The following is a 56,290-nucleotide window of genomic DNA, read 5'->3' on the forward strand; positions in this document are numbered from 1 at the left end:
TGTGGGCGGCCGGGCAGACTTCTTCGGGCGGAAGGACTTCGAGGTTGGTCACCCTCAAACTCTAGGGCCCGGACGGGAGATCCGGCAGGGCCGGCGCTGCGCCGTTACGCTGGTTCAATGACCCTCCCATTCGACACCCGCCCGGCCGCCTACGCAGTCATTGTCCGCGACGACAGCCTCCTGCTGGCGTACTGGAAGCAGAGCGGCCGCGAAGGCTGGACCCTGCCCGGCGGCGGCCTGGACCTCGCCGAGCATCCGGTGGACGGGTGCCGCCGGGAGATCCAGGAGGAGACCGGCTACGACGCGCGGATCGGCGCCCTGCTCGGGATCGACGTCGGACACTGGCCGGCAGAGACCCGGCTCGACGGCGGCCAGCGCGACTTCCAGTCGCTGCGGCTGGTCTACGAGGCGAGCGTCAGCGGCGGCGAACTCCGGCACGAGGTGGGCGGCAGCACCACCCACGCGGCCTGGATCCCGCTGGCCGAGGTGGCCGCCCTGAACAGGGTCTCGCTGGTGGATGCCGGGCTCCGCCTCTACCGCGAGCGGCCCCTGGACGGCAAACTGGCGTGACAAAACGCTAGCCACCCGCGGTGCGGGCGGCTAGCCTGGAGACACCGCGGCCGGGACGGCCGCCAGACGGCCGGGGAGGTGGAAGTGATGACTGCAACGGATCTGCGCGCACCGCGCACAACCTCAAACCACTTCATTGTTCCTGCCCCGCACGTCCGCACTTCCTAGCCCACCACAGCTGACCGGTCCCTCTGACCGCAGCGGGCAGCGCACTTTCCGGGGCCCAGCAAAGGGTTTCCATTGAATCTTCAACGCAGTCAACAAACGGCTCTCCAAGGGCCGGTCCGTTTCGGTTTCACCGACGCCGTCACGGAGCTTTTCTCCTCCCATCCCGTCCCGGGCGGCACTAGCGCCGGACGGGTGGTGCGGGTGGACCGCAACCTCGTCCTGGTGGCGGACCACAACGGCCAGTCGCACCTGCCCTACCCGCGGGCCGGGACAGTCCCGGCCACCGGCGACTGGGTCTGGCTCGGCAGCAACCAGGCCGGGGAGCCCGCCATCCTGGGCGTGCTGCCGCGCCGGTCGGAGCTGAGCCGCAAGCGCGCCTTCGAGGCCTCCTCCGAGGCGCAGGTGCTCGGCGCCAACATGGACCTCGTCGGTGTGGTGGTCCCTGTGGACCGCCCGCTGACCCACAACAGGCTCGAGCGCACACTCGTCGCGGCCTGGGATTCCGGCGCCACCCCGCTGGTGGTGATCACCAAAGCGGACCTCAAGCAGGTGGCGGACGACGTCGTCGGGCAGGTTATGCTGCAGGCCGCCGGCGTTGCGGTGGTCGCCACCAGCGCCGAGCACGGCGACGGCCTCGATGAGCTGCTGGGGCATCTCCCGCCCGGCGGCACCATCGTGTTGCTGGGCCCGTCCGGCGCCGGTAAGTCCACCCTGATCAACGCGCTAGTGGGCTTCGAGGCCCAGGAAACGGGCGCGGTGAGGGCAGGCGACGGCAAGGGCAGGCACACCACAACCTCCCGGGAACTGGTGCCGCTGCCCGGCGGGGCGGTGCTGATGGACACGCCCGGGGTGCGCGGCTTCGGGTTGTTTGATGCCGAGGATGGCCTGGACGAGGTTTTCGGCGACCTTGAGGACCTATTCGCCCGGTGCCGGTTCGCTGACTGCGCGCACGGCCGCGAACCCGGCTGCGCTGTGCAAGCCGCCCTCGCGGCTGGCGAGCTGGAGGGCCGCCGCTGGGAGAGCTATCTCAAGATGCGACGCGAAGTGGCGGCATTGGAACGGCGCCATGATGCGGCGGCCCGGCGGGCCTATCAGCGGGAGTGGCACCAGAAAGTAGTGGTTGCCAGCCGGAGCCAGCGCGCCGCCGAACGGCTCAGCCACGACCAGCCCCGCAGGGCCAGGGAAGGGGGCAAAGGAAAGGGGAAGGGCCGCGCCAAATAGCGGCCGGAAATAACAGGCCCATCCGGAACCCTAATGGTGCCGAATGCCACAGGTAGCCCTGGCTCCGCTGGCCGTATCGGACCCGATTCTTCGAATCGTTCCCCCGAGTCGGTCAGCGGCGCCAGCTACGCTGGGTCATACCCGCTTTACAGCTAAAAATCAGCATGCATATGATCAGTTGGCTGGACCGTCCCATGTTGCCGCCAACAGTTAGGTAAGCCCGGAATGGCAGAGGCCATGATCGAGTTCCAGAGCGTCACCAAGCAGTACCCGGGCGGCCAGGCCGCCGTCGACGATCTGAGCATGTCTATCGACAAGGGCGCCATCACGGTCTTCGTCGGGCCGTCCGGCTGCGGCAAGACCACCTCCCTGCGGATGATCAACCGCATGGTCGAGCCGTCGTCGGGCACCATCACCGTGGACGGACGGGACGTCACCACCGTGCCGGCCGCGCAGCTGCGCCGCTCGATGGGCTACGTCATGCAGTCCTCCGGGCTGATGCCCCACCGCTCTGTCCTGGACAACATCGCCACCGTCCCGCGGCTCAACGGCGTGTCCAAGGCGGCGTCCCGCAAGCGCGCGCAGGAGCTGCTCGACGTCGTCGGCCTCGCCGCCGGGCTCGGCCGGCGCTACCCCTCCCAGCTGTCCGGCGGCCAGCAGCAGCGCGTCGGGGTGGCGCGCGCGCTCGCCGCCGACCCTCCCGTGCTGCTGATGGACGAACCGTTCAGCGCCGTTGACCCCGTGGTGCGCGACGAACTGCAGAAGGAACTGCTCCGGCTGCAGCGCGACCTGGCCAAGACCATTGTGTTCGTCACCCACGACATCGACGAGGCGACCGTGCTGGGGGACAAGGTGGCCGTCTTCGCGTCCGGCGGAAAGCTGGCACAGTACGCCACCCCGGAAGAGATCCTGCGCGCCCCGGCCAACGACTTTGTTGCGTCCTTTGTGGGCCGCGACCGGGGCTTCCGGCACCTCGCGTTCAGCCCGTCCGACGGCGTCGCGGTCCACCCGGTCCACACCGTCCGCGCGGGCGACCTCGCCCGCGGCGGCGGCCCGGACGCGGACGAATGGCAGCTTGTGGTCGACGACGAGCGCCGGCCGCTCGGCTGGAGCGCTCCGGGCGCCGGCCCGGCCACCGTCCCGGGCGGATCGCTCTTCCACAAGGGCGAGACCCTCCGCCGGGCACTGGACGCCGCCCTGTCCTCGCCGTCCGGACTCGGCGTCGCCGTGGACGCGGACGGCAGGGTGGCCGGTGTGATCACGGCGGCGGAAGTGCTCGCCCTGATCGAAGCGGACCGCCGGGTCCGGCAGGGCGCGCGCTGATGGAATGGTTCCTGGCCAACAGCGGGCAGGTCTTCAGCCTCGCCGGCCAGCACCTCGTCCTGGCCGTCCTGCCGATGATCTTCGGCCTGCTGATTTCCATCCCGCTGGCCCAGCTGGCCCGGCGGAACCGGACCCTGCGCACCGTGGTCCTCACCGCCTCCTCGCTGCTCTACACCATCCCCTCACTGGCGCTCTTCATCATCCTGCCGACCGTGCTGGGTACCAGGATCCTGGACCCGGTCAACGTGGTTGTGGCCCTGACCATCTATGCCGTCGCGCTCCTGGTCCGGGCCGCCCTGGATGCCTTCGACTCGGTGGACGAGGACCTGCAGCAGGCCGCCGTCGCGATGGGATTCAAACCCTTGGCCCGGTTCCTGCAGATCGACCTGCCGCTGTCGCTGCCCGTGCTCTTCGCCGGCCTCCGGGTGGTCTCGGTGAGCAACATCTCCCTGGTCAGTGTCGCCGCCCTGCTCGGCATCGGGAATCTTGGCATGCTTTTCACTTCCGGGCTGCAGCGCGACTTCGTCACCGAGGTGCTGGTGGGGATTGTCGCCATCCTGGTGCTGGCGCTGCTGATGGACGCCGTGCTGGTGCTGCTGGAACGGATCCTGACGCCCTGGACCCGGGCCGGCGCCGGCAAGCCGGGCCAGCCCGGCGAGCCGGCCGCGGCCCGGCGTCTTTCCGAATCTGCCGCGGGGGCGTCAGCATGAGCGACGTCTTCACCGACACCTTTGCCTGGCTGGCCGACCCGGAAAACTGGGCGGGCAGCGCCGGTATCCCCGTGCGGCTGGCCGAGCACCTGCAGTACACCGGGCTCGTGATGCTGATCGCGGCCGCCATCGCGGTGCCGATCGGCCTCTATGTCGGCCACACCGGCCGGGGCCGGGTGGCCGTGGTGGCCCTTGCCGGTGCCCTCCGCGCGCTGCCGACCCTCGGGCTGCTGACGCTCTTTGTCCTGCTGGCCGGCATCGGGCTGATGCCCCCGGTCTGGGCGCTCGTGATCCTGACCGTTCCGCCGCTGCTGGCCGGGACGTACGCGGGAATCTCCAGCGTGGACCGGAACGTGGTGGACGCCGCCCGGGCCATGGGGATGACCGAGCTGCAGGTGCTGTTCCGCGCCGAGTTCCCCAACGCGCTGCCGGTCATGTTCGGCGGGTTCCGCACCGGCGTCCTGCAGGTTATCGCCACGGTGTCCGTCGTCGCCTACATCAACCTGGGCGGCCTCGGCCGGTACCTTTTTGACGGCCTCGTACTCTCCGACTTCCCGCAGATGCTCGGCGGCTCGCTGCTCATCGCAGGGCTCGCGATCGCCGTCGACCTGGTGCTTGTCCTGTTCCAGCGGCTCTTCCTCACCCGCGGGGCCGCCCGCAAACCGAACCGCAGCCAGCAGGCCGCGGTACATCTCACAGACCCCGCGACCGCGGAGGCTGTTGTTCAAGGAGGTACGTCATGAAGGAAAACCGCCAACCTGCATTCGCCAGGCGCGCATTCGGCGGCTTGGCCGCCGGCGTCGGCCTGGCCCTGGCCCTGTCCGCGTGCGGGGGCTCGTCCAACCCACTGTCGTCGGCACCTGCCAGCGGCGGTTCTTCCGGCGGCGCCGGCGGCGCCCTCGTGATCGGTTCGGCCGACTTCACCGAGAGCCAGATCATCGCCGAGCTCTACGCCGGGGCGCTCAACGCCGCCGGCGTCACCGCCAGCACTAAGCCGAACATCGGTTCGCGTGAGGTCTACTTCAAGGCCGTGCAGGACGGCTCCGTCGACGTGATCCCCGACTACAGCGGCAACCTGCTGCTGCACGTCAACAAGGCCGCCACCGAGATCTCCGCCGCCGACATCGCCAAGGCGCTGCCGGGCAAGCTCCCCGACGGACTCGCCGTGCTGGATGCGGCCAAGGCCGAAGACAAGGACGCCATGGTGGTCACCAAGGCCACCGCGGAGAAGTACAAGCTGAAGTCCATCGAGGACCTGGCCAAGGTCTGCAGCGAGATCGTGGTCGGCGCCCCGGCCACCTTCGCCGAACGCGCCTACGGGCTGCCGGGCCTGAAGAAGAACTACAACTGCGAGCCCAAGAAGCTCGAACCCTTCAGCGACGGCGGCGGCCCGGTCACCGTCAAGGCCCTGCTCTCGGACCAGGTCCAGGTGGCCGACATCTACACCACCACCCCGGCCATCGCGGACAACGACCTGGTGGTGCTGGAGGACCCGAAGAACAACTTCATCGCCCAGCAGGTCCTGCCGCTGTACAACAAGGCCAAAATGACGGACAAGGCCAAGGAGGCCCTGAACGCCGTCTCCAAGCTGCTCACTACCGAGGACCTGATCAACCTCAACCGCGCGGTGGGCGGCAGCCAGAAGCAGAACCCGAAGGACGCCGCGGCAGCGTGGCTCAAGGACAAGGGCCTGGTCAAGTAGACCGGAGTTTCTGACCATCCGACGGCGGCCGCCGGACCCGGATCGCCCGGTCCGGCAGCCGCCGTCGTGGTGTCCCCATCCCGCCGGAGGGACGGCCGTATGACGCGGGCTTCCGCTGTGAGACAAGTCTCAACGGAAGTACATCCGCCATATGGCATATTTGATGAATGGCAGAATTCAAGCAGTCCACCAAGCTTCATAATGTCCTCTACGACATCCGTGGACCGATTCTTCAGGCCGCCCAGCAGATGGAGGCAGAGGGCCACCGCATCCTCAAACTGAACATCGGAAACCCGGCCCCGTTCGGGTTCGAAGCGCCGGACGCGATCCTGGTGGACATGATCCGCCACCTGCCGCACGCCCAGGGCTACAGCGACTCCCGCGGCATCTTCTCCGCCCGCACCGCCGTCTCGCAGTACTACCAGACCCGCGGGATCCAGAACATCCACGTCGACGACATCTACCTCGGCAACGGCGTCAGCGAGCTCATCACCATGTCGCTGATGGCCCTGCTGGACGACGGCGACGAGGTCCTCATCCCCACCCCGGACTACCCGCTCTGGACGGCCTCGGTGGCCCTGGCCGGCGGGAAGCCCGTGCACTACCTCTGCGACGAGGAATCCGGCTGGCAGCCCGACCTCGAGGATCTCGAAGCGAAGATCACGCCGCGCACCAAGGGCATCGTGGTGATCAACCCCAACAATCCCACCGGTGCCGTCTACCCCGAGGAAACGCTCAAGAAGATCGTGGCGCTGGCCGAAAAGCACGGCCTGGTCCTGTTCGCCGACGAGATCTACGAGAAGATCCTCTACGAGGACGCCGTGCACGTGAACATGGCCAGCCTCACCGGCGACGACGTGCTCTGCCTGACCTTCAGCGGGCTGTCCAAGGCCTACCGGGTCTGCGGCTACCGGGCCGGCTGGATGGCCATCTCCGGTCCCAAGAAGGAAGCCGCCGACTACCTCGAGGGCATCAACCTGCTGGCCAATATGCGGCTGTGCGCCAACGTGCCGGCGCAGCACGCCATCCAGACGGCCCTGGGCGGCTACCAGAGCATCAACGACCTGATCCTGCCGGGCGGCCGGCTGCTGGAGCAGCGGAACAAGGCCTACGACATGCTGAACGCGATCCCGGGCGTCAGCACCCAGCAGGCCCGGGGCGCGATGTATCTGTTCCCGAAGCTGGACCCCGAGGTCTACCACATCCGCGATGACGAGAAGTTCGTCCTGGACCTGCTCCGCCAGCAGAAGATCCTGGTCTCCCACGGCCGCGCCTTCAACTGGGTCCGGCCGGACCACTTCCGGATGGTGACCCTGCCGAACGTCAAGGACCTGGAAGAAGCGATCAACCGCATGGCGGACTTCCTGAGCCGGTACCAGGGCAACTAGGATTCGGGACAGCAGCGCTGCGGGACGGACGTCCGGCGGGCGGGCTGCCCGAACCGGAAAGAGGCTTTGATGGCAGATGTCGTGAACTTCGACGAACACCCGGCTGACACCCTGAAAGCAGGGAAGAAGTTCAAGCTCGGCGACGTCGATCCCGGCTCCACGCCGGGCTACGCCGGCGACAAGGCCGAAGGTGAGAAGCTGCTCAGCGAACTCGACGGCAAGCTCACCAACCTCCAGGAGCAGCTCTTCGCGGAGTCCCGGATCGGCGGGAAAAAGCGCGTGCTGCTGGTCCTGCAGGCGATGGACACCGCCGGCAAGGGCGGGATCGTCAACCACGTCATGGGCCAGATGAACCCGCAGGGCGTGCAGTTGAAGTCATTCAAGGCGCCCACCCCCGAGGAGCAGTCCTACGACTTCCTCTGGCGGATCGAAAAGGAAGTTCCCGCGGCCGGCATGGTGGGGGTCTTCGACCGCTCGCACTACGAGGACGTCCTGATCCACCGGGTGCACCGTTGGGCCGACGCCGAGGAACTCGAGCGCCGCTACCGGGCCATCAACGAGTTCGAAGCCCGGCAAACCGCCGCCGGAACGAAAATCGTCAAGGTCATGCTGCACATCAGCCGCGACGAACAGCAGGAACGCCTGCTGGCCCGGCTCGAGGATCCCGCGAAACGGTGGAAATACAGCGGGAACGACCTCAAGGAAAGGGCCTTCTGGGAGGACTACATGGACGCCTACCAGGCCGCGTTTGAGCAGACCAGCTCGGAGCTGGCGCCCTGGCACGTGGTTCCGGCGAACAAGAAGTGGTTCGCCCGGATTGCCGTCCAGCAGCTGCTCCTGGACGCACTCGAAGGGATGGCGCTTGAGTGGCCCGTCCCGGAACTCGACGTCGAGATGGAGCAGGAGCTGGTGCGGCGCTCCTAACCGGCGCTCCGCTCAGTTTTCCTGGGCGGCCTGGTCCCGGGCTGCGGCGAGCCGCTTGCGGGCACCCTCGAGCCACTGCTCGCAGCGCTTCGCGAGGGCTTCCCCGCGTTCCCAGAGGGCAAGGGATTCCTCGAGGCTGGCGCCGCCGGCCTCCAGCTTGCCGACCACACCCACAAGCTGTTCGCGCGCTTCTTCGTAGCTCAGGGCGTCAAGGTCGGTGTCCGGGGTTGCTGCGTTCTCTGTTGCCATGTGGTGCTCCTTTTCTGGTTCACGCGTGGGCCTGTGCGGGCCAGGACGCGGGACGTCGGGTTTGTCTGGATTGCCGGGGCCGGTCAGCCGTCGGCGGGCTGCTGGCCGCCGGTGGACTGGGCCGTGAACCTGCCGCCGGCCACCCGCACGGCCAACGCCGTGCCCGCCGGTGCCTGGTCGGGGTGCCGTACCACCTCGTGCCGGGTTCCCGGGGTGGTGGTGCCGTCGTCGAGCTGGACGACGGCATAGCCCCGGTCGAGCGTCTTTTGCGGCGAGAGGGCGCGGATCTGCGCCTTGAGGTGGACCAGCTGGTCGGCCGCCCGCACGACGGCGGTGTTGATCGCCGCGTGCGCCCGGCCCTTGAGCCGTTCGACGTCGTCGTGCCGGGCGGTGACCATGCCCTCCGGGGCCGCCAGCACCGGGCGGGAGCGAAGCGACGCGAGCCGGTCCGTTTCCCGCTCCACCAGGCGGGTGACGCCGCGGCGCAGCTGGTCGCGGGCCTGCCGGACCCGGGCCAGCTCCTCCGTCACGTCGGGCACGATCCGCTTCGCGGCGTCGGTGGGCGTCGAGGCGCGCAGGTCCGCGACGTCGTCGAGGATGGGCCGGTCCGCTTCGTGGCCGATCGCGCTGACCACCGGCGTGGCCGCATCCGCGACGGCCCGGATGAGTTCCTCGCTGCTGAAGGGGAGCAGGTCCTCCAGGGCGCCGCCGCCGCGGGCGATGACAATGACGTCGACTTCGGGAAGGGCATCCAGTTCCCGCAGGGCGCCGATGACCTGGGCCACGGCGGTATTGCCCTGCACGGCCACCTCGCGGATTTCGAATTCGACGGCGGGCCAGCGGAGCGCCGCGTTGCGGAGGACGTCCTTCTTCGCATCGGAGTCGCGCCCGGTAATCAGGCCGATCCGGTGGGGGAGCAGGGGCAGGCGCTTCTTGCGGGAGTCGGCGAAGAGCCCCTCCGCCGCGAGGGCCTGGCGCAGCCGTTCAATCCGGGCCAGCAGATCGCCGAGCCCCACCGGCCGGATGTCCTTGACAGACATGTTCAGCCGGCCCGTCTTCAGCCAGAACTCGGCCTTGATCAGGGCCACCACGCGGGAGCCGCGCTCCAAGGGCGTGGCCTGGCGGTCCAGGACATTGGTCCAGACCGACGCGGGGAGGGAAATCTCCGCATCAATGTCGCGCAGCGTGAGGTAGGCGTTGGTGCCGCGCCGGTTGAGCTCGATGACCTGGCCTTCCACCCAGGCCGAGGGCGCCCGGTCGATGTACCCCTTGAGCTTCTGCGAGAGCAACTGCAGGGGCCACGGATTGTCCGGGCTGGTACCTGCCGCGGTGGCCGGCAGGGTGGTCGCCGCGGCGGTCTCCTCAGACATGCCGGTGACCGCCGGCGGCGTGTGCCTGGTGCAGTTGCTGGTCCGGGTGCTCGTGCATGTGGTGCGGGGTCCTTTGATGGAGGCGGGATCTGCGTCAACTCTATCCATAGCTGTACCAGCAGGGCCGGACGTTTTAGCCACCGCTTTCCGGTTCGCCGAAACGCCCCCGTAGGATGGCACTACTCCCAACCCCTCCAGGAGATTTTCGTGCGCACTTTTGTCTCGGCCATCGCCGTGCTGATCGGCCTTGCCATGGCCGCCGCCGCCGTCCCGGCCATGTGGGTGGACCGCAACCTCGTCCAGGAGGACGGGTTCGTGGCGCTCACCGCACCGCTCGGCAAGGACCCGGCCTTCCAGAAGCGGCTGGCCACCGCCGCCGTGAGCGGCATCGGCTTCGGGGACCAGTTTCCGGACGCCCTCGCCAATGTGGTGAAGCCGATTCTGGAGGACGCCGCGCAGTCGATGACGTCCATGCCCGGATACTCCGACGCCTGGGCCGAGACGCTGCGCCGGAGCCACCGGCTTAGCTTCGCCGATCCGCGCACCCTACCGCCGAACGTCGACGGCGCCACCTCCCTGACCCTGGACGTCGCCCCGCTGGTGGGGCTGGTGGTCAAGCGGGTTTCGGAGTCCTCGCCCGTACCGTTGAAAGCGCCGGAGACGGTGCGGATCGGCATCGGCCAGTCGAACCAGCGCCAGCTGATCGAACGGGTTTCCGCCTACGCGCCGATGGGCTCGGCCGTGGCCGTGGGCTCGGCCATCGCGTTCATTCTGGCGTTCGTCGCCGCGCGGCGGAAGTGGACGGTCCTGGCCGGAACCGGCCTGGGCGCCCTCGTCCTGGCCGCGGTGTGGAAGGTCGGCGCGGACGCTGCAGGCCAGGCGGTTCTGGGGACCCGCAGCGGCAACGATGTGGCCGAGACTTTCAAAAGCGAGTTCGTGGCCGCCTCCCTGGCAGGCTTCGGACAATGGATTGTGGTGGCACTCGTGGCGGGGGCGTTTCTGCTGGTCGCCGGGATCGTGCTCCGGGTAGCCGGGCACCGCCGGGCCCCAAACACCGGGCAATAACGAACACCGGTAGCATTGTGGCATGACCTCCACCGCTGTATCCATCCCGATGCCCTCCGTTCCGCGCCGTCGGCGATCCCCGGAGGAAGTGCTGGCGGCAGCCCCCGTGACCGGGGCGAAGAAGGTGCTCCTGGCGGCGCCGCGCGGCTACTGTGCCGGCGTCGACCGTGCCGTGATTGCCGTGGAAAAGGCGCTGGAGCACTACGGCCCGCCCGTCTACGTCCGCAAGCAGATCGTCCACAACGTCCACGTGGTGAGCTCCCTCGAGGAAAAGGGCGCGATCTTCGTCGACGAGACCGATGAGGTTCCCGAAGGGGCCCTGGTGATCTTCTCGGCCCACGGCGTCTCGCCAGCGGTTGTGCAGTCCGCCGAGGACCGCGGCCTGCGGACCATCGACGCCACCTGCCCGCTGGTGACCAAGGTGCACAAAGAAGCTGTCCGCTTTGCCAAGGACGACTTCGACATCCTGCTGATCGGCCACGACGGCCACGAGGAAGTCGAAGGGACCGCCGGCGAGGCACCCGAGCACATCCAGATCATCAACGGCCCGCACGAGGTGGACAAGGTGACGGTCCGCGACCCGGAAAAGGTCATTTGGCTCTCGCAGACCACCCTCAGCGTGGACGAAACCATGGAAACCGTGCGCCTGCTCAAGGAGCGGTTCCCCACCCTGCAGGACCCGCCCAGCGACGACATCTGCTACGCGACCACGAACCGCCAGGTGGCCATCAAGAAAATCTCGCCGCAGGCAGACCTCGTGATTGTGGTTGGTTCGGCCAACTCCTCGAACTCCGTGCGCCTCGTGGAAGTTGCCCTGGAGTACGGGGCCAAGGCCTCCTACCGGGTGGATTTCGCCAACGAGGTGGACGAATCCTGGTTCGAGGGCGTCGCCACCGTCGGCGTGACTTCGGGCGCCTCCGTGCCCGAGGTGCTGGTGAAGGACGTGCTCCGGCTCCTGGCCGACTACGGCTACGGCACCGTCGAGGAAGTCGTCACGGCCGAGGAAGACCTGCTGTTCTCGCTGCCGAAGGAACTCCGCGCCACCCTGAAGCAGGCCGGGGATGTCTCCCGCGCCCTGGGCGGCCGCGGAGCACGCCCCGCCGAACGGCCCTAGGCGGCCGACTCTTCCGACTCCCCGTCACCTTCATCGCCGGCAAGTTCGACGCCGGGACGTTCGACGCCGGCGTTCCCGGCGGTGATGCCCTGCTGCAATTCGGGCGCGGCCACTGAGCGCGGCGTGGCCTCGACCGTGACCGGCGTCGCGAGGCTGGCCACGTCCAGGGCGTTGAGCTTGCGCGCGGTGGGGAGCACCCGGGCCTCCAACGTGCCAACCAGGGAGTTGTAGCGGTCCACCGAGGTCTTCAGCGATGAGCCCAGCTTGGAGACGTTGTCGCCCAGGGTTCCCATCCGCTCGTAGAGCTGCTGAGCCAGTTCGAAGAGCTCCCGGGCGCTGTCCGTCAGCACGTCCTGCCGCCAGGTGAACGCCACCGACTTGAGGACCGCCAGCAGCGTCCCGGGCGAGGCAAGCACGACGTTCCTGGACAGGGCGTAGTCCAGCAGGGCCGGATCCGCTGTCAGTGCGGCCGCGAGGATCGACTCGGCGGGCAGGAAGCAGACCACCAGTTCCGGGGCGTTGCCGGGAATGTCCCAGTACTTCTTGTTGCTCAGCGCATCAACGTGGGCTTTCAGCGCCTTCGCGTGGGTGGCCAGCAGCGCCTGCTGGCCGTTCAGCGAAACCGACCCGGGGGCGCGGCCGCCGGCGGGGGAGCCCAGCTCCTGTGCCTCGAGGTACGCCGTCAGCGGCACTTTGGCATCCACCACGAGCTGCTTGTCGCCGGGGAGCTGCACCACGAGGTCGGGCCGGACGGTGGTGTCGGAGCCGGAACTGTGCAGCTGCTCGTGGAAGTCGACGTGCCGCAGCATGCCTGCGGCCTCCACCACACGGCGCAGCTGGACTTCGCCCCACTGGCCTCGCGCGCTGTTGGACCGCAGCGCCGATTCGAGCGCGTGCGTTGACCGCAGCAGCTGCTCGTCCGAGAGCCTGGCTTCCTGCAGCTGCTGGGCCAGCTGGCCGTACTGTTCCAGCCGGTCCCGCTCCAGCAGCGAGACCTGTTGCTGGACCGCGGTGAGTTTTTCGGCCACGGGGGCCAGCGCGCGCAGCACGCTGCCATCCTGGGTCCGGGCGTCGCCCAGCTCCCGGTTCTGTGCCGCGAGCAGGCGGCGTTCGGCGTCGGCGGCGGCGAACTGGGCACTGACCTCGGCCAGGCGCGCGGAAACGCCGTCGAAGTCCTCTTCGAGGGCCGAACTCCGGCGGCGTGAGACCACAAAGGTGAAGGCGGCACCGGCCACGGCGCCGATCAGCAGCATCAGCAGGGCAAGAATAAGTGCGAAAGCGTCCATGTCTTCACTCTGGCACGCGGCTCTGACAGTTTTGCCGGTGGCGCACCGGACGGGCGCCTCGGAGCGCCGACGGCGGACCGGGCCCGCCGCCGCAGGGGCCAGGGCCGTTTACCGGTAGAATCAATACTCGTGGCTCTTACTATTGGCATCGTCGGACTGCCCAACGTCGGCAAATCAACTCTTTTCAACGCACTGACCCGCAACCAGGTGCTCGCGGCGAACTACCCGTTCGCCACGATCGAGCCGAACGTCGGCGTCGTGAACCTGCCCGATCCGCGGCTCGCCAAGTTGGCCGAGATCTTCGGCTCGCAGCGGCTGCTGCCCGCTCCGGTGTCCTTCGTGGACATCGCCGGGATTGTCAAGGGTGCTTCGGAGGGCGAGGGCCTGGGCAACAAGTTCCTCGCCAACATCCGTGAGGCCCAGGCCATCGCGCAGGTCATCCGCGTGTTCGACGACCCCGACGTCATCCACGTCGACGGCAAGGTGGATCCCCGTTCGGATATGGAGATCATCAACACCGAGCTGATCCTGGCCGACCTGCAGACCATCGAGAACGCCATTCCCCGGATCGAAAAAGAAGTCAAGATCAAGAAGCGGGAAGCGGCGGAGCTGGCTGCCATCAAGGCCGCGCAGGTTGTGCTGGAGCGCGGCGACACCATCTTCTCCTCGGCCAAGAGCGACAAGCTGGAAATGGAGCACCTCAAGGAGCTCGGCCTCCTGACCGCCAAACCCGTGATCTACGTCTTCAATGCGGACGAGGGAATCCTGGGCAGCCCGGAGAAGCAGGAGGAACTGCGTGCCATGGTGGCCCCGGCGGACGCGATTTTCCTTGACGCCAAGCTCGAGTCGGACCTTGTTGATCTGGACGAGGACGAGGCGCGCGAAATGCTGGAGATGAACGGCCAGGACGAGTCCGGCCTCGACCAGCTGGCCCGGGTCGGGTTCCACACGTTGGGGCTGCAGACCTACCTGACCGCCGGTCCCAAGGAAACCCGCGCCTGGACCATCCACCAGGGCGACACGGCTCCCCAGGCCGCCGGGGTCATCCACTCCGACTTCCAGCGCGGCTTCATCAAGGCCGAGGTGGTCTCCTTCGACGACCTGATCGAGGCCGGCTCCATGGCCGAGGCAAAGGCCCGCGGCAAGGTCCGGATCGAAGGCAAGGAATACGTTATGGCCGACGGCGACGTGGTTGAGTTCCGCTTCAACGTGTAGGTCCTGACCTCCCTGAAACCTTTTGCGATGGCCGCTGAGAACACGTGTTCTCAGCGGCCATTCGCTTTTTGCGGAGGGTTGCCTGGTCGCAAGGACGCTGCCAGAATCTTGCAGTCCAAGGAATGACTGGCAGTGTTCGAGGCCAGAACCGTGCGACGCATCGTTTGTCCATGCCGGAGAACCTCATCTACAGCGTCCGGGAAGGGACCGGAGCCGGTCGGTTAGTTCAGTCGTCGGCGTTCCGTACCCATTAGCACGCCCGGTGTGCCCGTGCTTGCGACATGGATCATGTCCACGAAGCGCTGGTCCATCGGTGGCAGGTCACCAATCTTCCGCCAGCGCACGTCCGATGACTCGTCTTCTCCGATCCGCCCTTGCCTGGTTCACGGTTCTGTTCTGCCCGGCCGGAGCCGTATGCCGCTTCCGATGATCCCACAGCAAGTGAAAGGGATGACGGAGCCAGCTGCCACCATTAACTCCCGCCTCATCTAGACATGGACCATATTCCGAACGAAGCTATATTGGAGCGCGGTCGTCATTTGGGACTGTCCTGGCTAATTTGGCCGGCGGAACCGGTGGTCGGCATTCCTTTCGGCACCGACCCCCGAAGCGCCTCCAGCTCAAGGACCTGACACTATGACCGCGCGGCACAACAATATGGATCTCCCCAGGGTAATTCCGGGTGTCATTCAAGTCTTTATCTTCATGGCGGGGGCTGTCGTTTATGGCACCATGACTGTCTCGTCCGGGAGTCCCCTGCTGTGGGCGCTCTATCTCGTCCTCCTGACCTCAGCAGTGGTCCTCTCCTTCGGTGTTCTGCGTTTCCGGGTCAAGGGCGAGCCAAAGCCCGGATGGATTACGCCACTGGCTTCTGCTGCGCTCATCGACGCCGTCATTTTCGGTGCCACGCACGCCACCTTCCTCCACTAGGCTCCAGAGCTTTCAAAGGTCAGCGAGCCACTTCGACTATCCGCTTTTATCAGAAGGTTCGTACCGGATCCCCAACGCGAAATAAAAGTCGTCATTCCCCTTGCAGCCTAACCCGGCGGCCAGTGTGGTCCGAGGCCCATTTGCGATGGTTTCGTTCCTTCAATATTTGGCGCTTCCGTAGCATGCTCGTCGCTGAAGTCGCACATTGGGCGTGTGGTGACGACAAGTCGAGCTCCTTGGCCAGGGGGACCTGTTCTTGCCTAATACATATCGCTGCAAGGCGCTGAGCTTGAGCTTGATCGAATGCAGCCGCTTGCCTGGTTTGGTCACTAGGACATTATTTCCGCGTGCCGCCTGCTCGGGCACCGTCCCGCCGAGCTTTCCGGACTGGCCACGTCAGTCGTCGAGACGCTTGCGGGTCTGAACGTGTAGGCGTGCATGAGACTTTTCCTCTGCTGCTGTGGGGTAATCCCAGTTTGGTGCGAATACTTGCGCAGGATTGGCTCGGTTTTAGGCCTTGTTGAGCGCTGTCGAAATACGCTTCCCCTTGGAAGCCGGTCATAGGACGATCCGCTTTCCCCTGATCTCTGATCCGGGACGCACCCCATATTTACTAGGACTTGGAAAGGCCCTGCTGTGAGCATTCCTACGATCATCCCCGCTGCCGACTCGCAGGAAAGGGCTGAGAAGAACAGTGTCGAGCAGCGGCTGGTGGCCGCCAAGAAGGCCTACACGACACGCTTCCTGGCGGATGCGCTGGAGGTTGATTCGTCTGGATTCCGGCTGCTTACGGGCCCCGACCTTATCCCAGCTGCCGGGGACATCGTGTTGGCCCGGGTGGAGCGTATTGGCCAGCTCCCGCGGTTGGAGAGCCCCGCATCGCGACGGCAGACGCTCTTCGTCGGAGACGAGGTACTTGTGGCCTATGCCAACCGGTATGCTCCGGACCAGGTCCTGGCTGAGGTTCCGGGCGATCTCGCGCCTTGCCACCTCATAGCCGCGGGCGGTCTGGCAGGGAAGGTCACGATGAGGCACGGGGCCGTGGGGAGCCCGACGCAGCTGGCCCCGGTCGGGCTGCTCGCCGACAGCCGTGGCCGGTTGAATCTCAAGCAGTTCGCGCCCTGCTCCCTCGATCCGGATGCGTCTCGCCGCGTCCGGCCCCACGTCGTCGCCGTGCTCGGTACTTCGATGAACTCGGGCAAGTCCACCGCAGCGGCGTGCCTGATCCGGGGCCTGACCAGTGCCGGGCTGCGTGTGGCTGCCGGGAAGATCACCGGCACGGGGGCCGGAGGGGACCCCCGCCTCTTCCACGACGCGGGGGCGGTGAAGGTCCTGGATTTTACCGACTACGGCTATCCCACCACCTTTCGGCTTGAGACGGCTGAACTGGGCAGCCTCGCGATGAGCATGGTGAACGCCCTGGCCGAGTCGGACCCGGAGGTGATAGTGGTCGAGATCGCGGACGGTGTCTACCAGGGCGAAACCCGGCACCTGCTGAACACCGAGGTCCTGCACACCCTGGTGGACAGCGTCCTGTTCGCCGCCGCTGACGCGCTGGGGGCCTCCGCCGGGGTGGCCCTGCTTCGATCCGCCGGCCATTCCCCGGCCGCGGTGTCCGGCATGCTTACCGTATCTCCGCTGGCCGCCTCGGAGGCCGCCGCCGAGCTCGACGTGCCTGTGCTGGGCACCTACGAGCTAGCCCGGGCCGAGACCGCCATGCGGTTCCTCGCCCCGTCGCCCCGGTGAATGGCCGGCAAGCGCAGACCGGAGAACAGGCCCTCCCGAGGTTTGTCGTTGCCGGGCGCCGCGGCCTCCTCGCCGCCCTGGTGGGCATCAGCGCGACCGTCGCGCTCCTGTCGGCCGGAACAGCGCGGCTGGTCTCCCTGCTTTCCCATGAACATGACCAGACCGGCGGAATCCTTCTGGTAGGAGGGCTGCTGAGTCTAGTTGTCGGGACTTCCGGGCTGCGGGTGCTTGAGCGGCGCCTGGCCGAGCGGCTCGGGCAGGACTACGTTCACGAGATACGCAAGGAACTCATCCGCGGTGCTCTGGCCCCTGGACGCAGCCCTTCCCTGGGGATCACTATCGCCAGGACGAGCAACGACCTCAACAGCGTCCGGAACTGGGTCACCCACGGCATCGCTGGAGCAGTCTCCGGGGTGCCTTTGATCCTCGCACTCACCGCAGCCCTCTGGCTTATGGCACCTCCCCTGGCCCTGGCCGTCATTGGGCCGCTGCTCGGCGGGGTCGCACTCCTGGCCCTCATCTCCCGGCCCACGTTCGACAGGGCGCGGGCGCTCCGAAAGGCGCGCGGACGCCTGGCAGGGCAGATCACGGACACGGTCAATGCCGCTACAGCCGTCAGGTCCGCCGGTGGGGAGGAACGCGAACTCGGCCGGGTCGACAGGCTGGGCCGGGAGGTCGCGGCCGCGGCCATCGAGCGGGCCACCCTCGCGGGTTCTCTGCGGGGTAGCGCGATCGGCGCGGCTTCAGCCACCGCCGTGGCGGTGGCCGCCACCGGCGCCTTCACCGGGATGGACGCGGGACTCGTCGCCGCGGCCCTGACGGTGGTGAGCATGATCGCCGGCCCCGTCCACGATTTGGGGCGCATCGTCGAGTACCGGCAGAGCTACCGGGCCGCCTGCGGGAGCATCGCTCCCGCGCTCGGCCGCCGTGTCGCGGGCAACACCGAGGGTGCCGTCTCCGCCAACTCGATCGGCCTCGTCGTCGCCGGCCTGGACATCGGTGGAACCCCGGTGCCCGAGCTCGCCGCCGGCCCGGGAGAAACCATCCTCCTTCACGCAGCCGACCACACTTACGTGGAGGAGATATTTCATGCCCTTCTAGGAGCCCACCCCGCCGCCCGCGTCATTCTCAATGGCAAGAACGTGTTCGCGATGAGTCCCGCCGAGCGCCGCCAGTGCCTTGGGTACGCTGCCCGGGGCTTGGCGCTCGAACGGGGCCAGCTCCGCCGTGCAGTCCGCTACCGCTGTCCGGACGCGGACGATGCCCAGTTCGAGACGGTCATCGATCGGGCCGGACTGGGCGAGACGATAGCCCGGCTGCCCAAGGGCGCGCTGACCATGCTCCGACGCGGCGGCGAACCGCTCAGCACGCCGGAACGGGCGAAGGTGCACCTTGCACGCGCAACCCTTGGTAACCCGCCCCTGCTGTTGCTTAACCATGTCGACGCCGACCTGGACGCGAACGGCATGACCGCCCTCCGGGACATTCTCACCGACTATCCCGGAATTGTTCTCGCGGCCACGGACGATCCCTCCCTGCTGCCGCACCCCCACCGAATCTGGCCAGGACGGCACCACGAACCGCGGCCAATAAGCTGAGGCCTCGCCAGGCCCCACACCGCTCTCGGAGGCCACCCGCCTATCAGCCGCCTCACTGACCTGCCGGGGCAGTACTTCTAGCGGGCATTCGGACTTCACCGGGTTTTGGGAGTTCGAGGGCCGGAACGCGGGCCGGGACCATGCAAACGTGGCCGGCTCGTCCCGGCTCGTGTTCCGAGACGAATCCGGAGTGTCGAGGTTCGCTGCGCAACGTCCCGTTCTGGGGGAAGCAGAAGTTATTCCACGACCTAACGTGATTGAGGTCCGCATCCACGTCTGTGCCTGACCTCCCAGACTCATTGCGATAGCCGCCCTGGCGGCTTAGCGCTTTTGCTGCTCTCCGCCGAGGTGGAGTTGCCGCCGGATTCAATTTCCCAGGAGTCAAAACGCATCATTGATGTGGTTGCGGCGGCCGAGTACGCTGACGGAATGACTGCCCGAGATGACTTCCTCACGTGGGTGAAGACGACGCTGTATCAGGCAGAGCTAGCACTTCACAATGGCGATGCGGGCCCGCGCCGCGCAATATGGTCCCGGAACGAGCCGGTCAGCATTTTGGGAGCATGGCGAAATGCGAACGGGCAGCATGAAGTTGAGGATGTGCTCGATTTTCTTGAAGCAAGCTTCTCCGAGTGCACATCCTACGAGTTCGAGCTTGTGGTTTTCGATGTAGTGGGAGATATGGCCTTCACGGCTGGTTTGGAACATTCCTCCGTCTCGGTCGACGGTAAGCCACGTACGTACACTCTGCGCGCGACCCAGGTGTACCGGCGTGAGGGTGGCGAGTGGAGGGTCGCCCACCGGCACGCGGACACTGTGAGCGAATGACACAGCGAGCGTCGGGCCGCAAGGTGCGCTCAGGGGCCACGTCGCAGCGACTTCTGAGGGGAGGTAAAGCCCGAACAGGTACGCGCCAGGTAATTCCTGTATGCCTCAAACTCTTCGAGGAAGGCAGCCTTCCGGGAAATCGGTCTGCCGCCGCCGGTGGTTTCGTGTTTCTCCAGAAGGCGACAGACTTGCAGTGATGAACCGCACGCGACCACAAGGAGAACCACATGACCGCCCCCATCTCAGTCATTGTCTTTGATGTGAACGAAACCCTCTCGGATATGTCGCCCATGGGGGAACGCTTCAGCGAGGTTGGGGCGCCGGTTGAGCTGGCTAAACTCTGGTTCGCGACGTTGTTGCGTGACGGCTTCGCACTGGCGGCCAGCGGGGAGAACGGATCATTCTCGGCCATCGGGGCCGACGTGCTTCAGGGACTCCTGACTGGGGTTGAGCTCAACCGCACTCTCGCTGAGGCGGTCGACCATGTGATGGGCGGCATGAACGGCCTTGGGGTACATCCGGATGTCCCAGAGGGCATTAGATCCCTCGGGGCTGCAGGGTTCCGCCTGATAACGCTCAGCAACGGTTCCGCCCGGATCGCCGAAAAGCTGTTCAGCGACGCCGGGATCCGGGAGGAGTTTGAGTCGCTGCTTTCGGTCGAGGATGCGCCCGCGTGGAAGCCCTCCCGGGCCTCCTACGAATATGCCGCCGCCGCTTCCGGCACGGCCGCGGCCAGCATGCTTCTGGTGGCGGTGCATCCGTGGGACATCCACGGGGCCGCCGGTGCCGGGCTGCGCACAGCGTGGCTGAACAGGATCGGGAGCAGCTATCCGGGCTACTTTGAGGCTCCAGACTTGACCGTCACATCACTGACGGAACTTCCCGCGGCCCTGGGGGCACTTCAGTGACGGGGAACGTCCACCGGAAAGCATCCGTCCCGGGCCGGCTGGCGCCTGCTGCTTTGATCGGTCAACCCCCGGCTGGGGGTGGGAGGGGCCGAGGCCGTTGCAATGACCGCTTGAATCCGCATGTCAGGCGTGCCGAAGCAGGATCGACTTGCGGGTATGGGTCGTCCCGGGATCAAAGGTGGCTCGGAGACACCCCGTTCCGGTCATTTGACGGTCAGTGTCCCGTGCATGTTGGAGTGGAAGGTGCAGTGGTAGGCGAAGACGCCTGGTTTTGAGGGGGCGGTGAAAGTGACGCTCGTGCCGGCTTTGACGACTGCCTCAAACGAGCCGTCGTCGGCGGTCAGGGTGTGCGCCTCGGTGTCCATGTTCATCACTGTCACAGTTGACCCGGCAGGAACGCTGTCTGGGCCGGAGTAGGCGAAAGATTTGATGTGGATCGTGGCTGCGGTCGTGGCCCCGGCGGATCCGGTACCCATGGATGATGCGGTCATACCCGCATCCACGCCCGGCGCCGGCGCCCCGTCGGACGCGGTTGATGCCGCCTGAGAGGTTGCGGCCGGGGACGATCCAGCGCCGGTGACGGTGGCCCCGCAGGCGCTGACGGCCAGTAGGGTGCCTCCCGCAAGTAATGCGAATCGGAGTGTGAGGCTGCGGCGGTTTGCTCTCATGGGGTTTCCTCCGTGGAATTGGGCGGCCCTGCCGGGACTGGGACCGGGACGGGCAGGCGGCGGCCTAGGCGGGGTGTGTGGACGTGAGGTGGGCGTAAACGACGGTGTTGTCCAGGTATTGGCCTGTGGCAGGGTCGTAGCCGCCGCAGGTGATCAGACGGATCTCGGGCCGGTCGGCGTTCTGGTAGACCTCCACGGTCGGGAAGTCTGCCTTGTGGTAAACCTCGACTTTGTCGACGGTGAACACCGCGGCGGTGTGGTCTGTTCGGGTGACCGTGATGGGCTGGCCAGGGGTGAGGTCGTGAAGTCGGTAGAACACTCCGATCGGGTTCTTCGTGGAGTTCACGTGGCCGAGGATGATGGCGGAGCCGTTCTGGCCGGGGGAGGGGGAGTCCTTGTACCAGCCTGCGGGGGAGCCGGGTTCTCCGGGTGGGGTGTCGACTTCACCGTTGGCCTGTTTGCCCAGTTGGAGCAGCGGAGAGCTGACCCCGATGGAAGGAACCTGAACGCTCACCGGTATGGACGCGGGCAGCGCCGCGTCCGGCGCTCGCGGCTGTGGTGCCGCCGGAGGTTCCGTTGGCGGTCTCACCACCGTGGCATCCGGGGACGCCGGCGGGCCGGCTGCCGGGGCTGTGGGGGCTCCGACGGACGCAGGGTCTGAGGCGCCGGATGGCGGGGGTTCGGCGTGGAGGCCGAGCCCTATGGTGGCGATGCCGCCGGCGAGCAGCACGGCGGCCGCCGCGGACGCGATGATGCGTCCGCGGCGGCTGCTGGTGTTAAGTCGCATCAGGTTCCTGCGTCTTTTTCGTTCCTGCGCCTCTTAGGCGGTGGTGTTCATCTTGCGGCGGGCGGCGTAGGCTCCGCCGGCTGCAAGGACGAGACCGCCGCCGGCGGCCAGCAGACCCAGGTTCGGGCCGGACGGTGCCGGGGTGGTGATGCCGGTTCCCGGGGCACCGGCCGGCATTGCGGTCAGTGTCCCGCACAGAGCCGGGGAGGTGGCGGCCAGGGGCAGGGAGGGGACAAGGTCGCTGGGCTCCTTCTGGGCCGCGGCGGACAGCGTGGCCGGGTCCAGCCCGTGGACGACGACGACGGCGGTGCCGGCCTTGAGGGAGTCAGCTGTCTTCGCATCCAGGGCGAAGGTCCGTGAGTACGTGTAGCTGGAACCCATTCCCGCCACGGCCAGGTCGGTGCCGGCAGCCGGGCTGGTGTCGCCGCTGGTGGACAGGGTCGCACCGATCGCACCGTAGGAGGGGCCGCCCTCGGTGGTGCTGATCACGCCGTCCTTGTTAGTGTCGGCGGACATGTCCGGGCAGGTGCCTTTGGCGCCGATATGGATGTGCTGGACATGTGGGTATGGCTTGCCACTAAAGGTGGCGGCGAGTCCGGAGACTTTTTCGGTGACGGTGGCCTGGTTGCCGTTGACGGTGACCATCACCGTGCCAGAGGCGTTGCTGCCGTTGATTGCGGCAAGATTTGCCTGGTAGGTCGTGGCGTCTGCCGCGAGGGCCGGGCTGGTGGAGAGAGCGAGTGCGCCCAAGGCCAGGGCCGGGGCGATCAGGAAAGCGGACTTCTTCATGGCTGTTTCCTCCGATGACTACGGGCCGTTCCCCTGATGGGCACGCCCATGGTGACACTTACTGTTCGTTGTGCTCCACGTCACGGATTGGTTCTTTGAAAAGACTCTTTTCGGGCGTCCGGAGGTGGACGGTCAAGCGCCTGCCCAATTGGCTCGGCTCTGGAGCGTTCGCGGTCCGCACTCGCGTCGCCGGGACGGGTCCCGACCTAACAGGCGGTTATTCCGACCAGCAAGCCAGAATTGCGGTCGCTGTCTCATAAGCAAAGGCATTGCGTGAGACGTTGTGCGGGCCGAGGGTTGCCGGCAAGGCCGTCGCGTCCACGGTCAGGACGAAGCTGTCTTTGACGAAAGCCACGGAACCAGCCATGGTCTCAAAAGCCGGTAAGCCCAAATTTGCCATCCCCTCGATGGGTCGGGCGGGGGACAGGCCCTGCTTCAAACTGTCAAAGTGTGCGCGTGCGGCGACGGGATCGGCGGTTTCCTTAACCGAAAGCACCAGCGGGCCGGCGGGCAGGGCGTAGGTACACGTGTAGAGCTTCCCTGCCCACGAATCGGTGGTCACGGGCGCATCGGGCAACGACAGTATCCGGGAGATATTGGTCCGGGTCTCATCCCCGCACACCATCTTCGCCTCCGCTGACGGCGATCCATCGGCGGCAGCCGAAACTTCGGCAGGGGAGGAGGGGGGCCCGGATCGGTTCCCCGTGGGCGCCGCGGCAGTCGTCACGACCGGAGGAACTGAAGTGCCGGCCGCGCATCCGGCCAGCACCAGCATTGACAAAGTCGCGGACACCGCCAACACCGCCCTCGGCCGTCTGCTGCGCCTTAACACGCGGATCATGGTTCCCATAACCACACCTTCCAGAGTTGAGGTTAACGCATCTCTCGGCAGTTATTCGGGGCCAGACCGTCCGCGGACCGGCGCAGGGGACGTCGTTCCTCTAATCGCCGTGGCCAATCCGCCGGGGAGTCTCCAGCGGATTTAGGTCCATCAACTGTCCATGGGACAAGCGTTCACTCCCTTACCTGGTACGGCGCCATCCTTGCAGGACCCTGTCTCGAATCACCGGCATGAACTATTACAGCCCGGCGGCGCAGGAACGGGTACGGGACGCCGCGTACGATGCACTTGAGAAGGTGCTCAATAGCGTGTTCGAGCCCTTAAGCCGCCAGGCCCTCGCAGCACGGTGGAATCTGGCCTGTGAGGCGATGGCCAAACACCTCGAGGCCTTGGACACTGGCGAAGAATGATGAGCTCGGCCCTGAAAACATCCGGACGGCCGCTTCTGCCGCCTGGCCGCGCTGCCGTTCCGTAATCTCCACCACGCAGCCGCCAGGCTGTGCGCTGAATTCAGGGAAGTGAATCCTGCAGTCGTTCACCATTGCATGGTGTGGCTCTATTTCGTTGCGTCTTGCTGGTTATCTTTGCGGTTGGGGAGCACCAAGAGCGCGTCCCCCACGGGCCGTTCCGCGCCGCCGGACGGATTGTTCAGGACCGTTCCGCCGGCAACTGCTGTCGTGGATCCGCCGCCGTCAAGGTTTATGGCCTGGACCATGCCCAGGGACCTGGCGACGTCGGCTTCTTCTTTAAGGCTCAGGCCCAGTGCGTTGGTCGACCGTCCGTCGGCGGTGACCAGCATGGTTTTGCCCTGCGCATCGGTACCCGCGAAGGTCCGGGGGTTCCGTTTGTGGACCCACCCGTAGTAGAAGCTGTTCCCGTCGTTGGGGTGGATCATGCCGTCTTTCTTGACGGTGACGTCTTCCTGGCCGTCTTTGACGAGGAGCGGGCCGCCGTTGACAATGCTCGTTGCCTTGTCCGTGTGCAAGGCCTTGCCTCCTTGGCCGAGGAGCCCCGTGCTAATTTTGAGCTTGGCGCCGACCGGGGCAAGCGCCCGGAGTTTCGCGACATCGTCTCCGGTGGCCTGGACCGTGTGCCCGCCGGCAGGCACGGCTTCGCCGCGGGTCTCGGACACGGCCGTAACGGTGTCATGGCTGTCCACGGCGACCTCGAGCCCGGGGCCCGCGGGCGTAGAGGGCCCGAATTCCGGGGTGAACGTGACGACCTCGTTGGGGTTCGTGCAGGTGACGTCGTGCAGCGCGAGAGGTGTCGGCAGATCGTTCGCTCCACCGCAGTTCCGAATCAGGCCCGGGACGCGGTCGATTCCGTCCAGGGGCATCTCGCCGGAAGCGGAAGACAATGACCCGGCCCAGGTCAGTCGCTCGATGCTGGTGGTGTTCTTTTTCCCGTCAACGACCAGGGCGGGGCGGTCTGCAACGGGTTCGCTGAGCGTCTTCCCTCCGTAGACTCCGACGCCGGCCGGATCGCCTTCTGCTCCGGCCTTCGGGTCGAAGACGAAGAATCCGGCATTGACCCCGGCGATGGCGTGCGCGTCGGCAGCCAGCTGGCTGGTTGTCTCGCGCTTTTCCAGGTCCGGCCCGAAGGAGGCGGCAAGCTGGCCTTCGTAAGTCTTGGGGTCGATGGTGATTACTTCGAGGTTCCAAGGCCCGCGGGTTTTCGCACTGGTGTCTGTGTCCCCGTCCCAGCCTGTGTAGATCACGGAGGCGGCGAACCCGGCCTCCTTGATCTTCGAGACGACGGAGGCCCCGTCGGCCTTTGTGGTGAGGTGGCCGGCGCGGACCCGGAAACCCAGGTCGCCTCCGGCATCAGAGAGCTGCGGGGACTGAACGTGCTCCACGCGGGCGTCCACGCCCGCAGCTATGAGCTTGTCCGCGGTCCGCTGGGCAGTGGCCTGGCTGGTGAGGGCCGAGGCCGGTGCGTCCGGATCCGGCGAATCGGAGGGAATGGCCACCTCGGCCGTCCAGAAGAGGGAGGCGTCTGCTTCGCCGCGGCTGATCTTGGTTAAAGTGACGCCCGGAGCCAAAGTGCTCACAGTTCGTTTTTCCGGCAGATCGGCAGCCCCCAGATCGAGGCGTGCGCCCTGATCGGATCCGGCGTTGCTCGTCTGCCCGTCGTCGGCCTGGGCCGAGCCAACAGGACTGAGGAGTGCTGAACAGACGGCGAGGATCAGCCCGCCGGTCAGTGCACTGCGGTGCGTGAGGGAAGATTTCATGCGTCCACCGTATAGAGCCGGGGACGCCGGCTTTGGCCAAAGATCGTCCCAGCGGTTCCTGTTGGCCATACCTTCACGCTCCGTTTACTGACGCGCGGGGGCGGCCGATCCAGGCCCGAGAGACCGCGGTGTGCCCCGGCTAATGGAGGGGCCGGGTCGCTGCCGATGTATCGGTTGAATCGGTCGACGGCTTGCGGACTATTGACCCCACACGCACAACAACTCCAACAGCGCAGGACAGGACGTCAGCTGATGGCGGTCATGACGTTCCAGCCCGGGCCGACGTTGATGCGCGAGCCGAACAGGCCGTTGCCCAGGCCGGGGTAGGTCCACAGGGTGCCGTCGGTATCGCGGGCGACGAGGTCGGGTTTGCCGTCGCCGGTGAGGTCTCCGGCTGCGCTGATGGCGGTCATGACGTTCCAGCCCGGGCCGACGTTGATGCGCGAGCCGAACAGGCCGTTGCCCTGGCCGGGGTATGTCCACAAGGTGCCGTCGGTGTCGCGGGCGACGAGGTCGGGTTTGCCGTCGCCGGTGAGGTCTCCGGCTGCGCTGATGGCGGTCATGACGTTCCAGCCGGGGCCGACGTTGATGCGCGAGCCGAACAGGCCGTTGCCCATGCCGGGGTAGGTCCACAGCGTGCCGTCGGTATCGCGGGCGACGAGGTCGGGTTTGCCGTCGCCGGTGAGGTCTCCGGCTGCGCTGATGGCGGTCATGACGTTCCAGCCGGGGCCGACGTTGATGCGCGAGCCGAACAGGCCGTTGCCCTGGCCGGGGTAAGTCCACAGCGTTCCGTTGGTGTCGCGGGCGACGAGGTCGGGTTTGCCGTCGCCGGTGAGGTCTCCGGCTGCGCTGATGGCGGTCATGACGTTCCAGCCGGGGCCGACGTTGATGCGCGAGCCGAACAGGCCGTTGCCCTGGCCGGGGTAAGTCCACAGCGTTCCGTTGCCGTCCTGTGCCAGCAGGTCTGCGTTGCCGTCACTGGTGAAATCCCTTGCAACCGGGGACGGAGCCGGTCCCGTGAAGAGCAAGCGGTTGGGGGTGCCCGCTGACGCATTCGAGATGACACCCGGGGTGGCCGCGGAGGCCAACTCCGCTGTTACTGCCGCCGGCGTCCACTTCGGGTTCCTGGACAACACAAGCGCAGCAGCACCCGCAACGTGCGGAGATGCCATGGAGGTCCCACTCAGGGTGGCCACCGACGTGTTGGAGGTATCCCAGTCGGACTGGATGCCAACCCCCGGCGCGTACAGGTCAACGCAGGGCCCAAAGTTCGAGAACGACGCCTGCCGGTCGGAGGAATCGCTGGCGGCGACGGTCAACGCCTCGGGGACCCGTGCCGGGGAGGACGTGCAGGCGTCCACGGTGGAGTTTCCGGCAGCGACCACGGCTGTGACGCCGTCGTTTATGATCCCCCGGATCGCGTCGTCCAGCGTCGCGCTTGCGGGCCCCCCAATGCTGAGGTTGGCCACGGCGGGCGTGCCGGCGGCATGCTGGGACGCTATCCAATCAAGCCCTGCGATGACGTCGGATTGGTATCCCGAACCATCGCAGCCGATCGCCCGGACCGGAACCACGGTCGCAGATTTCGCAACCCCGTAGGTCTTACCGGCGATGATTCCAGCCACGTGGGTGCCGTGGCCGTTGCAGTCGCTGCTGCCCTTGCCGTCAGCGATGGCAGTCCAGCCCGCGTCCACTCGGCCGCCAAAATCCGTGTTTTCGGCCAGGACGCCGGTATCGATGACGTAGGCACGGACGCCTGCTCCCGTTGCTGGCGGTGTGAACGTGCCGGAGAGCGGGAGCGCGCGTTGGTCGATTCGGTCCAGGCCCCAGGGTGGGGACTGCTGGGTGTCAGAAACCGTAATGGGCGAATCCGGCTCGATCAGGGAAATCCGTGGTGAATGAGCCAAGGCGGCTGCCTGTGCTTTGGTGGCGGTGATCGCCGCTCCCCGTAACGCTGCGGAGAATGTCCTGCCTACACGCACACCCTGCGACCGAAGGGAGCCGGCCTCGTGGTCTACGTCGGCGCCCATGGAGAAACTGACCAGATACCGGCCGGCGTCCCCCGTTAGGGAAATGGCGGACGGCCTGCTGCCGCTCGCTGGTGGGGACGACGGCGGAACAGCGGCCGCGGTGGCGGGGAACGCAAGGGCAGGCGGCGCCGCCAGCATGACCGCGGCCGCGGCTGACAGAACCGCGCCGAGGGATCCCCGGAAGTGCTTCGAAAAAGACATGTGGCCTCCTAGTGACCGAGCCGTCCTGCGGTGCGCAAATCTCGCGTGGCTCCGCAGGCTGTTTCGGCCGCGGCAAAGGAAGTACCAAGTGCTGTGGGTTGGCAGCGAGTACGCGGCGCGGCAGTAACTTCGTTAGCCCCAGACAATCCCTTATGCTCCCCAGCTTCGGCGGAAACGAAAAATACCTTCCCAGATCACGCCGTCCGTTCGTGCGCAGGCGATCCGGCTGAGCCCGGAACTCTTCTCAAGCGTAGAGCAGTTGGCCTGGCCTGACGGACGCTGTGATGCCCGCCATTCTACAACCCCGTTGTTCAAGGGTTTGCTGGCTTGCTCGCCCGGGATGTTGGCCGCTCAATTTGTCGACTGCAGCTGAGAGCCCGTATCTGGATCCGTTACCTTGCGGCTTGGCTCCAATGCTCACCGAGCAGCCGTGCCAGGCGGTCCGGCTCGATCCGGTGCGGGGGATCGAAGTGATGGCGCTCCGCAAACACCTCGAGGCGGAAGTCGGGGAAGACCGTGGCCAGCCGTTCAGCAATTTCGCCGTAATCGTCAGGATTGCTGAGACCGCCGAGGACGAAGAGAACCGGTCCTGTAAAGCCAGCTAGCCGTGTGCGGTCCAGATCGTAGGTTTTAAAGTTCTGCAGAAAGGCCTTGATACCGGCCGGCCGTTTAGACATCCATGGCGGCGGGGGACCCGGCGGGGGTGGCGGAAGGACGACGTCGGGCTTGACCCCCAGCCGCATGAAAGAACTCATAAATTCCGTGGGCGGCAGCACCTCGAGCAGCTCGTACTGTTTCCAGAGTTCGGTGTGGGCAGCGCTCCAATCCCAATTTCCGGCCCAGGCTGCTTCGAGCAAGGTCAGGCTCAGAATGCGGTCTGGATGCTTGGCGGTCAATGCCAGGGCAGCAGCGCCGCCGCCCGAATAGCCAACCAGATGGAAGGTCTCCCAGCCCCGGGAATCGGCCTCGCGCAGCACGGCATCGGCCTCGGTGTCCAAGCTCCAGCCCGGCGGAGGTTCGTCGTCGGCGTAGAGTTCGAGGTCCTTGGCCACGGCCTGCACCCCGGTTCCCAGCGCCTCGATGAGCGCGCCGTAGGCGGGCTGTGCGGGGAGTACGCTTCCCGGAAGGAGAATGACCCGAGTTGGTCCCATGACAGGATGGTACGCCCAACCGGGGGAGCCCAGAAGAGCGCGCCGGTGGGGCGGCGACAGGCGACAGGCGACAGGCGATAGGTGACCGGAGCATCTGCCTGGCGTGGTGGTCAACGGGGGGCTCTCGGTGGGGCCTCGACCGATTACTGTTCCGCGCGGTGCTGGTCTGTACAACGAATACCGGCCCACGGGAGACTGGCGCCATGCGCAAATTGACCTTCGGAATGAACGTGAGCCTGGACGGCTACATCGCCGCGCCCGGCGGAGACCTCGGCTGGAGCGTACCGAGCGACGAGTTGTTCCAATGGTGGTCCGACCGGGTTGGGGCCACCGGGCTGGCGCTGTACGGGCGCAAACTCTGGGAGACCATGAGCTCCCACTGGCCGACTGCCGACCGGCAGCCGGGCGCCACACCGGCGCAGATCGAGTTCGCCCGCCGCTGGCGGGACATGCCCAAGGTGGTGTTCTCCTCGACGATCAGCTCGGTGGACGGCAACACCCGCCTGGTCACCGGGGACGCGGTCACCGAGATCTCACGGCTCAAGGCCGACGACGGCGCCTCCATGGACATCGGCGGAGCCACCCTCGCCGCGGCGGCCATGCGGGCCGGACTGATCGACGAGTACGTGATCGTCACCCATCCGGTGCTGGTGGGCGGCGGCATCCCGTTTTTCACAGCCCTGGACAACTGGGCGAAGCTGAGCCTGGTGGAGACCGGGACATTTCCCGGCGGTGTGCTCCTGACCCGGTACGAGACCCGGCGCTGAGTGCCCGAATGACGACTCTTGAAGGTGCGGTTGTTCTGGTTGTCGGCGCCACCGGCGGTCTCGGTTCGCGCATCTCCGCACAGTTGGAGAACCACGGCGCAACCGTTGCCCGGGCGTCAAAGTCTGCCGGTTAAGATCTGCGCGCACCGTCGGTGATCCAGAAGCTGCTGGCTGACTCGACCGGGCAGTACGGACGTCTCGACGGGTTGGTGGTTGCGTCAGGGGTCGTCGCGTTCGGCGCCGCATCAGAGCTGGAACCCGCCACGCTGGACGAACTCTTCGCCGTGAACACGACCAGCCCCATACAACTCGTCACCCAGAGCCAGCCCTACCTCGCCGCTTCGGCCCGGGAGGGCCGGGAGCCCTTCGTGGTGACCCTGAGCGGCGTCGTGGCCGAGGCGCCCGTCGCCGGCCTGGCCGCCTACTCGGCGTCGAAAGCCGCGCTCGCGGCCTTCGTTGTCGCAGCGGGGCGCGAGTACCGGCGGGCGGGCATCCGGCTCCTGGACGCCCGCCCGGGCCACACCGGCACCGCGCTCTCCGAGCACCCAATCGCCGGGGCAGCGCCGCGATTTGGTGCGGCGCTGGATCCAGACCTGGTTGCGGCGCGGATTATCGCTGCGATCGTCGATGGCGAGAAGGATCTGCCTAGCGCCGCCTTTTAGGCCCGGCCCATGTCCTGCGATTGGCGCCCAAGGAGCTAAGGGACCCCGAAGTGGGTTCGCGGCGGGGGAGGGGGCGTCCCTTAGAACAGCGGCCAGGGTACCGCCGGCATCTCACCGCTCGGAGCCGGAAACTTCCCTGCCCGGCGCAACCGGGCGCAGCGCGCGGCGAGCGAAGCGATTTCTTCGGCGCTGAGCAGGTCCGCAAGGTTTTGGCCCAGCCCGCCGCGCAGTCCCTCACTGACACGACCGATTCCCTCGTGTTCCTCGTCGGTGAGAGCGTCGCCCAGCCATCCCCACAGCACCGTGCGCAGCTTGTGGTCACGGTGGAAGGTGAGCCCGTGGTCCACCCCGTGCCGGTGTCCGTCCGTCATGGCAAGGATGTGGTCGCCTTTGCGGTCGGCGTTGTTGACGATGATGTCGAAGACCGCCATGCGCCTGAGCGCCGGGGTGTCTTCGTGAATGAGGGCGACCACGCGGCCGTTCTCATCCCGTCCTTCGAGGACGTGTTTCCAGCCCGTCTCCGGCACCTGGTCCGTCGCGACCAGGTCCACGGCGCTTTGGACGGGGTCTGGCTCCTGCCAGAGCTGAACCATTCCTTCGCCCAGGGGACCGTCGCGCAGCCAGGTGTGCGGCACGACGTCCCAGCCGAAGGCCTGCGAAACGAGGTAGGCGGCCACCTCACGGTGAGCCAGGGTGCCGTGGGGGAAATCCCATAGCGGCTTTTCGCCTGCTATCGGCTTGTAGACGACCACCACGTCGCCGATGGTGCCCAGGAATGTGGCGTTGGACGCCGTCGTGATGCGGCCGGTGAGCGTCAGCTCGGCGGTCACGAGGTCCGGCGCTGGCATTAGACCTCGGGAAAGGTGCAGGTGTGCCCGTCGGCGTCTATGGGGTAACCGCAGAGCGGGCACGCCGGACGCCCTGCTCCCACAATTTCCCGGGTGCGCTTGGCGAACGCGCGGGCGGTGCCCACCGGCATCCGCACCAGCAGCATTTCGGGCACGTCCGTGCCGTCCTCATCAAGCGGTTCGTCGTTGTCATCAGCATCGACGTCGGTGATGGGGTAGGCCTCTATGACGACCTGGGCGGTGGTTGGGTCCCACCCTAAGCTCAGGGCGCCGGTGCGAAACTGCTCCTGGACGGCCTCGAGCTGGTCATTGTCGACAAGTTCAATGGGGGTACTCGTGGGAACGCTGAAGGGGTTGCCCTCGACGGTACTGAGCTGGTCGAGAATTTCGTCGATCTTCTCTGCGAGCAGGGCCGACTGCTGCTTCTCCATGGCAATACTCACGATTTGCTTTCCTGCGCGCACCTGTAGGTAGAAAGTGCGCGCCCCCGGAAGGCCAATGGTGCCGACGACGACCCGATCAGGCCAGGCAAACTCGTGAACACGTGTAGGCATGTCAGTATTTTAGGCACATGAGGTTCATGGCGCCTTCTGCCCTGCGCCTCCGCCCAGGGGCGCATCGCCAGTCTGGATGCCGTTCGCCAGCCACGACAGATCGCCCGCGTCGGTGTTGGTCGCGTGGACGGTCGGACGGGTGGCGCCGTAGCGAACGATCGACACCGAGGCGGGGCCCACGTTAATGCGCTGGAACAGGTCAAGGTGCATGCCGAGCGCGTCGGCGAGGATGGACTTGATGATGTCACCGTGGCTCACCGCCACCCACACGGCCCCGGGCCCGTATTGGGCTTCGAAGGCTGCATCGTGGCGCCGGATCGCTGCCACGGAGCGCGCCTGCATCGCGGCCATCGATTCACCGCCGGGAAAGACGACGGCGGACGGTTGAGACTGCACAACGGGCCACAAGTCCTCGGCCGCGAGATCACTGAGCAGGCGGCCCTGCCAGTGCCCGTAGTCGCACTCGGTGAGATCGGGATCGACCGGCGCGGACGGCGTACCGGCCTGGCGATCGAGGATGAGCCGGGCCGTCTGCCGGCAACGCTCAAGGGGGCTCGACACCACCCCGGCCAAGGGCACGGCCGCGAGCCGGTCTCCGGTCAGGGCCGCCTGATCGCGTCCGACCTGGTCCAGGCCGACGCCGGCTGCCCGGCCGGCCAGCATCCCGGTGGCATTGGCTGTGGTGCGGCCGTGCCGCACGAGAATTACTGTTGCCATTCACCCAGCCTAACCACCCGACCACAAAGGGCCCGCGCTAAATTCGGCAGCGGAGGCCTGGGCTGCGGCCGCCCGTGGCCGGCGCCCGGGCCGGTCGGCGGTGGCAAGCGGGCGGGCCGGTAATGGCCGCTTAACTCGGTTGGAACCCTAAAAGCCCCGATCCGCATGAATCAGGGCTTTTTGCCGGATTCTGTCTTTATCCCGGAGTTCCGCATCCGTCAATCAATTTCGACAAAATTTACATAACGGGCCCGTCAATTGTTGCAGCTCGATAACGAACTATATCTGCGGTCAACTTTCATGCCGCTCCGCACCTTCGTGGGTTTACGCTTCATGCCATGTGAGACGCGCCACACTGCCGCTGGGGGAGTGTGGGCGTCTGTCTGGTGCCTACGGCGCCGGTCTCATCCACACCACAGAAACAAGGAGGCGGAATGCGCTTCGGTCGTATTTCCAAAGCAGTGGGGGTCGCGGCAGCAGCTGCGCTCGCACTGAGTGCCTGCGCCGGCAACAGCGGCGGGACAACCCCGCCGTCGTCTGCCGCGGCCGGCAAAACTGGCGGCTCGGCAACGGTCGTGGAGGTTAACGCGTTCAACACGTTCAACCCCAACACCGCTGACGGCAACACTGACATCAACTCGAAGATCAGCTACGCCACCCACTCGGGGTTCTACTACATCGACAACAAGCTGAACGTTGTACGCAACGAGAAGTTCGGCAAGATGGAAAAGACCTCGGACAACCCGCTGACGGTCAAGTACACCATCAACGACGGAGTTAAGTGGTCTGACGGGACGCCTGTCACCGCCGCCGACCTCCTGCTGCAGTGGGCCGCCTTCTCCGGCTACTACAACGACGCCGATGCGAAAGCAAAGACCGGAACGTCTTACTTCTCCTACGCCGGCGACCCGACCGGCATCGCACTGACCGACTTCCCGGAAATGGGCGCCGACGGCCGCTCCATGACCATCAAGTACTCCAAGCCCTTCGCTGACTGGGAAATCGCCCTGGGGGGCCCCGGCATCGACATCCCGGCACACGTGCTCGCCAAGAAGGCCGGCCTGGCCGACACCAAGGCGTTCACCGACCTGCTCAAGGGTTTGCCGCGCGGTGACGCCAAGGCCCCGAAGCCCGTGAGCGCCCCGCTGAAGGCCATGTCGGACATGTGGAACACCGGCTTCGACACCAAGACGCTGCCGGCCGATCCGAGCCTGTACCTGTCCAACGGCCCGTACATCGTCAAGAGCGTCAACCAGGACCAGTCCCTGACCATGGTCAAGAACAAGGACTACAAGTGGGGTCCGGACGCCAAGCTGGACGAGATCACCGTTCGCTACATCGGTGACTCGGCCGCCCAGGTCCAGGCGCTGAAGAACGGCGAAGCGGACATCATCGCCCCGCAGGCCTCCGCGGACACCGTGGATCAGCTCAAGGCACTGCAGAGCCAGGGCGTCACGGTGGAGGTCGGCAACCAGCTCTCTTACGACCACGTCGACCTGAACTACAGCGGCCCGTTCGCCGACAAGAACGTGCGTGACGCGTTCATGAAGGCTGTTCCCCGCAAGGACATCGTCGACAAGATCGTCAAGAAGCTTGACCCGAAGGCGGCTCCGCTGGATTCCCAGCTGTTCGTCCCGGACCAGGCTCCCTACGCCGATTCGGTCAAGGACAACGGTTCCTCGAAGTACAAGGATGTTGACGTCGAGGGCGCCAAGAAGCTCCTCAACGGTGCCACCCCGGAAGTCCGCATCATGTACAACAAGGACAACCCCAACCGTGTCGACGCTTTCTCGCTGATCCGCGAATCCGCCACCAAGGCCGGCTTCAAGATCGTCGACGGCGGCCTCGGCAAGTCCGACTGGGGCAAGGCCCTGGGCAAGGGTGGCTACGACGCCACCATCTTCGGCTGGATCAACTCGGGCGTGGGCGTCTCCGGCGTGCCGCAGATCTTCAAGTCCGGCAACGACTCCAACTTCAACAAGTTCGCCGATCCTGAGGCCGACAAGCTGATGGACGAACTGATTGTCACCACTGACAAGAGCAAGCAGGACGGCATCATCCAGAAGATCGACAAGAAGATCTGGGATTCCGCCTACGGCCTGCCGCTGTTCCAGGCAGTCGGCGTGGACGCGTACAGCGACCGCGTCACCGGCGTGAAGTACATGCCGAACCAGACCGGCGTCTGGTGGAACTTCTGGGAGTGGGCACAGAAGTAGCCGACGACCGCAAGTAACACTTGCTAGCTAAAGGCGTCGGGACCACGGCTCTACGGTCCCGGCGCCTTTCTAGCGGCACACCGACGATGACTTGGCCGGACCCGAATCCCTGCGGCAGCCGGCCGAACTCTGCGACCGGTCCTGGCAATCCCTGGGCCCGAATACCGAGGTTGTACTCCCCATGGTGACTTACATAGTCCGGCGGCTCATGACAGCCGCCCTCATTCTTCTCGGCGCTTCTTTCCTGGTGTATCTCCTGACAGCGGCGTCCGGAGACCCCCTCGAGGAATTCCGCGCTAGCAACTCCCCGCAAAAGCAGTCGCTGATGGACGCGCGCACCGAGCTCCTGCAACTGGACGTCCCTGCCCCCATCCGCTACTTCCGCTGGCTCGGCGGTGCGGCCCAGTGCCTCATCCCGTTCGCCAACTCCTGTGACCTCGGCAAGAACATCGCCGGCCAGCCGGTCACCGACGCCCTCGGCCACGCACTGGTCCAGACCCTGACGCTCGTCACCGGCGCCACGGTGCTTGCCATCCTGATCGGCATCACGCTGGGCATCATTACCGCCCTGCGCCAGTACAGCACTTTGGACTACGGCGTGACCCTCATGGCCTTCCTCTTCTTCTCGCTGCCGATCTTCTGGGTCGCCGTCCTGCTCAAGGAATTCGGCGCCATCGGCTTCAACGACTTCCTGCGTAACCCGGAAGTCCCCCTGCCCGCGGCCCTCGGCATCGGCCTCGGACTGGGCATCGTGGTCGCCGTCGCCGCCGGCGGGGCCGCGAAACGGCGCCTGATCATGGGCGGCGCCGTCTTCGCTTTCGTCAGCGCCGTCCTCATCTACTTCTCCGCCACCGAGTGGTTCAAGACTCCGGGCCTCGGCCCGGTGGTTATTGCCATTGCCGGCGTCGGCATCGCCTTCGCCGTCACCCTGCTCTCCGCCGGGCTCAAAAACCGCAAGGCGCTGCAGTCGGCGCTGATCGCCGTCGGCGTCGGGGTGGTCCTGTACTTCGTCGTCCAGCCGCTGCTGAACGAGGCGACGTTCCTGATGGTCGTACTGCTCGCCGTCGCCGCCGTCCTGGTGGGCGTGGGGATCGGCTACGTGATGGGCGGCTACGACCGTGGCCAGTCCATGCGTGCGGCCGCCATCACCTCGTTCCTGGTCGGATGCCTGATCGTACTGGACCGCTTTATGCAGGCCTGGCCGAGCTACTTCAACAACAGCCGCGTGCGGGGCCGGCCGATTGCGACCATCGGCGCCAACACCCCGAACATCGAGGGCGACTTCTGGGTCCTCGGCCTGGATTCCTTCACCCACCTGATCCTGCCGACCATGGCCCTGATCCTCATTTCGCTGGCCAGCTACACCCGGTTCACCCGGGCCTCGATGCTGGAAATCATGAACATGGACTACATCCGGACGGCGCGGGCCAAGGGCGTCTCCGAACGCACCGTCGTGATGCGCCACGCCTTCCGCAACGCGCTGATCCCGATCGCCACCATCGTGGCCTTCGACATCGGCGGCCTGATCGGCGGCGCGGTCATCACCGAGTCGGTCTTCTCGGTCCGGGGCATGGGCTTCCTCTTCCTGGACGGCATCTCCCACATCGACCCGAACCCGGTCATGGGCGTTTTCCTCTGTGTGGCCATCACGGCCATGGGTTTCAATCTCATTGCGGACCTCGCGTACTCCGCACTTGATCCGCGCGTAAGGGTAAAAGCATGAGCCAGCCAAGTCAGCAGGACGAAATCATGGCCGAGGAGGCCGTATTGCAGCCCGCCCCCGCGGCCGGCATCGAGCCCATCCTCGAAGCGAAGGGCCTGAGCCAGGGCCAGATTGTCCGGAAGCGTTTCCTCGGCCACACCGGCGCGATCATCGGCCTGGTGGTCTTTGCCCTGATCTTCCTGGTCGCCTTCACCTCGGTGGGTTACCTGGGCATTCCCGGCTGGTGGAAATACAACCACGAGGCCGTCTCCCCGTTGGTCAACGACGGCGCGCCGACCTCCTCGCTCTGGCCGCTGGCCTGGGGCGAACACCCCTTCGGCCAGGACCGGATCGGCCGCGACCTGTTCGCCATGACCATGCGCGGGGCCCAGCAGTCCATCACCGTTATGGTGGTCATCGGCCTGATCGCGGGTCTGATCGGCGTCCTGGTGGGCGCGATCTCCGGCTACTTCCGCGGCTGGGCCGAGGCGATTCTGATGCGCCTGACCGACGTCATCATCATCATCCCGGCCCTGCTCCTCGCGGCCGTGATGGCGCAGATGGCCGGCCGGCGCGACTCCGGAAGCTGGTTCGCCTCCTTCGCCAGCACCAACGGCGTGCTGGCCTTGGGCATCTTCCTGGGCCTGATCAGCTGGGTCAGCCTGGCCCGCCTGATGCGCGGCGAGTTCCTCTCGCTGCGGGAACGTGAATTCGTCGACGCCGCCCGGATCTCCGGCGCGAGCAACGCGCGCATCATTTTCAAGCACATCCTGCCCAACGCCGTCGGCGTGCTGATCGTCAACGTCACGCTGACCATGTCCGCGGCGATCCTCACCGAAACGGCGCTGAGCTACCTCGGCGTCGGCGTGAAGGCCCCGGACACCTCCCTCGGCCTGCTCATCTCGCAGAACCAGCAGGCCTTCTCCACCCGGCCCTGGCTGTTCTGGTTCCCAGGCCTGTTCATCGTCCTCATCTGCCTGAGCATCAACTTCATCGGCGACGGTCTGCGCGATGCCTTCGACCCCCGGCAGAAGAAATTCAACGCCAAGAAGGCCCGCGAGGTGGCGGCGCCGGCCGCGGGGACAACGCCCCCGGATAAGACCGCCGTCACCGCGTTCGACGGACCCAAGGACAGCTAGGTGCGCTGCAGCGTTGTCCCCGCGGGGTCCCGGCCGGCCGGCGGCCGGCGACGGGGCGGCCGGCTACTGGACGGCGATCGTCCAGTAGCTGGCAGCGAGCAGGAGCACGGCCGCGCCGATGGCGGCCCAACGGGGCGTCACGACGGCGGCCGTGGCGCCGGCCTCGCCTGCGGTGAGCGCCCCGCTTTCCACCAGGTCCTGCCAGCGTGTGCGCACGATGCGGGCGGCCTGGCCGGAATCGGTGGTCTTCAGGTCACCGGGCCGGACGGATTTTCCGGGCCCGTAGCTGGTGTCCGGAAGCCCGTGCAGGTCTTCGGGGCGGGCGTTGCGTCCGCCCCAGATGCCGGGCGCCGGCGCAGCCCAGGCCGCGTAGCTGGCCCGCGCTGTGACGAGCGTCAGCGCATAGCGGGTGTCCACGTGCACCAAGGCGGCCCAGGGCACAACGACCGTCCGGAAGGGATTCTCCAGCGTCACTCCGCCGTCGTGCACCACAACGGCCGGCATCCAGAAGAACTGCCAGCCCAAGAACGCAAGCAGCAGCAGCGGGGCGGTGCTCGGCAGCCCCTCGAGTCCGGCCGAGGCGACCGTGGACGCGAGGCCGAGGGCGGCCACGGCCCAGGACAGCCAGGCGAACCATTTGTTCGTCCGGCCCTTGAAGATTTCGACGTTACCGGCATCGGGCACAGTGCTCATGCCCCCCATAATTCAGTATTCCGGGTCACAGCACTAATTGCCGGTGCGACGGCGACCCGGGTGGAAGGAACAACCCATCATGACTGACTTCATCACCCTTGATCCGGCCCCGGCCCCCGTGCCCGGGAAGGGCGGCACCGTCCTGGAGGTCCGTGACCTCAGCGTCGACTTTGGCGTCGACAAGAAGTGGGTTCCGGCGGCGATCGGCCTGAACTACGAGGTGCGCGCCGGTGAGGTGCTTGCGATCGTGGGGGAGTCCGGCTCCGGCAAGAGCGCCAGCTCGATGGCGCTGCTGGGCCTGCTGCCGAGCAACAGCCGGGTCAGCGGCAGTGTCAAACTCGCGGGCAAGGAGCTGCTCGGCACCAACGAGGCGAACATCCGCGCGGTCCGCGGCAAGGACGTCGCAGTCATCTTCCAGGAGCCCATGACGGCGCTGAACCCGGTCTACACCGTGGGCTCGCAGATCGTCGAAACCATCCGGCTGCACAACGAGGTCTCGCCGGACCAGGCCCGCGAGCGTGCCCTGCGGATGCTCGAGCTGGTGGAGCTGCCGGACCCGGAGAAGGCCTTCAAGTCCTACCCGCACCAGCTCTCCGGCGGCCAGCGGCAGCGCGCCATGATCGCCCAGTCGCTCTCCTGCGACCCCAAGTTGCTGATCGCGGACGAGCCCACCACGGCCCTGGACGTCACGGTGCAGGCGGAAATCCTGGACCTCATGCGCAACCTGCGCAACAAGCTGGACAGCGCGATTGTGCTCATCACCCACGACATGGGCGTTGTGGCGGACCTCGCCGACCGGATCGCCGTGATGCGCCGGGGTCTGATCGTCGAAACCGGCACCGCGGACGAGATCTTCCACAACCCGCAGCACGAATACACGCAGGCGCTGCTAGCCGCCGTCCCGCACCTCGGCCAGGGCGCGGAGAACGACGGCGACGTCGACGTCACCGCCGCCCTCGCTGCCGCCACGCAGGCTGAGATCCAGGCCATCCCGCGCTCCGAGCTGCTCCGGCGCGAACGCGAAAACGCGGCGGCGCTGGCCGCCGCGGAGACGGTGAAGCCGCAGGGCGATCCGGTCCTGGAACTCACCGACGTAGCCATCGAATACCCCAAGCAGGGGCGTGTGCCGGCGTTCCGGGCCGTCGAGGGCGCGAACCTCGCGATCTACCCGGGCCAGGTTGTTGGCCTGGTGGGGGAGTCGGGTTCGGGGAAGACCACAATCGGCCGGGCCGCCGTCGGCCTGCTGCCGGTCGCCGCCGGCACCATGAAGGTGGTGGGGCAGGACATCTCTGCCGCCAAAAAGAACGGCCGGCAGCTGCATGAGATGCGCCGGCACGTCGGCATGGTCTTCCAGGACCCCTCGTCCTCGCTGAACCCGCGCCTGCCGATCGGCGAAAGCATCGGCGAGCCGATGTTCCTCGCCGGGGTGGCCAAGGGGGCGGCGCTGCAGTCGCGGATCGAGGCCCTGCTGGACCAGGTGGAGCTGCCCCGCGACTACCGCAACCGCTACCCGCACGAGCTCTCCGGCGGGCAGAAGCAGCGTGTGGGCATCGCCCGGGCCTTGTCCCTGAAGCCGAAGCTGATGGTGGCGGACGAACCCACCTCGGCCCTGGATGTCTCGGTCCAGGCCAAGGTGCTCGAACTGTTCCAGAACCTGCAGAAGGAACTCGGCTTCGCCTGCCTGTTCGTCACCCATGACCTGGCCGTGGTGGACGTCCTGGCCGACCGGATCTGCGTGATGCAGCGGGGCCGGATCGTCGAACAGGGCAGCCGCGACCAGATCCTGCGCAACCCGCAGGAGCCCTACACGCAGCGGCTCCTGGCGGCCGTTCCGCTGCCGGATCCGGACAAGCAGCGCGAGCGGAGGGAGCTGCGGGCGCAGCTGCTCTCCGGCGCCAGCTAGGTCCGGATTCGGGGGATTTTGGGTTAGCCGAGCATAACCGGGAGGGGCCGGGGCGAATACTACCAGCGAGTATTGTGTGACTTGAAACTCACGGCGGTTGACGCTAGCCGTCATGGAGTTGTTGGATCACGGTTTGGCAACGGAGTTCCAACATCCGGACATTTTGCGGTTAGGCTACTTCCATATGTAGGCCACGTCACAGGGATACCCCTGTGCCCGGACCTGCCGGGAAGCACAAGTCTCTCCCGAACGAACTCCCACAACTCTTAGGAGGCGGAATGCGTTTTTCGCGCACTTCCAAAGCACTGGGCATGATGGCGATCGCCGCCATGGCCCTGACCGGTTGCGGCGGCGGCGGGTCCAACACCGCCGGCGGCAGCACCGGTGGCGACACCAGCAAGGTCATCCTTGCCGACGGCTCCGAGCCCCAGCGTCCGCTGATGCCGGCCGACACCAATGAAGTTGGCGGCGGCAAGGTCATCGAACTGATGTTCGCCGGCCTGGTCAGCTACGACCCCAACGGCAAGCCCGTGAACGAACTGGCCGAGTCCATTGAGGGCAAGGACGGCCAGCACTTCACCATCAAGATCAAGAAGGACCAGAAGTTCACCAACGGCGAGGCCATCACCGCCAAGACGTTCGTTGACTCCTGGAACTTCGGCGCGGCTGCCAAGAACGCACAGCTCAGCGGCGGCTTCTTCGAGAGCATCAAGGGCTACGACGAGACCAGCGCCAAGGGCTCCACGGTCGAGACCATGTCCGGCCTCAAGGTCGTCGACGACCAGACCTTCACCGTTGAACTCGCTCAGCCGGAATCCGACTGGCCGCTGCGCCTCGGTTACACCGCCTTCGTTCCGGTTCCCTCCGGCGCGCTGAAGGACCCGAAGGGCTTCGGCGAGAAGCCGGTCGGCAACGGCCCGTACAAGATGGCGGACGGCGGCTGGCAGCACAACGTGCAGATCCAGCTCGTTCCGAACCCGGACTACAACGGCCCGCGCAAGGCCAAGAACGCCGGCGTGACGTTCAAGATCTTCCAGAACGACGACGCCGCGTACCAGGACCTGCTGTCCAACAACCTGGACATCCTGCAGACCATCCCGACGAGCGCCTTGAAGAACTTCAAGTCCGACCTGGGCGAGCGCACCATCAACAAGCCGTACGCCGGCAACCAGACCATCGCGATTCCGGAATACCTGCCGGAGTGGAGCGGTGAAGCCGGCAAGCTTCGCCGCCAGGCCATCTCCATGGCCATCAACCGCGACGAAATCACCAAGGTCATCTTCAGCGGCGCACGCCAGCCCGCCAAGGACTTCACCGCACCCGTCTTGGACGGCTACAGCGACTCGATCCCGGGTTCCGACAACCTGAAGTTCGACGCAGCCAAGGCCAAGGAAGCCTGGACCAAGGCTGACGGCATCCAGAAGTGGGACGCCGAGAAGACCTTCACCATCGCCTACAACGCCGACAAGGGCGGCCACAAGGCATGGGTCGAGGCTGTTGTGAACCAGCTCAAGAACACCCTCGGCATCAAGGTTGAGGGCAAGCCGTACGCCACCTTCAAGGAAGCCCGCAACGACGCTACCGCCAAGACGCTGACCGGTTCGATCCGCGCCGGCTGGCAGGCCGACTACCCGTCGCTGTACAACTTCCTCGGACCGATCTACAAGACCGGCGCGGGCTCCAACGACGCGAAGTACGCCAACCCGGCGTTCGACAAGGCCATCTCCGACGGTCTCGCCGCCTCCTCCGTCGCCGACGGCAACAAGGCCATGAACAAGGCCCAGGAAATCCTCCTGACCGACCTTCCGGCCATCCCCCTGTGGTACCAGGTTGCCCAGGGCGGCTGGAGCGACAAGGTCACCAACGTTGACTACGGCTGGGACGGCGTCCCGCTGTACTACAACATCACCGGCAAGTAACAACTGAACAACGGCGGGGGCTGCCTGGATTGGGGCCTCCGCCGTTGTTTTGCTTCCACACCGATTTCTCCCCGACGGCCAAAGCCTCGGGCGTACTTTCGCAGCCCGCGACCGTGACCATTCCGGCGTCGGTCTGCACCAATAGTGAAAAGGTTCTTCGATGAACAACTCCGCCGCATCCCTGGACCGGATGCCCGCTGACAAGGGTGTGCTTCGCTGATGGCGACATACATCCTCAAACGCTTTCTCCAACTGATTCCCGTCTTCCTAGGCGCAACGCTGCTGGTCTACTTCCTGGTCTTCAGCCTCCCCGGCGACCCCATCGTCGCCCTGTTCGGCGACAAGCCGGTCAACGAGGCCGTCGCCGCGAAACTGCGGGCCCAGTACCACCTGGACCAGCCGTTCTTTATCCAATACCTGCTCTACCTGAAGAGCATCTTCACCTTCGACCTCGGCCAGGACTTCTCCGGCCGGCCCATCGCGGCCGTGCTTGGCGAGGTCTTCCCGGTGACCGCCCGGCTTGCCGTGATGGCCCTGATCTTCGAAGGCGTCTTCGGCATCATCTTCGGACTGATCGCCGGCCTGCGAAAGGGGAAGTTCTTCGACGCGACCGTCCTGGTGGCGTCCCTGGTTGTCATCGGCATCCCGATCTTCGTCCTGGGCTTTCTGCTGCAGTTCACCATCGGTGTGCAGCTGGGCTGGGCCAAACCGACCGTCAGTTCGGCGGCCACGGTGCAGGACCTCATCCTGCCGGCCATCGTGCTGGGCCTCGCCTCCTTCGCCTACGTCCTGCGCCTGACCCGCACCTCCGTCATCGAAAACATGAGCGCGGACTACGTGCGCACCGCTACCGCGAAGGGCCTGTCCCGCTTCCGGGTGGTCCGGGTGCACATCCTGCGCAACTCCCTGATTCCCGTCATCACCTTCCTTGGCGCGGATCTGGGCAGCCTGATGGGCGGCGCGATCGTCACTGAAGGCATCTTCAACGTGCCCGGCGTCGGCAACCGGCTGTACCGGGCCGTGCTGTCCGGCGAAGGCCCCACGGTGGTCTCGATCGTCACCGTACTGGTGCTGATCTACTGCCTCTCCAACCTGCTCGTTGACCTGCTGTACGCCTGGCTTGACCCGAGGATCCGCTATGACTCCTGATTCCAACACCGCAAGGCCGGACGCTTCGGCGCCCGCCAAGCGCCACATCGAGCATTTTGTTGCCGACTTTGCCGAGACGCCGCTGCAGGCCACGGACAAGGTCAAGGAGGACCAGGCTCCGCTGAGCCTGTGGGCCGAGGCCTGGCGCAACCTGCGCAAGCAGCCGCTGTTCCTGATCTCCGCGTTCCTGATCCTGGTGGTCGTGGCCGTTTCGCTCTTCCCGGGGCTCTTCTCACCGATCGACCCGTCCTCGGAGGCGTGCCAGCTGGCCAACTCCGACGGGGGCCCCGCGTCCGGGCACCCGCTGGGCTTCACCCAGCAGGGCTGCGACGTGTACGCGCGCGTCATCTTCGGCACACGCTCCTCGGTCACCGTCGGCCTGTTCACCACCATCGGCGTCCTGCTGATCGGCGGCATCATGGGTGCGCTGGCCGGCTACTACGGCGGCTGGGTTGACGCCGTGCTGGCGCGCGTTAACGACATCTTCTTCGCGCTGCCGCTGATCCTAGGCGCCATCGTCCTGATGCAGCTGCCGATGTTCCGGGCCAACCGCACCGCATGGACCCTGGTCCTGATCCTGGTGACCTTCGGCTGGCCGCAGATCGCCCGGATCACCCGCGGCGCCGTCATCGAGGTCCGCAACGCGGACTTCGTGACTGCCGCACGGTCCCTGGGTGTCTCCAAGTTCGGCGCCCTGATGCGGCACGTTATGCCCAACTCGCTCGCTCCGATCATCGTGGTGGCGACGATTTCGCTCGGTACCTTCATCGTCGCGGAATCCACGCTGTCCTTCCTCGGAATCGGGCTCCCGCCCAGCGTGATGTCCTGGGGCAACGACATCCAGGCCGCGCAGGCCTCCCTGCGCTCGAACCCGATGCCGCTGCTCTACCCGGCCATCGCCCTCTCCATCACCGTTCTGAGCTTCATCATGCTGGGCGACGCCCTGCGTGATGCTCTCGATCCCAAAGCGCGCAAGCGATGAAAGGGGAAGCCGTGAACGCCCCTGTTGAAATCCGTGAAGAAGGTACGGCCGCGCAGCGTCCGCTGCTCGAGATCCGGGACCTGGCGATCAGCTTCAAGACCAGCGGCGGCGCAGTCAACGCCGTCCGCAACGCCCACCTGACCGTGATGCCCGGCGAGACCGTGGCGATCGTGGGGGAGTCAGGCTCCGGTAAGTCGACGACGGCGCTGGCCGCCATCGGCCTGCTGCCGGGCAATGGCGCGGTCTCCGGCGGGCAGATCCTGTTCGACGGCGAGGACATTTCGCACGCCAGCGAAAAGCGCATGATCGAACTCCGCGGCAACAGCATCGGCATGGTCCCACAGGACCCGATGTCCAACCTGAACCCGGTCTGGAAGATCGGCTACCAGGTCCGCGAGACGCTGAAGGCCAACGGCCTCCCGGACGGCCCCGACGACGTCGCGAAGGTGCTCTCCCAGGCGGGGCTGCCCGACGCGAGGCGCCGGGCGAAGCAGTACCCGCACGAGTTCTCCGGCGGCATGCGCCAGCGGGCCCTGATCGCCATCGGCCTGTCCTGCCAGCCGCGCCTGCTCATCGCCGATGAGCCGACGTCGGCCCTGGACGTCACCGTGCAGCGCCAGATCCTGGACCACCTGGACAAGATGACCACCGAACTCGGCACGGCCGTGCTGCTGATCACCCACGACCTGGGCCTCGCCGCCGAACGCGCCGACAAGGTCGTGGTGATGTACCGCGGCCAGGTCGTGGAGTCCGGGCCGTCGCTGGAACTGCTGCAGAACCCGCAGCACCCGTACACCCAGCGGCTGGTCGCCTCGGCGCCGTCGCTGGCGTCACGCCGCATCCAGGCCGCCAAGGAACTGGGCGTCGAGTCGGACGATCTGCTGGCACCCGCCGAGGACGTCGTCGTCGAACCGTCCATGCCCGAGGACGTGCTCCGGATTGAGAACCTGAAGAAGGTCTTCAAGCTGCGCTCCGGCCTCGGCCGCTCCACCGACTTCACCGCGGTGGACGATGTCTCCTTCAGCGTCAAGCGCGGCACCACGACGGCGATCGTGGGGGAGTCGGGCTCCGGCAAGTCCACCGTGGCGCAGATGGTCCTGAACCTGCTCCAGCCCACCTCGGGCAGGATCGTGTTCGACGGCGTCGACACTTCCACGCTCAACAGCAAGGAAATCTTCGCCTTCCGCCGCCGCGTGCAGCCGATCTTCCAGGACCCGTACGGTTCCCTCGACCCGATGTACAACATCTTCCGGACCATCGAGGAGCCGCTGCGGACCCATAAGATCGGAGACAAGGCCAGCCGCGAGAAGAAGGTCCGCGAACTGTTGGACCAGGTGGCGCTGCCGCAGTCCACCATGCAGCGGTACCCGAACGAGCTGTCCGGCGGCCAGCGCCAGCGTGTCGCGATTGCGCGCGCCCTGGCCCTGGATCCCGAGGTCATCATCTGCGACGAGGCCGTCTCGGCGCTCGACGTGCTGGTCCAGGCCCAGGTGCTGAACCTGCTCGCGGACCTGCAGTCCCGGCTGGGCCTGACCTACCTGTTCATCACCCATGACCTCGCGGTGGTGCGGCAGATCGCGGACCACGTGTGCGTGATGGAGAAGGGCAAGCTCGTCGAGACCGGCTCGACGGACGACGTCTTCGACTCGCCGCAGCAGGACTACACCAAGGCCCTGCTCAACGCCATCCCGGGCGCCCGGTTGATGCTGCCGCCGGAAGTTGCCTGACCGGGAGGCCGGTTAGCGCAGCGGACCGCCTAACGAAGGAGCCGGTGTCCACCCCGCGGGGGTGGGCACCGGCTCCTTCGTTCGTGGTGGCCTGCGTGGCCCCGGTACGCCTTTGGTTCAGCGGGACGCGGCGGTGGCCTCCGCCCGGATTCCCATCTGCTGCAGCCGCTGGCCCAGGAGCACACCGAGGGCGTTGTTGCCCTCGTCGGTCATGTGCAGGCCGTCCGCCAGCAGCCGGGTCAGGTTGTAGCGGCTCAGCCAGTCGCCGACGCTGACGAAGGGGATGTCGTGTTTGTCCGCGATGGTGCCGAGCAGGGCATCGACCTGGGTGCGGCGGCCGCCGCCGTAGTTCGCGCCGCGGGCGAGGGTGCCGATCATCAGGAACTTGCTGCCGGGGTAGCGCTGCCGGAGGCTGGCGATCAGCCGCTCCGCGTTGGCGACGATCTGGGCGTCGGTGGCGCCGCGGGTGGCGTCGTTGCCGCCGCCCTGGATGACCACCAGGGGCGGGGAGCCGTAGGGCAGCTTCCAGTCGCCGCGCTGCAGGGCGTCGATGTAGTTGCCGGTCTTGCCGTTCGCGGCGACGAAGCCGGTGCCGCCAAGGCCGCAGAAGAACACGCCGTAGCCGGCCTTGCCCAGGCCCTGGCGGGTCCACGCGGTGAGCGGCTCGGACTGCGAGTCGCCGATCAGGACGGCGGTGTGCCGGATGTCCTCGACGATCACCTCGTCGCGGCCGTTCGCGGGGTTGCGGTACAGGGAACCCTCCGGCAGGGAGTCGGGGTCCGGTCCGGTGAGGAACTGGGATCGCGTGCCCTGGCCGGAGGCGACGGGCTCCCCCGGGGCGCCGGCAGGGGTGCGGAAGGCCTTGCCGCGGGCGTCCTGACCGGCGCTAACGCCAGGGGCGGAAGCGGCGTCGGACTGGCTTGGGGCTTGGCCGCAGCCGCCCAAAAGTACGCCTGCGGCGATTATCGGTGCGACGAAGCGGTACCTGGCCGAGGCGTTGCGCATTGATGTCTCCGGGCTGGCGTGCTGTTATCACAGCCATCATGGGGCATGTCCGCTCGAAAACCAAGTGACGTTGCTCACGTGGCGGGTGTGTTTCTCGCCAGCTGGCAACCGGGCGCCCTCCGCGGGCGGCCCCGTTTTTAGGCCAACAAATGCCCTAGCGTCTAGAATGGATGAAGGTGCCCTGTGCCAAAGGGCCGTACCTGTCGTGCGTTCCGGTTGGAAATGTCGCGATACAACAGCTGACTTCACCACTGAATCGAGCAATAACGCATGTCTGAAACCACCACCAACACTGCGGTAGCCACTGCATCGCGCAGTGACCTGCGCAACGTCGCGATTGTGGCCCACGTTGACCACGGCAAGACCACCCTGGTCGACGCCATGCTCAAGCAGACCAACTCCTTTGCCGAGCACAACCACCTCGAAGACCGCGTCATGGACTCCGGTGACCTGGAACGCGAAAAGGGCATCACCATCCTGGCCAAGAACACCACCGTGGCCTACAACGGTCCGTCCTCCAAGGGCGAGACCATCACCATCAACGTGATCGACACCCCCGGCCACGCCGACTTCGGTGGCGAGGTCGAGCGCGGCCTGTCCATGGTCGACGGCGTCGTCCTCCTCGTTGACGCCTCCGAGGGCCCGCTGCCGCAGACCCGCTTTGTGCTGCGCAAGGCCCTGGCCGCGCACCTGCCGGTGATCCTCCTGGTCAACAAGACCGACCGCCCCGACGCCCGGATTGAAGAAGTGGTGCACGAGTCGATGGACCTGCTCCTCGGCCTGGCCTCCGACCTCGCGGACGAAGTTCCGGACCTGGACCTGGACAAGATCCTCAACGTTCCGGTTGTCTACGCCGCCGCCAAGGTCGGCCGCGCCTCCCTCGAGCAGCCCGCCGACGGCACCGCCCCGGAGAACGAGGACCTCGAGCCCCTCTTCCAGGCCATCATCGAGCACATCCCGGCACCGACCTACAACCCGGACGGTGTCCTGCAGGCGCACGTCACCAACCTGGACGCCTCGCCGTTCCTCGGCCGCCTCGCGCTGCTGCGCATCTACAACGGCACCCTGCGCAAGGGCCAGACCGTGGCCTGGGCCCGCGCCAACGGTGAGCTCAAGAACGTCAAGATCACCGAACTCCTCGCCACCAAGGCGCTGGACCGTGTTCCGGCCGAGTCCGCCGGTCCGGGCGAGATTGTCGCCGTCGCCGGCATCGAGGAAATCACCATTGGTGAGACCCTGACCGACGCCGAGAACCCGCAGCCGCTGCCGCTGATCACGGTGGACGATCCCGCGATCTCCATGACCATCGGTATCAACACCTCGCCGCTGGCCGGCAAGGTCAAGGGCGCCAAGGTCACCGCCCGCCAGGTGAAGGACCGCCTGGACAAGGAACTGATCGGTAACGTCTCCATCAAGGTGCTGCCCACCGAGCGTCCGGATGCCTGGGAAGTCCAGGGCCGTGGCGAGCTCGCGCTGGCCATCCTGGTTGAGCAGATGCGCCGCGAGGGCTTCGAGCTGACCGTCGGCAAGCCGCAGGTTGTCACCAAGACCATCGACGGCAAGATCCACGAGCCGATGGAGCACATGACCATCGACGTGCCCGAAGAGTACCTCGGCGCTGTCACCCAGCTCATGGCCGCCCGCAAGGGCCGCATGACCAACATGGCCAACCACGGTACCGGCTGGTGCCGCATGGAGTTCATCGTTCCGGCCCGTGGCCTGATCGGTTTCCGCACCAAATTCCTCACGGACACCCGCGGCGCCGGCATCGCCGCCTCGATCTCCGAGGGCTACGAGCCGTGGGCCGGCCCGATCGAGTACCGCACCAACGGTTCCATGATCGCCGACCGCGCCGGTGTGGTGACGCCGTTCGCCATGATCAACCTGCAGGAGCGTGGCTCCTTCTTCGTCAAGCCCACCTCCGAGGTCTACGAGGGCATGATCGTCGGCGAGAACTCCCGCGCCGACGACATGGACGTCAACATCACGAAGGAAAAGAAGCTCACCAACATGCGTGCAGCTTCCTCGGACACCTTCGAGAACCTGACGCCCCCGCGCGACCTGACCCTGGAAGAGTCCCTCGAATTCGCCCGCGAGGACGAATGTGTCGAGGTCACCCCGGATTCCATCCGTATCCGCAAGGTCATCCTGGACACCAACGAGCGGGCCAAGGCCAACCGCGCCCGCGCCAAGGTCTAGTCTCCGCGTTTACGCTGAGGCCTTTGTGAACAGAAGAGCTGCCGGTATGGCAGGCGGCATTGCCACCGCCGTGCCGGCAGCTCTTTTTGCTGCCCTCGCGGGCACCATGCTGCACGGCCAGCACCTGGTGGTCAACGGCGTCGAGGTGCCGTGGGGTGCTGTGGCCGCGCTGGTGCTGCTGGGGGCCGTCGAGCTGTGGCTGGGGGCCGCTTTCCGATCCCCGCTGCCGGCGGCCGCGTGCGGTGTGCTGTGCTACGCGCTGGCGGGCTGGTGGTCCACGCTGGAGAGCGGCAAGCGGCTGATCATCGGCGACCTTGCCGGGAATGTCTGGGTGTACGGGATCGCGGGCGTCACCCTCGTGGTGCTGGCCTGGAGCCGGCGCTTCGCACGGCGGGGCCGGTAGCTCACCCCCTCGGGATGGACATGCCCGTCCTTGGTTCGTCCGGATGGACATGCCCATCCTTCGCTGCCGCCCTGACTGGACATGCCCATCCTTCGTGCCCGGGACTGGACATGTCCGTTATCCGTGAGCGCCCTGACTGGACATGCCCATCCTTCATGCCCGGGACTGGACATATGGGCACTATGTCCAGTGGTCGCGCCGCGCAATGGACATGTCCGTCGTTCTCAACCCGCGGGGGATGGGCATGTCCGTCCGAACGCCGTTTGGGCGGCCACGATGTTGTGCACATAGCGGAATCCGGGGCTGTCCCGGTCGGCCTGGCATCGAAACCATGGTGCGCATGGTCAAAATCACTGAAGTCATGTCAAGGTACGACGGGGTAGCACGCGCCAAGCATCTCTCGGCCGCGGGGATTTCGGGCTTTCAGCTCCGGACCGCCCTGGCAGACGGCGCCGTCGCCCGCGTGTCCCGCGGCGTGTACGCGCTTCCGGGTGCGGACCCGCTGCTGGTGGCCATCCGTTCCCTGCCCGCCGAGCCCGCGTGCGTCAGCGCGGCCCATTTCGGCGGCCTTTGGGTGCTCGAAGCGCCCCAACAACCGCATGTCGCACTGACCCATAGCCGAAGCTATTCGGGCTTTGTCTGCCACCGGTCGGCCCACCCGCCGACCCTGCTGGACACCGTGGTCCAAAGCCTCCGCTGCCTGCCGGAGTTGGAGGGTCTCGCGATTGCCGAATCCGCCGTCGCACTCAAGGGTCTTCCGCTCTCCTCCCTGAGACTGCGGCTGGCCGGCCGGAGTGACTCCCGGGAGCGCAGGATTGTCGCGGCCATCGTTCCGCAGTCGCAATCGATCATCGAGTGCCTCGCGCGGTTCCACCTTCGGCGCGCGGGCTTCCACGTTGAATCCCAGGTCAACATCCCGGGAATGGGCCATTTGGACCTCAAGGTCGACGGGAGGCTCGGAATCGAGACCGACGGTGCAGGCTTTCACATGGACCGGTCGAGTTTCGAGGAAGATCGACGACGGTGGAACGTCACCACCAGATTGGGGATTCCCACCCTGGTCGTCACCTATCCATTGCTCAAATACCGCCCGGAAGAATTCATTGCCATGGTCCGCGAGGCGTTGAACCGGCTTTCCGCGGCCGCGTGAGTCATGGCGACTCGAGATCGGTACATTCTGTGTCGCGAGCAATGGGCATGTCCGTCCCGGGCGCTCTGGGTGATTGGGCATGTACGTCGTGCGGGTCAGGGGATGGACATAACGGCATTATGTCCATTCTTGGAACCAGGAGATGGGCATGTCCCGTGGAGGATGGTGCGGGAGGCGGGCATGTCCGTCCCGGGCGCTCTGGGGGAATGGGCATGTGCGTCGTGCGGGTCAGGGGATGGACATAACGGCATTATGTCCATTCTTGGTACCAGGAGATGGGCATGTCCCGCGGAGGATGGTCCGGGGAATGGGCATGTCCGTCGCGGGCGGGCTACGGGAGGGCATGTCCCCGCGGGCCCCGCCGCGGCGGGGGTGGCGGGACCTCCTTGGCAGCCACCACCAGGGCGAGGGGGACGACGACGTCGGCCCGCCGGGTGCGGACGGTGCACTCGCTCCCGGTGCGGGCCACCAGCTCGCCCAGCGCATCGGTCAGCCCGCCCTCAATCCGGTAGCGCACCACCACGCGGGTCCCTAGCGGGGCGTCGGTGAGGAACTGCTGCGGCGGGGGGATCGGAGAACTCACCCGTCCATCGTAGGGCGAGCGGACTCTGTGACGCCCGGCTAGGTTCGCGGGACCGGGCTGGGAGATAATAGGCTCAGAAGTCAGCAGCCCGGCGCTCAGGCCGGGAGCAAGATCCGGCGGGATGCCGGAACCAACGTGGAGAGGCCAGGGACGTGACGTACGTAATCGCGCAGCCGTGTGTAGATGTCAAAGACAAGGCATGTATCGAAGAATGCCCCGTCGATTGCATCTACGAGGGTGAGCGTTCCCTGTACATCCACCCGGACGAGTGCGTGGACTGCGGGGCCTGCGAGCCGGTCTGCCCGGTCGAAGCCATCTATTACGAGGACGACACCCCCGAGGAGTGGGCCGACTACTACAAGGCCAACGTCGAGTTCTTCGACGTCCTCGGCTCGCCGGGCGGCGCCGCCAAGATCGGCAACACGCACACCGACCACCCCATGATCGCCGCGCTGCCGCCGCAGAACCAAGACAACTAGGACGGCCCTCCGGTGACTTCTGCGGTGCGCAGTTTCGGCCTCAGCCTGCCCGACTACCCGTGGGAGGCGATGGCGCCCTACCTCGCGCGCGCCGCCGCCCACCCCGGGGGGGCGGCCAACCTCTCGATCGGCACCCCGGTCGACGACACGCCTGCCCTCGTCCAGGAGGCGCTCCGCGCGGCGGCCAACGCCCCCGGCTACCCGACGGTGCACGGCACGCCGGCGCTCCGGGAAGCGATCGCGGCCTGGTTTGACCGCCGCCGCGGCGTCCCCGGACTCGACCCGCAGAACGTGATGCCCACCGTCGGGTCCAAGGAACTCGTGGCCTGGCTGCCGTTCCTGCTCGGCCTCAAGCCGGGCGACGTCGTCGTGCGGCCCACCGTCGCGTACCCCACCTACGACATCGGGGCCACCTTCGCCGGCGCCGATCACGTGGCCGCGGACGACCTTGACGAACTCGACGCCGACACCCGGTCCCGTGTCCGGCTCGTCTGGGTTAACTCCCCGGCCAATCCCACCGGCAGCGTCCGCGACGCCGACTCCCTCAAACGGATCGTCGGCCAGGCCCGGGACCTCGGCGCCGTGGTCGCCTCGGACGAGTGCTACGCAGAACTTGGCTGGGGGGAGTGGGACGTCCAGCGCGGCGGGGAGCCTGTCCCCAGCATCCTGGACCCCCGCGTCGCCGGCGGCTCCCTCGAGGGCCTGCTGGCCGTCTACTCCCTCAGCAAGCAGTCCAACCTGGCCGGCTACCGCGCCGCCTTCGTGGCCGGCGACGGCGCGATCATGGCCAACCTGGTCAACAGCCGCAAGCATGCGGGCATGATCGTGCCCTACCCGGTCCAGGAAGCCATGCGTGTTGCCCTTGGCGACGACGGGCACGTGGCCGCGCAAAAGGACCTCTACCGCGGCCGCCGCGAACGGATCGTCCCGGCGCTGGAGCGTTTCGGGCTCACCATCCACGAATCCCGGGCCGGGCTCTACCTCTGGGCCACCGCGGGCGAGCCCACCTGGGACACCGTCGGCCGGCTCGCCGACCGCGGCATCGTTGTGGGCCCCGGCGTCTTCTACGGTGACGCCGGCCACGGCTTTGTCCGGGTGGCGCTGACCGCCGCGGATGAACGCATCGACGCCGCCGTCGAGCGGCTGGCTACGGGACCGTAACAATGCTGTGATGCGGGGCACAAGATACGCGATTTGGACGCTTTGGAGAAGCCCCGGATTAGTGCCACCCGCGAACTGGCGGTAGTTTTTAACTGACTATCAATGGTGGCTTTCCACAAGAAGGCAGCGCAGCCGTTGGAATCCGTGTCCAGATACAGGTTCCGTGGGCCGCTCCACCAGATGTTGGATCAAGCTTTCAACAGAGGCCCTGACGCCTCATGAGGAGAATCCATGACTGAGACCACCAGCGCAACCCTGCGTCATGCGGGCGGCGAGCTCGAGCTCCCCCGCATCAAGGTTGTTGAAGGGAACGAAGGCTACGACGTTTCCAAGCTGCTGAAGCAGACCGGCGCCGTTGCCTTCGACCCCGGTTTCATGAACACCGCGGCCACCACCTCGGCCATCACATACATCGACGGCGACGCCGGCATCCTGCGCTACCGGGGTTACCCGATCGAGCAGCTCGCCCAGCACTCCAGCTTCCTGGAAGTCTCCTACCTGCTGATCTACGGCAACCTGCCGACCCCGGCCGAGCTGGAGGCTTTTGACCAGCGGATCCGCCACCACACCCTGCTGCACGAGGAACTCAAGGGCTTCTTCAGCGGCTTCCCGCGCGATGCCCACCCGATGCCGGTGCTGTCCTCCGCCGTGTCCGCGCTGTCCACGTTCTACCAGGACTCGCTGGACCCGTTCAACGCCGAGCAGGTTGAGGTCTCCACCTACCGGCTGCTGGCCAAGATGCCGGTCATCGCCGCGTACGCGCTGAAGAAGTCCGTCGGCCAGCCGATGCTGTACCCGGACAACTCCCACAACCTCGTGGAGAACTTCCTGCGCCTGAGCTTCGGCCTCCCCGCCGAGCAGTACGAGGTGGACCCGGTGGTGGCCAAGGCCCTGGACCTGCTGCTGATCCTGCACGCGGACCACGAGCAGAACTGCTCCACCTCCACCGTGCGGCTGGTCGGCTCCTCCAACGCCAACCTCTTCGCCTCCGTCTCCGCCGGCATCAACGCCCTCTTCGGCCCCGCCCACGGCGGCGCCAACGAGGCCGTGCTCAAGATGCTCCGCCAGATCCAGGCCGACGGCATCAAGCCCGAGGACTACATGGAGAAGGTCAAGAACAAGGAAGACGGCGTCCGCCTGATGGGCTTCGGGCACCGGGTCTACAAGAACTACGACCCGCGCGCCAAGATCGTCAAGGCCACGGCCCACGAGATCCTCAGCAAGCTCGGCGGCAACGACGAGCTGCTGGAGATTGCGCTCCGCCTCGAAGAGAAGGCGCTGCAGGACGACTACTTCATCGAGCGCAAGCTCTACCCGAACGTGGACTTCTACACCGGCCTGATCTACAAGGCCATGGGCTTCCCGGAGAAGATGTTCACCGTGCTGTTCGCCATCGGCCGCCTGCCGGGCTGGATCGCCCAGTGGCGTGAAATGATCAGCGACCCGAGCACCAAGATCGGCCGCCCGCGGCAGCTCTACACGGGAGAGCCGGAACGGAACTACCCCGCCGTCTAAGGACAGCCAAACCACGACGCCGGCCGCGCACCTCGAGCATGAGGGGCGCGGCCGGCGTCGTTTGTTGTGCCACTCGTGGTGCTGGAGTTGCGCGTGTGAACGGCGTGGGAGACCCGGGAACGGGCACGCCCGTGCTAAAAAGGAGCAATGCCCAAATTTGTCGACGCTGCTTTGCGGCGCCAGGAAGTTGTTGAAGCCGTCTTCAGGATTGTCGCGGCAGACGGGCTCGAGCGGGCCTCCCTGCGCGAGGTCGCCGACGAAGCCGAGCTGGCCGTCGGCTCCGTGCGGCACTACTTCGCCAGCAGCGACGAACTCCTGGCCCACTCCTTCGGTGTTGTGGTGGACCGGATCGCCGGCCGGCTGGAGACCGCGGAGGCGCGGCTGGCGGGAACCGCCCCCGGCTCGGAGGAGCACCGCAGCGGCGTGTTAACCCTGCTGGGGGAACTGCTGCCGCTGGACGAGGAACGCGCCGTCGATGCCTGCGTCTGGATGGCCTTCAAGAACGCGGCCCGCACGAGGCCGTTCCTGGCCCCGGAAGCGGACCGCAGCCACCGCACGGTGGCGGCCGTCGTCGGCCGGCTGATGATGGACCTGGCCGCGGCCCGGGACGGCGGCGCGGACGGGCCGGACCGGCAACACCTCGTCACCGAGGCCGTGCGGCTGCTGGCCACCCTGGACGGGCTCACCATGCACGCCCTGCTGCAGCCGGAGTGGATGACGGCGCAAATGTGCCACGATGTACTCGAAGCCCATCTGGCGAGCCTGGGCGGCCGCGGCACCAGCCATTAACGTGCACTATCTTCAGGAATAGACTGGAGAAGTACGTCTTGCCAAGGGAGGCAATCGGATGCACCACACAGGCGGGCCCGGCTGGCGAATCACCATGGATACCTCCGGGCCGCTGCTCATAGCGCTGTACGTCCGAGACGCGGCCGGCCTCGAAGCCGTCGGCCATCCCGCACTCTGCCATGCGGCCCCGAAGATCCGCGCCTCGGACCATTCGCACCTGATCGAGGAGGTGGGCGGCGTCAGTGCCCTCAAGACCGAGTGGGAGGCGTGGTGGGCGCAGCTGCTGAAAGCCCATCCGGAGATGGAACCGGAGCTGGGCCCGCCGGGGTTCCGCGCCTTCGGGAACTCGCCGGCCCTGCGCCGGGTGCTGCAGGCGCACTTCGGTGCGGCCCTCAGCTGGGCCCGCGAACGCCGGGGGGAGTACCTGGCCCTCGAGGCCGAGCGCGATGCCAGCGGAGCCACCGGGGTGCTCGCCGACCTGGTGGAAGACCGGCTGCTGGAGGTCGGCCGGGCCGCACGGGATTTTGAGCTGACCATCATCGAGCTTCCTCTGGCCGAGCCGCGGGCCTGGTACCTGGAGCCGGACAAAATCATCATGAGCTCGGCCCTGCTCTCCGAGCCGGAGCTGTTCCGCAGCTACGTCCAGCCCGTCGTTGAACTGCTGGTCTGAACCGGGCGGCGCCGGCTACGGGGCGGGTTCCCCGGCGACCGTGATGCTCACCTGACCCGCGGGCGCGTCCGCAGCCTGCCAGCCATTGTGGGTCGCCCGGTTCCAGCTGCGCCCGTCCACCCTGACCTCGGTGATCGAGAGGGCCTTGGCGTTGGCCACCGCCCACTGCGCGACCGCCCATCCCCGGGTGTCCTGCGCCTGCACCGTGACCGTCCGCCCGGCGGCCGTCGCCGGGATGGCCCCGAAAGCCGCTGCAAGGCGCTCCTGGAGCAGTCCGGCGTCGCCGGCCGCGTCCGGCGCGCGCAGCGAGCAGTCGAGGCCCTGCGCCGTATGGCCGGTCAGGGCG

General features: G+C 66.6%; 53 protein-coding genes (2 of these 53 cut by a window edge). 35 read left to right on the top strand and 18 right to left on the bottom strand.

The window, feature by feature from the left end:
- Positions 1 to 52, bottom strand: the 5' end (the start) of a protein-coding gene (locus tag AC6I9V_RS12810; RefSeq protein ID WP_497899695.1) for a pirin family protein. It extends 983 nt beyond the left edge of the window; only the first 52 of its 1,035 coding nucleotides appear in the window; the start codon lies at positions 50 to 52; its stop codon lies off the left edge, out of view.
- A 65-nt stretch (positions 53 to 117) separates the two neighbouring features.
- On the opposite strand from AC6I9V_RS12810, the gene AC6I9V_RS12815 reads away from it, so the two are divergent.
- From AC6I9V_RS12815 to AC6I9V_RS12850, 8 genes are all read left to right on the top strand, one after another.
- Positions 118 to 570 (top strand): NUDIX hydrolase, encoded by a 453-nt coding sequence (locus AC6I9V_RS12815; protein ID WP_497899696.1) that lies wholly within the window; start codon positions 118 to 120, stop codon positions 568 to 570.
- Between the two features lie 240 nt (positions 571 to 810).
- Positions 811 to 1,959: a ribosome small subunit-dependent GTPase A gene (gene rsgA / locus AC6I9V_RS12820; RefSeq protein WP_497899697.1), complete on the top strand. Its 1,149-nt coding sequence runs from the start codon at positions 811 to 813 to the stop codon at positions 1,957 to 1,959.
- Positions 1,960 to 2,184: 225 nt separating this feature from the next.
- A complete protein-coding gene (locus tag AC6I9V_RS12825) occupies positions 2,185 to 3,282 on the top strand; it encodes an ABC transporter ATP-binding protein (protein WP_497899698.1) in 1,098 nt (365 codons plus the stop codon).
- A complete protein-coding gene (locus tag AC6I9V_RS12830) occupies positions 3,282 to 3,992 on the top strand; it encodes an ABC transporter permease (protein ID WP_497899699.1) in 711 nt (236 codons plus the stop codon). Before AC6I9V_RS12825 ends, AC6I9V_RS12830 begins: the two co-directional genes overlap by 1 nt.
- Positions 3,989 to 4,735: an ABC transporter permease gene (locus tag AC6I9V_RS12835; RefSeq protein ID WP_497899700.1), complete on the top strand. Its 747-nt coding sequence runs from the start codon at positions 3,989 to 3,991 to the stop codon at positions 4,733 to 4,735. Before AC6I9V_RS12830 ends, AC6I9V_RS12835 begins: the two co-directional genes overlap by 4 nt.
- The gene (locus tag AC6I9V_RS12840; protein ID WP_497899701.1) at positions 4,732 to 5,694 is read left to right on the top strand and encodes an ABC transporter substrate-binding protein; all 963 of its coding nucleotides are present in this window, start codon (positions 4,732 to 4,734) and stop codon (positions 5,692 to 5,694) included. The genes AC6I9V_RS12835 and AC6I9V_RS12840 overlap by 4 nt, the downstream gene beginning before the upstream one ends.
- A 167-nt stretch (positions 5,695 to 5,861) precedes the next feature.
- Positions 5,862 to 7,082, top strand: a complete 1,221-nt coding sequence (locus tag AC6I9V_RS12845; RefSeq protein WP_497899702.1) for a pyridoxal phosphate-dependent aminotransferase — start codon at positions 5,862 to 5,864, stop codon at positions 7,080 to 7,082.
- Between the two features lie 69 nt (positions 7,083 to 7,151).
- On the top strand, positions 7,152 to 8,006 hold the full coding sequence (locus AC6I9V_RS12850; protein ID WP_497899703.1) for a polyphosphate kinase 2 family protein: 855 nt from the start codon (positions 7,152 to 7,154) through the stop codon (positions 8,004 to 8,006).
- Between the two features lie 12 nt (positions 8,007 to 8,018).
- Here the strand turns inward: AC6I9V_RS12850 and AC6I9V_RS12855 are convergent, their stop codons facing one another.
- Positions 8,019 to 8,255: an exodeoxyribonuclease VII small subunit gene (locus AC6I9V_RS12855; RefSeq protein WP_497899704.1), complete on the bottom strand. Its 237-nt coding sequence runs from the start codon at positions 8,253 to 8,255 to the stop codon at positions 8,019 to 8,021.
- A gap of 83 nt (positions 8,256 to 8,338) precedes the next feature.
- Positions 8,339 to 9,625 carry an exodeoxyribonuclease VII large subunit gene (xseA, locus tag AC6I9V_RS12860; protein WP_497899705.1) on the bottom strand — a complete coding sequence of 429 codons (1,287 nt, stop codon included), beginning with the start codon at positions 9,623 to 9,625 and terminating at the stop codon, positions 8,339 to 8,341.
- 207 nt (positions 9,626 to 9,832) lie between these two features.
- Between xseA and AC6I9V_RS12865 the strand changes: the two genes are divergently transcribed.
- Both AC6I9V_RS12865 and AC6I9V_RS12870 read left to right on the top strand, forming a co-directional pair.
- Positions 9,833 to 10,690, top strand: a complete 858-nt coding sequence (locus AC6I9V_RS12865) for a hypothetical protein (protein WP_497899706.1) — start codon at positions 9,833 to 9,835, stop codon at positions 10,688 to 10,690.
- Positions 10,691 to 10,712: 22 nt separating this feature from the next.
- Positions 10,713 to 11,804 (top strand): 4-hydroxy-3-methylbut-2-enyl diphosphate reductase, encoded by a 1,092-nt coding sequence (locus AC6I9V_RS12870; RefSeq protein WP_349414657.1) that lies wholly within the window; start codon positions 10,713 to 10,715, stop codon positions 11,802 to 11,804.
- Here the strand turns inward: AC6I9V_RS12870 and AC6I9V_RS12875 are convergent.
- Entirely contained in the window at positions 11,801 to 13,090 is a 1,290-nt protein-coding gene (locus tag AC6I9V_RS12875) for a DNA recombination protein RmuC (RefSeq protein WP_497899707.1), read from the bottom strand. The two genes, AC6I9V_RS12870 and AC6I9V_RS12875, sit on opposite strands and share 4 nt — an antisense overlap.
- 129 nt (positions 13,091 to 13,219) lie before the next feature.
- Between AC6I9V_RS12875 and ychF the strand changes: the two genes are divergently transcribed.
- The 6 genes from ychF (at position 13,220) to AC6I9V_RS12905 (ending at position 20,315) form a co-directional block, all read left to right on the top strand.
- Entirely contained in the window at positions 13,220 to 14,305 is a 1,086-nt protein-coding gene (ychF, locus tag AC6I9V_RS12880; protein WP_497899708.1) for a redox-regulated ATPase YchF, read from the top strand.
- A 732-nt stretch (positions 14,306 to 15,037) separates the two neighbouring features.
- Positions 15,038 to 15,235 carry a hypothetical protein gene (locus AC6I9V_RS12885; RefSeq protein WP_497899709.1) on the top strand — a complete coding sequence of 66 codons (198 nt, stop codon included), beginning with the start codon at positions 15,038 to 15,040 and terminating at the stop codon, positions 15,233 to 15,235.
- A gap of 636 nt (positions 15,236 to 15,871) precedes the next feature.
- On the top strand, positions 15,872 to 16,981 hold the full coding sequence (locus AC6I9V_RS12890; protein WP_497899710.1) for a P-loop NTPase family protein: 1,110 nt from the start codon (positions 15,872 to 15,874) through the stop codon (positions 16,979 to 16,981).
- The gene (locus AC6I9V_RS12895) at positions 16,978 to 18,579 is read left to right on the top strand and encodes an ABC transporter transmembrane domain-containing protein (protein ID WP_497899711.1); all 1,602 of its coding nucleotides are present in this window, start codon (positions 16,978 to 16,980) and stop codon (positions 18,577 to 18,579) included. Before AC6I9V_RS12890 ends, AC6I9V_RS12895 begins: the two co-directional genes overlap by 4 nt.
- A gap of 330 nt (positions 18,580 to 18,909) precedes the next feature.
- A complete protein-coding gene (locus tag AC6I9V_RS12900; protein ID WP_497899712.1) occupies positions 18,910 to 19,407 on the top strand; it encodes a nuclear transport factor 2 family protein in 498 nt (165 codons plus the stop codon).
- Positions 19,408 to 19,634: 227 nt separating this feature from the next.
- Complete coding sequence (locus AC6I9V_RS12905) at positions 19,635 to 20,315, top strand: haloacid dehalogenase type II (RefSeq protein WP_497899713.1); 681 nt, start codon at positions 19,635 to 19,637, stop codon at positions 20,313 to 20,315.
- Positions 20,316 to 20,518: 203 nt separating this feature from the next.
- Here AC6I9V_RS12905 and AC6I9V_RS12910 read toward each other — a convergent pair whose 3' ends face one another.
- The 4 genes from AC6I9V_RS12910 to AC6I9V_RS12925 all read right to left on the bottom strand — a co-directional run bounded on the left by AC6I9V_RS12910 (position 20,519) and on the right by AC6I9V_RS12925 (position 23,121).
- Complete coding sequence (locus tag AC6I9V_RS12910; protein ID WP_497899714.1) at positions 20,519 to 20,806, bottom strand: cupredoxin domain-containing protein; 288 nt, start codon at positions 20,804 to 20,806, stop codon at positions 20,519 to 20,521.
- Positions 20,807 to 21,047: 241 nt separating this feature from the next.
- A complete protein-coding gene (locus AC6I9V_RS12915; protein WP_497899715.1) occupies positions 21,048 to 21,770 on the bottom strand; it encodes a class F sortase in 723 nt (240 codons plus the stop codon).
- A 33-nt stretch (positions 21,771 to 21,803) separates the two neighbouring features.
- Entirely contained in the window at positions 21,804 to 22,559 is a 756-nt protein-coding gene (locus tag AC6I9V_RS12920) for a hypothetical protein (RefSeq protein WP_497899716.1), read from the bottom strand.
- A 217-nt stretch (positions 22,560 to 22,776) separates the two neighbouring features.
- A complete protein-coding gene (locus tag AC6I9V_RS12925; RefSeq protein ID WP_497899717.1) occupies positions 22,777 to 23,121 on the bottom strand; it encodes a hypothetical protein in 345 nt (114 codons plus the stop codon).
- Positions 23,122 to 23,630: 509 nt separating this feature from the next.
- Between AC6I9V_RS12925 and AC6I9V_RS12930 the strand changes: the two genes are divergently transcribed.
- Positions 23,631 to 23,810, top strand: a complete 180-nt coding sequence (locus AC6I9V_RS12930) for a hypothetical protein (protein ID WP_497899718.1) — start codon at positions 23,631 to 23,633, stop codon at positions 23,808 to 23,810.
- Positions 23,811 to 23,956: 146 nt separating this feature from the next.
- On the opposite strand, the gene AC6I9V_RS12935 is transcribed toward AC6I9V_RS12930, so the two are convergent.
- From AC6I9V_RS12935 to AC6I9V_RS12945, 3 genes are all read right to left on the bottom strand, one after another.
- Positions 23,957 to 25,630 (bottom strand): phosphodiester glycosidase family protein, encoded by a 1,674-nt coding sequence (locus tag AC6I9V_RS12935; RefSeq protein ID WP_497899719.1) that lies wholly within the window; start codon positions 25,628 to 25,630, stop codon positions 23,957 to 23,959.
- 245 nt (positions 25,631 to 25,875) lie between these two features.
- Entirely contained in the window at positions 25,876 to 27,861 is a 1,986-nt protein-coding gene (locus AC6I9V_RS12940) for a S8 family serine peptidase (RefSeq protein WP_497899720.1), read from the bottom strand.
- A gap of 392 nt (positions 27,862 to 28,253) precedes the next feature.
- The gene (locus AC6I9V_RS12945; RefSeq protein ID WP_497899721.1) at positions 28,254 to 29,012 is read right to left on the bottom strand and encodes an alpha/beta fold hydrolase; all 759 of its coding nucleotides are present in this window, start codon (positions 29,010 to 29,012) and stop codon (positions 28,254 to 28,256) included.
- Between the two features lie 203 nt (positions 29,013 to 29,215).
- Here AC6I9V_RS12945 and AC6I9V_RS12950 point away from each other — a divergent pair, with 203 nt between their 5' ends.
- Positions 29,216 to 29,779 (top strand): dihydrofolate reductase family protein, encoded by a 564-nt coding sequence (locus AC6I9V_RS12950; RefSeq protein ID WP_497899722.1) that lies wholly within the window; start codon positions 29,216 to 29,218, stop codon positions 29,777 to 29,779.
- A 137-nt stretch (positions 29,780 to 29,916) separates the two neighbouring features.
- Positions 29,917 to 30,441, top strand: a complete 525-nt coding sequence (locus AC6I9V_RS12955; RefSeq protein ID WP_497900312.1) for an SDR family NAD(P)-dependent oxidoreductase — start codon at positions 29,917 to 29,919, stop codon at positions 30,439 to 30,441.
- An 80-nt stretch (positions 30,442 to 30,521) separates the two neighbouring features.
- Here the strand turns inward: AC6I9V_RS12955 and AC6I9V_RS12960 are convergent, their stop codons facing one another.
- The 3 genes from AC6I9V_RS12960 to AC6I9V_RS12970 are packed head-to-tail and all read right to left on the bottom strand — an operon-like array spanning position 30,522 to position 32,560.
- Positions 30,522 to 31,289 carry an SCO1664 family protein gene (locus tag AC6I9V_RS12960; protein WP_497899723.1) on the bottom strand — a complete coding sequence of 256 codons (768 nt, stop codon included), beginning with the start codon at positions 31,287 to 31,289 and terminating at the stop codon, positions 30,522 to 30,524.
- Positions 31,289 to 31,843: a DUF3090 domain-containing protein gene (locus AC6I9V_RS12965; protein WP_497899724.1), complete on the bottom strand. Its 555-nt coding sequence runs from the start codon at positions 31,841 to 31,843 to the stop codon at positions 31,289 to 31,291. Before AC6I9V_RS12965 ends, AC6I9V_RS12960 begins: the two co-directional genes overlap by 1 nt.
- Before the next feature lie 24 nt (positions 31,844 to 31,867).
- Positions 31,868 to 32,560 (bottom strand): histidine phosphatase family protein, encoded by a 693-nt coding sequence (locus AC6I9V_RS12970; protein WP_497899725.1) that lies wholly within the window; start codon positions 32,558 to 32,560, stop codon positions 31,868 to 31,870.
- 434 nt (positions 32,561 to 32,994) lie between these two features.
- Between AC6I9V_RS12970 and AC6I9V_RS12975 the strand changes: the two genes are divergently transcribed.
- The 3 genes from AC6I9V_RS12975 (at position 32,995) to AC6I9V_RS12985 (ending at position 37,617) form a co-directional block, all read left to right on the top strand.
- A complete protein-coding gene (locus AC6I9V_RS12975) occupies positions 32,995 to 34,776 on the top strand; it encodes an ABC transporter family substrate-binding protein (RefSeq protein ID WP_349411917.1) in 1,782 nt (593 codons plus the stop codon).
- A 181-nt stretch (positions 34,777 to 34,957) separates the two neighbouring features.
- The gene (locus AC6I9V_RS12980) at positions 34,958 to 36,499 is read left to right on the top strand and encodes an ABC transporter permease (protein ID WP_497899726.1); all 1,542 of its coding nucleotides are present in this window, start codon (positions 34,958 to 34,960) and stop codon (positions 36,497 to 36,499) included.
- Positions 36,496 to 37,617: an ABC transporter permease gene (locus AC6I9V_RS12985; protein WP_497899727.1), complete on the top strand. Its 1,122-nt coding sequence runs from the start codon at positions 36,496 to 36,498 to the stop codon at positions 37,615 to 37,617. Before AC6I9V_RS12980 ends, AC6I9V_RS12985 begins: the two co-directional genes overlap by 4 nt.
- Positions 37,618 to 37,680: 63 nt before the next feature.
- Here AC6I9V_RS12985 and AC6I9V_RS12990 read toward each other — a convergent pair whose 3' ends face one another.
- Positions 37,681 to 38,310 carry a PH domain-containing protein gene (locus AC6I9V_RS12990; RefSeq protein WP_349411920.1) on the bottom strand — a complete coding sequence of 210 codons (630 nt, stop codon included), beginning with the start codon at positions 38,308 to 38,310 and terminating at the stop codon, positions 37,681 to 37,683.
- Positions 38,311 to 38,389: 79 nt separating this feature from the next.
- Here AC6I9V_RS12990 and AC6I9V_RS12995 point away from each other — a divergent pair, with 79 nt between their 5' ends.
- The 5 genes from AC6I9V_RS12995 (at position 38,390) to AC6I9V_RS13015 (ending at position 45,990) form a co-directional block, all read left to right on the top strand.
- Positions 38,390 to 40,213 carry an ABC transporter ATP-binding protein gene (locus tag AC6I9V_RS12995; protein WP_349411921.1) on the top strand — a complete coding sequence of 608 codons (1,824 nt, stop codon included), beginning with the start codon at positions 38,390 to 38,392 and terminating at the stop codon, positions 40,211 to 40,213.
- A 278-nt stretch (positions 40,214 to 40,491) separates the two neighbouring features.
- On the top strand, positions 40,492 to 42,132 hold the full coding sequence (locus AC6I9V_RS13000) for a peptide ABC transporter substrate-binding protein (protein ID WP_349411922.1): 1,641 nt from the start codon (positions 40,492 to 40,494) through the stop codon (positions 42,130 to 42,132).
- 219 nt (positions 42,133 to 42,351) lie between these two features.
- Positions 42,352 to 43,281, top strand: coding sequence for an ABC transporter permease (locus AC6I9V_RS13005; protein ID WP_349411923.1), 930 nt, complete (start codon positions 42,352 to 42,354; stop codon positions 43,279 to 43,281).
- Positions 43,271 to 44,263 (top strand): ABC transporter permease, encoded by a 993-nt coding sequence (locus tag AC6I9V_RS13010; RefSeq protein ID WP_349411924.1) that lies wholly within the window; start codon positions 43,271 to 43,273, stop codon positions 44,261 to 44,263. Before AC6I9V_RS13005 ends, AC6I9V_RS13010 begins: the two co-directional genes overlap by 11 nt.
- Positions 44,260 to 45,990, top strand: coding sequence for an ABC transporter ATP-binding protein (locus AC6I9V_RS13015; RefSeq protein WP_497899728.1), 1,731 nt, complete (start codon positions 44,260 to 44,262; stop codon positions 45,988 to 45,990). The genes AC6I9V_RS13010 and AC6I9V_RS13015 overlap by 4 nt, the downstream gene beginning before the upstream one ends.
- 117 nt (positions 45,991 to 46,107) lie before the next feature.
- Here AC6I9V_RS13015 and AC6I9V_RS13020 read toward each other — a convergent pair whose 3' ends face one another.
- Positions 46,108 to 46,995 carry an SGNH/GDSL hydrolase family protein gene (locus AC6I9V_RS13020; RefSeq protein ID WP_349411926.1) on the bottom strand — a complete coding sequence of 296 codons (888 nt, stop codon included), beginning with the start codon at positions 46,993 to 46,995 and terminating at the stop codon, positions 46,108 to 46,110.
- A 270-nt stretch (positions 46,996 to 47,265) separates the two neighbouring features.
- Between AC6I9V_RS13020 and typA the strand changes: the two genes are divergently transcribed.
- From typA to AC6I9V_RS13035, 3 genes are all read left to right on the top strand, one after another.
- Positions 47,266 to 49,194, top strand: a complete 1,929-nt coding sequence (gene typA, locus AC6I9V_RS13025; RefSeq protein WP_349411927.1) for a translational GTPase TypA — start codon at positions 47,266 to 47,268, stop codon at positions 49,192 to 49,194.
- Between the two features lie 46 nt (positions 49,195 to 49,240).
- Positions 49,241 to 49,597 (top strand): hypothetical protein, encoded by a 357-nt coding sequence (locus tag AC6I9V_RS13030; RefSeq protein WP_349411928.1) that lies wholly within the window; start codon positions 49,241 to 49,243, stop codon positions 49,595 to 49,597.
- 331 nt (positions 49,598 to 49,928) lie between these two features.
- Positions 49,929 to 50,747 (top strand): hypothetical protein, encoded by an 819-nt coding sequence (locus AC6I9V_RS13035; RefSeq protein WP_497899729.1) that lies wholly within the window; start codon positions 49,929 to 49,931, stop codon positions 50,745 to 50,747.
- 331 nt (positions 50,748 to 51,078) lie between these two features.
- On the opposite strand, the gene AC6I9V_RS13040 is transcribed toward AC6I9V_RS13035, so the two are convergent.
- The gene (locus tag AC6I9V_RS13040; protein ID WP_497899730.1) at positions 51,079 to 51,330 is read right to left on the bottom strand and encodes a putative acetyltransferase; all 252 of its coding nucleotides are present in this window, start codon (positions 51,328 to 51,330) and stop codon (positions 51,079 to 51,081) included.
- 152 nt (positions 51,331 to 51,482) lie between these two features.
- Here AC6I9V_RS13040 and fdxA point away from each other — a divergent pair, with 152 nt between their 5' ends.
- The 5 genes from fdxA (at position 51,483) to AC6I9V_RS13065 (ending at position 55,944) form a co-directional block, all read left to right on the top strand.
- A complete protein-coding gene (gene fdxA, locus AC6I9V_RS13045) occupies positions 51,483 to 51,809 on the top strand; it encodes a ferredoxin (RefSeq protein WP_056737938.1) in 327 nt (108 codons plus the stop codon).
- Between the two features lie 12 nt (positions 51,810 to 51,821).
- Complete coding sequence (gene dapC, locus AC6I9V_RS13050) at positions 51,822 to 52,970, top strand: succinyldiaminopimelate transaminase (RefSeq protein ID WP_497899731.1); 1,149 nt, start codon at positions 51,822 to 51,824, stop codon at positions 52,968 to 52,970.
- Between the two features lie 231 nt (positions 52,971 to 53,201).
- The gene (locus AC6I9V_RS13055; protein ID WP_497899732.1) at positions 53,202 to 54,485 is read left to right on the top strand and encodes a citrate synthase; all 1,284 of its coding nucleotides are present in this window, start codon (positions 53,202 to 53,204) and stop codon (positions 54,483 to 54,485) included.
- 147 nt (positions 54,486 to 54,632) lie between these two features.
- Positions 54,633 to 55,274 (top strand): TetR/AcrR family transcriptional regulator, encoded by a 642-nt coding sequence (locus AC6I9V_RS13060; protein WP_497899733.1) that lies wholly within the window; start codon positions 54,633 to 54,635, stop codon positions 55,272 to 55,274.
- 58 nt (positions 55,275 to 55,332) lie between these two features.
- Positions 55,333 to 55,944, top strand: coding sequence for a hypothetical protein (locus AC6I9V_RS13065; protein WP_497899734.1), 612 nt, complete (start codon positions 55,333 to 55,335; stop codon positions 55,942 to 55,944).
- Between the two features lie 15 nt (positions 55,945 to 55,959).
- On the opposite strand, the gene AC6I9V_RS13070 is transcribed toward AC6I9V_RS13065, so the two are convergent.
- Positions 55,960 to 56,290 carry the end of a hypothetical protein gene (locus AC6I9V_RS13070; protein ID WP_497899735.1) on the bottom strand. The gene runs 521 nt beyond the window's last position, so 331 of the gene's 852 nt are visible here — the last part of the coding sequence; the start codon falls outside the window, past its right edge — the gene reads right to left on this strand; the stop codon is at positions 55,960 to 55,962.

It is taken from the genome of Arthrobacter sp. SlRoot2-15 (genome assembly GCF_059739345.1).

Bases quoted from the DNA above. Each gene is read 5' to 3' on its own strand.
- AC6I9V_RS12845 (WP_497899702.1), top strand. From the start codon at position 5,862: ATGGCAGAATTCAAGCAGTCCACCAAGCTTCATAATGTCCTCTACGAC.
- AC6I9V_RS12935 (WP_497899719.1), bottom strand. From the start codon at position 25,630: ATGAAATCTTCCCTCACGCACCGCAGTGCACTGACCGGCGGGCTGATC.
- AC6I9V_RS12960 (WP_497899723.1), bottom strand. From the start codon at position 31,289: ATGCCAGCGCCGGACCTCGTGACCGCCGAGCTGACGCTCACCGGCCGC.
- AC6I9V_RS12850 (WP_497899703.1), top strand. From the start codon at position 7,152: ATGGCAGATGTCGTGAACTTCGACGAACACCCGGCTGACACCCTGAAA.
- AC6I9V_RS13005 (WP_349411923.1), top strand. From the start codon at position 42,352: ATGGCGACATACATCCTCAAACGCTTTCTCCAACTGATTCCCGTCTTC.
- AC6I9V_RS13055 (WP_497899732.1), top strand. From the start codon at position 53,202: ATGACTGAGACCACCAGCGCAACCCTGCGTCATGCGGGCGGCGAGCTC.
- AC6I9V_RS12990 (WP_349411920.1), bottom strand. From the start codon at position 38,310: ATGAGCACTGTGCCCGATGCCGGTAACGTCGAAATCTTCAAGGGCCGG.
- AC6I9V_RS12875 (WP_497899707.1), bottom strand. From the start codon at position 13,090: ATGGACGCTTTCGCACTTATTCTTGCCCTGCTGATGCTGCTGATCGGC.
- AC6I9V_RS12840 (WP_497899701.1), top strand. From the start codon at position 4,732: ATGAAGGAAAACCGCCAACCTGCATTCGCCAGGCGCGCATTCGGCGGC.
- AC6I9V_RS12965 (WP_497899724.1), bottom strand. From the start codon at position 31,843: ATGCCTACACGTGTTCACGAGTTTGCCTGGCCTGATCGGGTCGTCGTC.
- AC6I9V_RS13035 (WP_497899729.1), top strand. From the start codon at position 49,929: ATGGTGCGCATGGTCAAAATCACTGAAGTCATGTCAAGGTACGACGGG.
- AC6I9V_RS12920 (WP_497899716.1), bottom strand. From the start codon at position 22,559: ATGAAGAAGTCCGCTTTCCTGATCGCCCCGGCCCTGGCCTTGGGCGCA.
- AC6I9V_RS13065 (WP_497899734.1), top strand. From the start codon at position 55,333: ATGCACCACACAGGCGGGCCCGGCTGGCGAATCACCATGGATACCTCC.
- AC6I9V_RS13015 (WP_497899728.1), top strand. From the start codon at position 44,260: ATGAAAGGGGAAGCCGTGAACGCCCCTGTTGAAATCCGTGAAGAAGGT.
- AC6I9V_RS12830 (WP_497899699.1), top strand. From the start codon at position 3,282: ATGGAATGGTTCCTGGCCAACAGCGGGCAGGTCTTCAGCCTCGCCGGC.
- AC6I9V_RS12870 (WP_349414657.1), top strand. From the start codon at position 10,713: ATGACCTCCACCGCTGTATCCATCCCGATGCCCTCCGTTCCGCGCCGT.
- AC6I9V_RS12815 (WP_497899696.1), top strand. From the start codon at position 118: ATGACCCTCCCATTCGACACCCGCCCGGCCGCCTACGCAGTCATTGTC.
- AC6I9V_RS12885 (WP_497899709.1), top strand. From the start codon at position 15,038: ATGACTGTCTCGTCCGGGAGTCCCCTGCTGTGGGCGCTCTATCTCGTC.
- AC6I9V_RS12825 (WP_497899698.1), top strand. From the start codon at position 2,185: ATGGCAGAGGCCATGATCGAGTTCCAGAGCGTCACCAAGCAGTACCCG.
- AC6I9V_RS13010 (WP_349411924.1), top strand. From the start codon at position 43,271: ATGACTCCTGATTCCAACACCGCAAGGCCGGACGCTTCGGCGCCCGCC.
- AC6I9V_RS12855 (WP_497899704.1), bottom strand. From the start codon at position 8,255: ATGGCAACAGAGAACGCAGCAACCCCGGACACCGACCTTGACGCCCTG.
- AC6I9V_RS13060 (WP_497899733.1), top strand. From the start codon at position 54,633: ATGCCCAAATTTGTCGACGCTGCTTTGCGGCGCCAGGAAGTTGTTGAA.
- AC6I9V_RS12985 (WP_497899727.1), top strand. From the start codon at position 36,496: ATGAGCCAGCCAAGTCAGCAGGACGAAATCATGGCCGAGGAGGCCGTA.
- AC6I9V_RS12975 (WP_349411917.1), top strand. From the start codon at position 32,995: ATGCGCTTCGGTCGTATTTCCAAAGCAGTGGGGGTCGCGGCAGCAGCT.
- AC6I9V_RS12910 (WP_497899714.1), bottom strand. From the start codon at position 20,806: ATGACCGCATCATCCATGGGTACCGGATCCGCCGGGGCCACGACCGCA.
- AC6I9V_RS12930 (WP_497899718.1), top strand. From the start codon at position 23,631: ATGAACTATTACAGCCCGGCGGCGCAGGAACGGGTACGGGACGCCGCG.
- AC6I9V_RS12980 (WP_497899726.1), top strand. From the start codon at position 34,958: ATGGTGACTTACATAGTCCGGCGGCTCATGACAGCCGCCCTCATTCTT.
- typA (WP_349411927.1), top strand. From the start codon at position 47,266: ATGTCTGAAACCACCACCAACACTGCGGTAGCCACTGCATCGCGCAGT.
- AC6I9V_RS12945 (WP_497899721.1), bottom strand. From the start codon at position 29,012: ATGGGACCAACTCGGGTCATTCTCCTTCCGGGAAGCGTACTCCCCGCA.
- AC6I9V_RS12905 (WP_497899713.1), top strand. From the start codon at position 19,635: ATGACCGCCCCCATCTCAGTCATTGTCTTTGATGTGAACGAAACCCTC.
- AC6I9V_RS13020 (WP_349411926.1), bottom strand. From the start codon at position 46,995: ATGCGCAACGCCTCGGCCAGGTACCGCTTCGTCGCACCGATAATCGCC.
- xseA (WP_497899705.1), bottom strand. From the start codon at position 9,625: ATGTCTGAGGAGACCGCCGCGGCGACCACCCTGCCGGCCACCGCGGCA.
- AC6I9V_RS12950 (WP_497899722.1), top strand. From the start codon at position 29,216: ATGCGCAAATTGACCTTCGGAATGAACGTGAGCCTGGACGGCTACATC.
- AC6I9V_RS12915 (WP_497899715.1), bottom strand. From the start codon at position 21,770: ATGCGACTTAACACCAGCAGCCGCCGCGGACGCATCATCGCGTCCGCG.
- AC6I9V_RS12995 (WP_349411921.1), top strand. From the start codon at position 38,390: ATGACTGACTTCATCACCCTTGATCCGGCCCCGGCCCCCGTGCCCGGG.
- AC6I9V_RS12970 (WP_497899725.1), bottom strand. From the start codon at position 32,560: ATGGCAACAGTAATTCTCGTGCGGCACGGCCGCACCACAGCCAATGCC.
- AC6I9V_RS13000 (WP_349411922.1), top strand. From the start codon at position 40,492: ATGCGTTTTTCGCGCACTTCCAAAGCACTGGGCATGATGGCGATCGCC.
- AC6I9V_RS13030 (WP_349411928.1), top strand. From the start codon at position 49,241: ATGGCAGGCGGCATTGCCACCGCCGTGCCGGCAGCTCTTTTTGCTGCC.
- AC6I9V_RS12940 (WP_497899720.1), bottom strand. From the start codon at position 27,861: ATGTCTTTTTCGAAGCACTTCCGGGGATCCCTCGGCGCGGTTCTGTCA.
- AC6I9V_RS12835 (WP_497899700.1), top strand. From the start codon at position 3,989: ATGAGCGACGTCTTCACCGACACCTTTGCCTGGCTGGCCGACCCGGAA.